Genomic DNA, 56060 nt, shown 5'->3' on the forward strand with positions numbered 1-56060 from the left:
CGATTCGGCCCGTTACAGCACCCTGCCGGATGCGATGCCGCTGGTCAGCCAGCATGTGCCGGAGATTCCCTACCTGGCGGTGGCGGTGCATTACGCGGGACTGCCGACGGCCGGGGCGCACGGCTGGGTGCGGGTGGAGGCGGAGTCCGGCACCTGGCCGGCGTCCGCCGTGACCCCGGGTGAGCGGCTGTACCGGAGAGTGGCGGTCGCCGGGTGGCATCACAGCGCCGTCCGGCTGGGTCAGGAGCTGGACGCGTGGGCACGGCGCACGCATGCCGACGCGGTCGTCGTCGCCGGGGACGCCTGGGCGGGCAACGTCCTGGTCCGGCGGCTGCCGCACGCCCTGCGTGACAAGGTCGTACGGGTCGGGGGCACGATCGCGACGGACAGCCGGCGGGCGCTGCTCGAACCGCAGCTCGGCAGCGTGTTCCGCGGCCGGATCGCCGCGCACGACAGGGACCTGGCCGACATCTTCATCGGCCGCCGGGCCCTCGGCGGGCCCGTGGCCGAGGGGCTGGCGGCCGTCGTCGCCGCCCTCCAGCGCGGCCAGGTCTCGGCGCTGCTGTTGAACGGTCCGCCCGCCCCCGCGCTGCGGCTGTGGACCGGCCCGCTGCCCACCCAGCTCGCCCTGACCGAGGAGGAGCTGGTCTCCTGCGGGGTGCGGGCGCCCCGCGAGGAAGCCGCCGACGAGGCCCTGTTGCGGGCTCTCGTCGGCACCGCCGCCGAGCTGGTCGTCGTACCGGAGGAGGAGCTGCGGCTGGGCGGGGGCATCGGGGCGCTGCTGCGGTACGCCGACGCCGGCACCTCGGTCTGACGGGCGTCCCACGCCTGACCGGAGCCCGCGTCACCGGTACGGGTCGAAGGGGATGCCGGCCGGCTTGGCCTCGGCCAGGTGCGACTGGAAGGCCCCGTCCTTCAGGCCGAAGTGCGCGCTGCCGAAGTCGGCCTGGCTGAGCTTGTCGCGCAGGGTCGGGGGGTAGCCCGACCAGCCGACGAGTGCCGGGAACTGCCAGGCCCGCCTGTGGTTCTCCGGGGGTTCGTCGTTGTTGTTCGCGGCGCGGAAGCAGTGCGTGCTGATGCCGTCCTTGTGGTAGACGATCTTGGGGTGGGTGCCGTTCCAGCGGATCTGGTCGCGGGTGTGGAGGTTGAAGTCGCCGTGGGCTGACGTCGCGACGTACTTGGCCTCGTTGTTCTGGATCCACACCACGACGTGTTCCCAGTCGTGGCGGTGGCCGCCGAGGCTGACGCCGGGGAGAGCCTGGTCCTTCTCGAAGTACAGCGCGTACATCACGGCGCACCATCCGTTGTTGCAGGTCGCCCGCGAGTATCCGTTGGTGTTGTCGAGGTCCGAGGCGTCCCGGCAGCTGCCGTTGAGGGCTCCGGTGGGGTTGAGGCCGCCGTTCAGGGAGCCGTTCGGGCCTATCGCGGGTGTCGGGTAGCAGCCGTCGGTGTCGTAGTCATAGGCGGGCTGGAAGTCCAGCTCCATCGGTTCGGCATGGGCGGGCAGTGCGGAGGGTGGCGCCGCGAACGCGGTCTGGGGGACGCCGACGAGCAGGGTGAGCGAGGCACCGACGACTACGAGCGATCTCCGGACGTGGCGGTTCATCCGCACAGCGGGCCTCCTGGCCAGGGGTGGGGGGCGGCATACGAGCCCGCCCACCACGGGGCGGCGCACGCCCGGAGCATCATTCGCGAACCTCGTCGGCGGGGCAAGGGTTCGGGACGGCAAATCTGTTGCCCATGCCGCGAGTTGAGGTCGGCGCGCCCATGCCATGGCGGATGTTTGTGACGTTTCGCCAGGGGTCGTCTGCGGCCACCCGGCCGTGCGCGCTTGCCGCGGGACGGGTGCGGGCTCGGCGGCCTTCCACCGCACCCGGCTTCGGGCGTCACGAGACAGCCCCATGCCCCACGTCCCACCCGCGGCCTCCACGCGTGCCGGCAAGGCGCGATGCGCACACGTCACACCTTGTTCGAGGTTCCGGACGACTCGGAGGTCGTCGCCCTCCCCTGCGCCCTCCACTGCGCCCTCGACTCCGGCTTCGTGTCGGAGACGGGCAGGGGGACATCGAGTGGCCTCCGGAGGCGGCGCAGGCCGCCCGGCCACGCGAGGTGGCGGGCGGCTTCGTGTCTGCGCCTGCGGTCTACGCCGGCGGGCGCTCGCCCCCGGTCGTGTCCGTAGCGCGCCCCGCCAACTTGGAGTGGCGGTAGGAGTAGCCGAAGTAGATGATCAGCCCGATGAGGAACCAGACCAGGAAGCGGAGCCACGTCTCCACGCGGAGGTAGGTGATGAGCCAGATCGAGGCGATGACGCCGACCGCGGGGGTGATGGGCATGAGCGGTGTGCGGAAGGAGCGGTGCAGGTCGGGGCGCCGGTAGTGGAGCACGATGACGGCGGTGCACACGACGGCGAAGGCGAGCAGGATCCCGATGTTGGTGAGTTCCGCTGCCTCGCCGATCGGCACGAAGCCCGCGATGACGGCGGACGCGACGCCGACGATCCAGGTGACGCGGGTCGGGACGTGCCGGGTCGGGTGGGTCTTGGCGAACCAGTGGGGCAGCAGTCCGTCACGGCTCATGGAGAACCACACGCGGGTCACGCCGAGCATGAACGTGAACATCACCGTGAGGATGCCGATGATCGCCCCGACCGCGATGACGTCGGCGACCACGGGCAGCCCGACCGCCTTGAAGGCGGTGGAGAAGCCGCTCTCCGGGTCGATCTCCGTGTAGCTCTGCATGCCGGTCAGGACCAGGCAGGCGAGCACGTACAGCACCATGGCGATGGCGAGGGAGTAGATGATCGCCCGGGGCATGTGCCGTTGCGCGTCCTTGGACTCCTCCGCCGCCGTGCTCATCGCGTCGTAGCCGAAGACCGCGAAGAAGACCGTGGCCGCGCCGGTGAAGGCACCGCCCACGCCGAACGGGAAGAAGGGCGTGTAGTTGTCGGTGTTGATGTGGAAGAAGCCGACGACGATGACCAGCAGTACGACCAGCACCTTGAGGGCGACGACGGCCGTCTCGAACCGGGCCGCGCTCTTCATGCCGAGGTTGAGCAGGTAGGCCGTGAACAGGCACAGCACGGCCGCGATGAGGTCGAAGCGGTGCCCTTCGCCGGTGCCCGGGGCCCCGAGCATCCAGGTGGGCAGAGCGGCGCCCGTCTCCTCCAGCAGGAAGTTGAAGTATCCGGAGATGCCGATGGCGACCACCGCGACGATGGCCGTGTACTCCAGCAGCAGGTCCCACCCGATGAACCAGCCGGCCAGCTCGCCCAGGACGGCGTACCCGTAGGTGTAGGCGGAGCCGGCCTTCGGGATCAGGCCGGCGAACTCCGCGTACGAGAACGCTGCCGCGGCGCTGGCCACACCGGCGATGAGGAAGGAGAGCAGCACTGCCGGTCCCGCCACGCTGTTGGCGACCGTCCCGGCGAGTGTGAAGATGCCGGCGCCGATGATGCCGCCGACACCGATGGCGGTGAGCTGCCACAGACCGAGGGTCCGGGTGAGCTGCTCACTGGCCGGGCCTTCGGGTTCTTCGATGTGCTCGATCGGCTTGCGACGGAGTACGCCCTGCCCTGACCACAGCGAAGGCATGTTCCGCTCCTTTCCGCCTGGGGTGACGGGCGCTCATCATCGCGGAAGGACCGCGGTGGCGGAATTAGGCGCTCCGGTTGCCTGCCCCCTGGGGGAGGTGTGTTTCAGGCCAGGTGGAACTCGTCGCGGTGCGCGGTCAGCCAGGTTCTGAAGTCCTGGAGGCCGGGGTGGAGTGCGCGGACGGCATCGAGGTCACGGGCGGCGGTGAAGGCGTGCTCGCAGTCCGCGTAGTACTGGAACATGTTGCCGGCCTCGTCCGCGCCGGGGAACCCGAGGGCACGGAAGGCGTCCGGTGTCAGGGGCCGGTAGCGCACCGGCTGTCCGAGTACGTCGGTCATGGCGGCGGCCATGTCGGCGACGGGCAGGTGCTCGCCGGCGATGCTGATCGTGGCGGCGATGAAGTCCGTGCCGCCCTTGAAGACGGCCAGGGCGGTCTTTCCGATGTCGTCGACGGCGATGCCGGAGAGCCTGCTGTCGCCCATGGGGTAGACGAGTTCGAAGGTGCCGTCCTCGGCCCGCTGCGGGCCGAACATCGACAGCAGGTTCTCCCAGTAGAACGTGGCCCGCAGGAAGGTGGTGGGAACGCCGGCGTCGGTGAAGAAGTGGTCGGCTTCCGCCTTGGCGTCGAAGTGCGGCACCTTGTACGAGCCCTGCAGCGTGGGCATCCGGTCGTCGTCGAGCGGAATGCACGCGCGGGTGTCCTCCAGCGTGGACCAGATCGCGTGCTGCACTCCGGCGTGTCCCGCCGCCCGGGCCAGGGCCTGCGCCTGCGCCTGCTCGTGGGCCGCGGACATGTCCTCCCAGAAATTGGTCACCAGGAAGGCGCCGTAGGCGCCTTCCAGGGCCGGGTGCAGGCTCGCCTCGTCGTCCATGTCGGCGCGGACGACCTCCGCGCCGCGCCGTTCCAGCTCTCTCGCCCGGTCCGAATCCGGCCTGCGGGTCACCGCCCGCACCGCGAAGCCGCTGTCCTCGTCCTCCAGGACGGCACGGGCCACGGCCCCGCCCTGATGGCCCGTCGCGCCGAACACGGTGATGATCTGCTTGCCGTCCATCGCCAGCACCTCTTCCCTGCCGCAGCCGCCACAGAACCTGCCAGTGAAACCTACGGTCGGGAAACGCCTCATCCGTGCCGCACACGCCGACGCGCCTGCGCATGACGCCCACTGCGCGGACCTCCGCCGCCCCCGCCGTCCCCGGTTCCCCGGTCGGGGACCGGAGGGGAGCCGTTGCCGGTCGGCCCGACCGAGGACTGCCGACACGAGGGCGCGCGCGTACGCGGTGTCGAGTCCGTGCGGGCGGAAGAGGGTGCGGTACATCAGGGGCGACGACGTGTTCGACGACCGCTGCGTCAGGGCGTCGCGGCCCACCCCGGCGCTGAGTTCGCGTACCGCGGCGTGGACATCCCGGGCACTCGCTTCGCGCCGCCCACCGCCGGCCGTGTCGTCTCCCACGAGGGCCCCACCGCTCTCCCCCGTCCCGGCCGGCGCGCGCTGAACCGGTCTTCGGGCCGGTCCCGCACCCGGACTCGGGGGTGTTTCAGGGATGCGTCAGGGCCTTCCCCGAGGATCCGGGCTGCCAGCACGAGCATGATCATGCCATGTCGACCACAGCCCGCCAGTGGAATTTCTTCACCATCGGTCCGCTCTGCATGACGGCCTACGGAATCATCCGCCTCACCGATCCCACACACGGCCCCGGCCTCGCCTGGAGCCTCGGCCATCTCGCGCTGCTGGCGGCCGTACTGGCCCTCGTGCCGGTGATCTGGCAGCTGCGGCGGTGGGCCGCGGCCGGGCGCGGGCCGGCGGCACGCCTGCTCGCCGGCGCCGCGACCACCGCGGGTCTGCTCGGCGCGGCAGCGGCGACGGCGCAGACCGTGATCGACCTGGTGGTCGGGTTCCTCTGCGCGGACCGGGAGGCCATGAACGTCATGTTCGACGGCGTCAGGAGCCACCCCGGGGTGACGGCCGCCGTCTACAGCGTCGGCCCGCTGCTCTTCTACGTGGGCCTGGTCCTGCTCACGGCCCAGCTGGCGGTCCTGCGGCGGATCTCTGCCTGGCGGCCGCTCGTGGTGGTCGCGGGCATTGCCGTCACGGCGATGAGCCTGGATCTCCTTCCCCTGGGCGGGCTGTTGCTGCTGCTGGCCCTCGCGCCGCTGGGCCGGCAGCGGCGCCTCGCGGCCGCCGGTGCGGCTCGGAGCCGACCTCACGGCTAGTACCGGCTGCAGATCGTGATCTTGCTGGTGGGGCCCGTATGCCCACTGTCCGCCGACATGCCGCCGGGCACCGGCAAGCGGTCCGGGCCTGCCCTCGGACCGGACCGCTCACCTCGTGCTGCTCCTCGCCGGGCCGCGTGGCCCGCCGGGTGGAAGTTGATGCGTCACGCGGGGAAGCCGGTAGCCGGCCTTGGCAAAGTTCACGGCCACGGGAGTTGGCCCGGTCCGTCGCTGCGCTGATGAACTCCGCGCCCTGCTCGTCGAGGAGGTGGGCGCACTCCGCGAAGAGGTCGTAGGCACAGCCGCGACCGCGCTGTTCCGGAATGACGCCGATGAAGCCTACGGTCGGGCCGGGAGGGTTGTGGGCCGGGATGTGAATGCCGGCCGGGTCGCCCTCCCCAGCCGCCGGGCAGGTCGATCTCGAGTTCGACCTGCCAGGGAGCGGAGCGCAGGAGTGCGGCCCCGGCGTCCTCGGAGGAGCTGCTCGGCAGTCTCCGCCGAGCAGCCGATCTTCGTCACACCGCTGATCGTCACCGGCGCGCCTGTTGCCGGGCCTTTCGCTCGCGGGTTGGCACAGTGGGGGCATGAGCGCGAAGAGCGGCGACATTCTGGCCCGAGGTCGTGTGGCGACCCGGCTGCCTGCCCAGGATCTGGACCGGGCCCGGCGTTTCTACGCCGAGCAGCTCGGGCTGGAACCCGTGGACGAACGGCCCGGCGGGCTGTTGTACCGGTGCGGTGGCACGGAGTTCGCCGTGTTCGCGTCGACGGGGGCCTCGCCCGGCACGTTCACCCAGATGGGGTGGGAGGTCGACGACCTGGAAGCGGTCGTGTCCGCGCTCAGGCAGCGCGGAGTGGCCTTCGAGGACGTCGATGTCCCCGGGTTCCGCACGAGGGACAAAATCGCCGAGATCGACGGGAACTACCCGAGCAAGGGCGCGCGGGGCGAACGCGCCGCCTGGTTCCGTGACAGCGAGGGCAACCTGTTGGGCATCGGCGAGCCCGTCGTGTGAGCCGGTCCCCCGCGAAGACGGCCGCGGGCAGGTCGGCGAAGGTCGGCGCAGATCCAGTGGAGGCTCGACGGCGCCCGTCCCGGGCCGGGCCGCCGCGATGAACCATGGCGCCCGTCCCGGGCCGGCCCGCCGCGATGAACCTGAAACCGCCCGCTGCCGGCATCCGACGGCATGCGCCACATCGGTCGGGCCCTGGCCGGGACGCCTGGATGCCGACGACGCCGGGATGCACGCCGCGGTGTCCTTCCTCACCGCCTTCCCGGACGGCATGGCGGCACGCATGACGACAAGGGGAGCGTGGCAGCCACTGCAGGCAGCGTACGCCGCCCCCGCTGCCGCAAATCGACCTGCTGCGGTTCGAATTGCCGCGTAGCGTGCACCGCTGTGGACAGGGAACGCAGCGCCCGGCAGCTTCGGCTGATCGGCGAGACGGTGGACATCACAAAGGCCCTCGGCGTGGAGGTATGGCTCCGTGGGGGTTGGGCCATGGACTTCTTCATCGGAGAGGTCACGCGTGACCACGAGGACATCGACTGGTTCGCCTGGGCGGAGGATGCCGCTGCTCTGACCGAAGCCCTGATGCGTTCCGGCTGGCAGCCGGTGCCCGGGCCGCCTTCCGGCCAGCAGGTCGATTTCGCCAAGGAGGGCGTGGAGAGCAGCTTCGCCCTCCTGGACAGGGACCGGTACGGGCGCGTTGTGGTCGCCGGCGGGCCCTGGGTCGGGGAGCTGTGGCCGGAGGGCATGCTCGCCGGCTCCGTCGGCGGGGTCGGGGCCGTGCGGTGCCGGATCATCAGTACCGGCGCCCAGATCGAGATCAAGCGCATGACGCCGGTCTGGGTTCCGGGCCGGCCGCGGCGGACCAAGGACGCCGAGGACATCGCCCGGCTGGAGGCGGCACTGCGGGCGTAGCACCGTACCCGGCCCGACGGCTTGTGCAGCGCCCGGCGGTTTCGGGGCGGTGGCGCGGCGCCGGGGCGCCCTGGGGTGCGCGCCCCGGCGCCCCTTCAGCCGGCGCTGATGGCTGCGACGTGGGCGGTGCCGTCGCGGGGGGCGGTGATGTGGACCTGGCCTGCGGAGAAGGCGTCGCGGCCGTTCGGGCCGGGGATCCGGGCGAAACCGGTCCAGGAGCCGTCCGGCCGCCTGGTGTCGTGCCAGGCCCTGCCGTCGCGGCCGACGGCGACGACCTGGGCCGAGCCGTCGGGCATGCCCGCGACGTCGACGGCCCTGGCCCCGAGGGCGGGAGTGTTCATGCCGCGCGGCGGCCGGAAGCCTGTCCACGTACCGTCGGGGCGGCGCACCCGGTGGTAGACCATGCCGTCGAGTCCGATGGCGGGCACCTGTGAGGACCCGTCCGGCAGCCCGGTGATCGCGAGGTCCGGGCCCGAGAAGGCCGGGGCTCCGTTGTAGCCGGCGAGCCGCTCACAGCCGGTCCAGGTTCCGTCTGCACGCCGGATGCAGTGGCACATTGCTCCGTCGGTGCCACGGGCGATGATCTGGGCGCAGCCGTCGGGCATGGCGGCGATCGCCGCCTTCGTCGCACCCCGGCGGCCAGCCGTCGAGCCGCCGGACACGACCCGGAAGCGGGTCGGGTGCCGCCGGCGCCGCACCGCTGGTGGTAGAGCGTGCCGTCCATGCCGACGGCCGCGATCTGGCCGGTGCCGTCGGCGTCCCGGCGCCCGAGCGGGGAGACGCTGCTGTCGTCGTGGCGTGCTGCGGGTCGCGCGGGCAAGCCGTCCATCGGTCGCCTTTCCGTTCTCGGGTCCGGGCGGGGGGATATGGGCGGGATGGGCGCGGTGCGGTGCGGTGCGGGCGCGTCAGCGGGTATCGCGCTGGGCGTTCACGATGGCCGCAATGGTGCGCTCGACGCCCATCCGGCCCTGCACCTTCTCCGCGAAGCCGGGGAACTGTCCGGCGATGGCGCTCAAGAGCTTCAACTCGGCGGGGGCCACGTTCACTTCGCACAGGTTGCGTTCGACGGCCCGGATGACGCCGGCGGACACCTGCGCCGGGGAGACCGTGCGCACGCCGGCCGGGGGCCTGGCTCCCGTCGCGGCGAACATGCCCGCCTCGCGCACGAATCCGGGCTGGACGAGGGACACGCCCACACCCGTGCCGTGCAGGTCCTGGCGGAAGGCGAGGGCGAAGCCGCGCAGGCCGAACTTCGTCGCGTTGTACAGCGAGGACGACCTGCTGGCCGCCTTGCCGGAGATGGATCCGACGAAGGCGATGTGACCCCGGCGGGCCTCCACCATCCGGGGGGCGAGCAGGCGCGCCAGCAGCACCGGTGCGTGCAGGTTCACGGCGAGGGCGCGTTCGATCTGGGCGGGTGTGTAGTCCAGTACGACCCCGCTCGACGGCAGCGCCGCGTTGGCGACGAGTACGTCGACATCGGCGCATTCCGATGCGAGGCGCTCAACGTCGGAGGGGTCCGCCAGGTCCGCGACGACGGCGCGGGCCCCGAACCGGTCGGCGACTGCCTTCAGCGCGTCCTCTCTGCGTCCGGTGAGGACGAGAGCCGCACCCTTCGCGGCCAGCGCCTGCGCGAGCGCCGTCCCGAGGCCCCCGGTGGCTCCGGTCAGCAGAACCGTCGATCCGTTGACACGCATCCGTACCGCCCTCTCATTCGTTCGTTCGAACGAACTGGACCCTAGAGGAGGAGCGTCCACGGTGTCCATGGCGCGACGGGCCGACATCCGTGCCCGGGAGCCCGGTCCGGCGCTCGGGCACCCGGTTCGTCAGGCGGTCTCCGCAGGGTGCGACCATTGCGGGCATGGAGAAGGCAGCCGACACCCGCCAGCGCATCATCGACGCCGTCCTTCGGATCATCGGCGACGAAGGCATCGCCGCGCTGAGCAACCGGCGGATCGCGAAGGAAGCTCAGGTGTCCTTGGGCTCCGTCACCTACCACTTCGCCACCCAGCACGAGCTGCTCCGCGAAAGCCTGCTCCACTTCGTGGCCCAGGAGACCCGGCACTTCACCGAACTGGCCGAGAACTGCGCCACCATCGCCTGCCTCGACGTCGAAGGGGCGGCCGAGCTGGTGGAAACGGTCGCGGGAGGCACCGCCTTCGACAGTCGGCACATCGCACCGTTCGAGCTGTACGTCCAGGCCGGGCGCGACGAGCGGCTCCGGGCCGCCGCGTCGGACTGCTTCGCCGCCTACGACAGGCTCGCCCACGGCATCCTGGAGCGCCTCGGCCTGCCGAACCCCCAGCGCCTCGCCGGCGCCGTGGTGGCGCTGGTCTTCGGGCAGCAGCTGAGGCGGCTGGCCACCGGTGCGCCGGCCGAGGAACTCGTGGACACCCTCCTGCTGCTGACCGGGAGCGCGGTCGGCACGGGCGGGGGCGCGGCGCAGGCCGACCGAGCGCACCGGGATCCTGCGACAGGCCGGCCCCTCGAAGGCCACCGCTGAACCAGCGGCCCAGCCTGTACGAGGGGCCGAGCACAAAGGCCGAAATCGGGCGTCCGCCTTCGGTTTCCCGCCGGTGCGCAGGAACGGGCGGCCCTTGCGCAGTCCCGCGATCCTCGTCGCCCGGACCGCGATCCGCCCGGTCCGGCGGGCTCGGGGTTCAGCCGAAGCAGACGGCCAGGGGACGTGTTCTGCTCCGTGAAGGGGCCTTCAGTTCGTGCATCGTCGCCCACGCGGCTGCAGCAGCCGTCCGGCGGGGCGAACAGCACCCGTTCCGGCCGGGGCCACCGCCGGTCCCGGACCCCGCGGGCAGCGATCCCGGCCGCACGTCGCGAAGCGCACCGGCGGCAGGCCGGCCTGTTCGGGCAGCACGGCGTGTGCCGCCGGAACTCCCCGCCTCCGGCGTGCCCTCAGGCACCGACGTGGTCGAGGACGGCCTCGGCGAGCTCCTGCGGTGTCAACTCGCCGTCCAGCAGGACGGTGTCCTGCGGCAGGGAATCCACGGCGGCCAGACAGGACGGGATCCTGGACTTGCACCAGGCGCGGACCCGTTCGTCCTTGTCCGGGTCGCCGGGAGTGAGACTGCGACTGTCGATGCGCTTGAGCAGGACCTCTTCCGGCACGTTCAGGAAGAAGTGGTGAACGTTGATTCCCGCCCCGTCCAAGGCATCGAATATCTCGCCGAGATAGGCCGGGTCGACCAATGTCATCGGCACGAGCAGCGGCCTCTGATACTCCTCGGCAAGCCCCGCAGCCATGTTCGCGACCTGGCGTCGCCACTGCCGCAGGTCCTGGAAGTCGCCCGTGGGGACCTCGACGATCTCCCGGAGCACGAAACCGATCATCTCCGGATCGAAGACCAACGCCTCCGGCCAGCGCGCACGCAGTTCCTCGACCAGCGTGCTCTTTCCGCTGCCGAAGGCACCGTTCACCCAGACGATCACAAGCGCTCCCCTCATGGCGTCACCGACGCGCGGCGTGACGAGCACCCCACGGGTGCACGTCAGTTCCCACGCGTCCCACCCGCTTGAGGTTCCCGGGGAGGCGGCCGGCCGGGGCCGGAGTCGGCTGTCACGGAGCTGCCGACCCGTTCGGTGTACTGCGCAGACCGGCGCAGGGAGCCGGTCTGCGCGGTCGCAGGACGCCGGGTGCCTGGCTCGGTGCGTGTTCGCCCCGCCGCAGGGGCCCGCACTCGAACGGGGTGTCGCGGCAATTCCCGCCGCGGCACCCCCGCACCCGTGTCAGGCGCCGCCCCGGGTCTCGGTCTGCGCCCACGCCAGATACGCCTCCGTGGCGCCGGTCGCCGGCAGGACGATCCACTGCGGCACCTCGTAGGGGTGCCGAGCGTGTGCCCACTCCCGCAGCTGCTCCACCCGGTCCTCTGTGGTCTTGAAGGAGATCCGGTACTCCCGCTCGTGCTGCACCGCGCCCTTCCACCAGTAGAAGGCGGTCATGCGCGCGTCCACGTGGGCCCCGGCGGACAGCCGGGCCTCCACCGCGCCCCGCGCCAGCTCGTACGCCTTCGACTCGTCGTCCACCGTGGTCTGTACGATCACGATCCGGTTCTCGCTGCCGGCCACTCTGCCTCCTCGGTCGGTGCCCAGGCTCTCACAGCCGACAACCGCCGCCGGGTGCCGCCGTCCGGGCCGGTCACCGGGCCGGTCACCGGGGCGTGGCCGCGAGGCCGCGCAGCAGGACGTCGAGCGTGAGGTCCGTCGCCTCGGACAGCGACGCGTCCTCCAGGAGGGAGGCGACCGCGAGCGTCGCCAGGCCGTGCAGCGCGGAGAAGGCGACCTGGGCCAGGCGTCCCGGGTCGTCCGCCCGGACGACGCCCTGCCGCTGCCCTTCGGCGATCAGCTCGCCGGCGATCTCCAGGCTGCGGCGCCCGAGTTCGCGCAGTTCCTCGCTGGGGTCGTCGGAGTGTTTGACGGTGAACATCAGCTCGAGCAGGGGCGCGTGCGCGACGGCGAAGTCCACGTACGCCCGCCCCAGGACTTCCAGTCGGGCCGGCACGGGGCCGGGGGCCGCGGCCGCGGCGCGCAGGCGTTCGTTCAGCCGCGTGAAGCCGTTGACGGCGAGGGCGTCGAGCAGGGCCCGGCGGTCGCGGAAGTGGCGGGCCGGCGCCGCATGGCTGACTCCGAGGTCGCGTGCGAGGGCCCGTAGGGACAATCCGTCGGCGCCCGAGGCCACGAGGACCTGCTCCGCCCGTTCCAGCAGCGCGGCCCTGAGGTTGCCGTGGTGGTAGGACCCGTCGGCCAAGACGACCCCCCTTCGAATGTTGTCATTGACTACAAAGCTGACTCTGTCTACATTCGATTATGGACCAGCCGCCCTGAGAGGGAGTAGTTCGCGATGCCCATGACGTACGAGAACACCGTGGCCCTCGTCACCGGGGCGAGCGCCGGCCTCGGCGTCGAGTTCGCCCGCCAGTGGGCCGAGCGCGGTGCCGACCTCATACTCACCGCCCGCCGTATCGACCGCCTGGAGACGCTCGCCGCCGACCTGGAGGGCCGGTACGGCGTGAAGGCCCACGTGATCGCCTCGGACCTGGCGCAACCGGGCGCCGCGACCGCTTTGCGCGACGAGATCGCGGGCCGCGGCCTGACGGTGCAGACACTGATCAACAATGCCGGCTTCGGCAGCCACGGCCCGGTCGCCGACCAGGATCCCGCGCAGATGGACGAGATGATCAGGCTGAACGTCCTGGCCGTCACGGAGCTCACCCGGGCGTTCCTGCCCGGACTGGTCGCCGACGGCCGCGGGGCTCTGGTCAACATCGCCAGTGTCGCCGCGTACCAGCCGACCCCGGCCATGGCCGTGTACGGCGCCACGAAGGCCTTCGTCCTGAACTTCACGGAGGCCGTGGCGTACGAGACGCGGGCCTCGTCTCTGCGTGTCCTGGCCGTCTCGCCGGGGCCCGTGAGCACCGAATTCTTCGATGTCGTCGGCAGCCGTGACGCGGCCGTGGGCCGGATGGCGACGCCCGCACAGGTCGTGACCGCCGCGCGGCGGGCGCTGGAGCGCCGCTCGGCCCCTCCCAGCGTGGTCGTCGGACTGGGCAACCGTCTCTCCGCGCTCGCCTCGGCGCTGGCGCCCCGGCGTGCGGTGCTGGCCGTGGCCGGGCGCGCTCTCAAGGCCTGATCCGGCCCCGCCCGCACGCTCGGGCTTCTACCGCACCGGTCGGCGGGGATGCCGTCCGGAGTCAGCCCACGACGGAGTCAGCCCGCGACCTGTGCGGAGGCAGTGGGGCCACCGTCCGGCCCCGCGTATCCGGTCATCCGCACCGGTTCCGTCCCGGCCGGGTTGTGGCGCGCCGCCCAGCTTTCGAGGGCTGCCCTGCAGGCGTGGTCCAGGTGCCGGACGTCCGTCAGGTCGAGCTCGATGGGCTGGTCCTTCGGGAGTGCCTCCAGGGACTGCAGGATGCGGGGCAGGCGGAGGAAGGTGGCGTTGCCGGAGAGGGTCACCACGATCCGTCCGCCGGTGAGTGCGCGCGTCTCGACATGGACGTGGGAGGTCTCCCACGCCGACTTGGCCACCGCCAGCACCAGCCCGAGCACCACCCCTTCGAACATGCTGGTCGTGAGGATGGCGACGGCCGTGATCGCGAGGATGGCCAACTCGCCGCGGTGCCCGCGCCACAGCGCGATGAGTTCCTTGACGGGGATCAGTTTGCAGCCCGCGTGGACCAGTACGCCTGCGAGGGCCGCGAGCGGGATGATCCCGATCGCGACCGGGAGCAGCGCGGTGAACATCAGCAGCCACAGTCCGTGGAGGATGCGGGAGGCCTTGGTCTTCGCGCCCGCCTGGACGTTGGCGGAGCTGCGGACGATGACCGCGGTCATCGGCAGGGCACCGAGTGCACCGCACACGGTGTTGCCGATGCCCTGGGCGACGAGTTCCTTGTCGTAGTGGGTGCGCGGGCCGTCGTGCATCCGGTCAACCGCCGCGGCGCTGAACAGCGATTCCGCCGACGCGATCAGGGCGAAGCCCAGGACGGTGCCGAGCACGGCGGTACTGCCCAGGGACGTGAGATCGCCCAGGGCGGGCGGCTGGATCGCCTCGACGAGTCCCTGCACCTGCACGCTGGCGACGTCCAGGCCGCCGATCGCCGTGGCGGCGGTGGCGAGGGCCACGGCGGCCAGCGGGGCGGGCACCAGCCGCACTCTGGCGGGCATCCGCTTCCACCCGACGAGGACGGCAATGGTGCCCAGGCCGACCGCGAAGGAGGTGAGCGCGTTTCCGCCGGCGGCGATGTCCCCCGCCAGACCCGCGGTGCCGAGGACCTTCTCCGGGCCCGAGCCCGGCTGTTTGACACCGGCCATCGTGTACAGCTGCCCGAAGACGAGCACGAGTCCGATGCCGGCCAGCATGCCCTGCACGACGGACACGGAGATCGCCCGGAACCAGCGGCCGAACCGCAGCAGACCGAGCCCGATCTGGAGCATTCCGCTGGCCAGGACGATGGCGCCGAGCATGCCGAGGCCGAATTCCCGTACCGCTTCGAAGACGAGCACGGTCAGGCCGGCCGCCGGGCCGCTGACCTGCAGGGCGCTCCCGGGCAGGAAGCCCACCACCAGTCCGCCGACGATGCCGGTGATCAGGCCGAGTTCGGCGGGCACGCCCGAGGCCACGGCCACCCCGACGCAGAGCGGCAGGGCCACGAGGAACACCACGAGTGAGGCGAGCACGTCCTGGCGTACGGCTGCAGGGTTCCCGAAAACGGCAAGCACGATTGACTGTCCTCCCGATTTCATGCCGCGCCGGTTCACAGGACACCGAACGCCGGAGTGCCGTCTTCGGCCCGGTGCACCCTCACGGAGCCGGTGTGCACCTCGTAGTACCAGGCGTGCAGTCCCAGCCGGCCCGCCTCGACGCCTTCCTTCACACAGGGGTAGCCCCGCAGCGTCTCCAGCTGTGCGAGGGCGTGGGCCTGCACGGCCTCCGCGACGTCGGACGAGTTCTCCGCCAGTGAGCGGACGGCCGCGTCGGGGGGTACGGCCTCGTCCAGCCAGTCGCGGACGGCCGGTACGGAGGAGAGGTCCTCACCGCGGACCACGGCCCCTATCGCGCCGCAGTGGGAGTGCCCGCAGACGATGACGTCGCGGACGCCGAGCACGCGGACGGCGTACTCGACGGTGGCCGCCTCACCGGTGGGGCGGCCGTCGTCGGGGTAGGCAGGGACGATGTTGCCGGCGGTGCGCAGCTCGAAGAGCTCGCCCGGGCGTGCGCCGGTGATCAGAGCGGGTACGACGCGCGAATCCGAACAGGTGATGAACAGTGCTTCCGGGGACTGCCCCGCCTCCAAGGTTTGGAAGTGTTCGGCGTGCCGGGGGTCGGCTACATGAGTGGCCGAAAAGGAACGCGCATTGTCGATCAGGGACTTCATGATGGCCTGCCTCCTGCGCCTGCGCGGCTTGGGGCCGGGGCGCGGTGTGGTCGGGTCGGGGTCGGTCAGGAGGTGTGGACGGGCGTGACCGGTTTACGTCGACGCCATGCCCTGGGGACATGCCCACACCCCACTGCGGCTCATTCTGGTTCGCAGCCGCAACTCACACTTTACTATCACATTGCCTTGTGGCGACAGCTTGTTTGTTGTCAGAAGCAGTACAAAAATGGGCACTTGGAGGGAGTCGACACTCCATTCGAACCGTCACCCGTTCCCCACGGACCAGCCGCTTCGCACCAGGGATCAGGACCGAGGTCCGCCGCCGACACCTCGGGTGCGGTCGGCGCACCGGCTGCGCGGGGGACTGAGCACCCGTCAGCAGGTCATTGGGGGCCGCACACTGTGTCCCAACTTCGTAACGAGACCGCTCCCCACGACCTGCCCCGTGGGCACCCGTACACTGCAACTCGCTTGCGTGACAGGCAATTTGACTGTTCATCATTTCCTGCCGGAAGGTGACGTTCAGGCATCCAGGGGTCCGTTCCCGTTTGTCCGGATTCGCTGGCGCGCCCGTCTGGCAGGCTTTCGGCACCCCACTCCTCCGAGCTTGGCCGTCAAGCCGAGTGAATAGCCCTGGGGGGCTTATGCGTAGATCCAGAGGGCTGACTGCCGCCCTCGTCCTGTCACTGGCCGGTGCCGGAACCGGGCTGGGCCTGGCGCTGATGCCGCAGGCGTCCGCCATCACCTCGCCGGTGGCGTTCACCGCCGACAACCTGCCCACCTGGCAGCCGAACGGCATCGTGTGGGCGATGGCCCAGGCGAACGGCACCGTCTTCGCGGGCGGCACCTTCTCGGCGGTCCGCCCGCCCGTCGGCACCGCCGGCGCCGAGCAGGAAGCGGTCAACTTCGTGGCACTCGACGCCGCGACGGGCAAGCCCGCCTCGTGCAAGCTCGCGTTCACCCTCCGCGAGGGGACCGCGACCGTCCGCACCCTCGTCGTCTCCAAGGACAAGAAGACCCTGTACGCAGGCGGCTACTTCGGCGCCGTGAACGGCACCCCGGTCGCCAACGTCGCCGCGATCGACATAGAGAGCTGCACGCCGAAGGCGGCCTTCCACCCGGGCTTCGCTGCGACCGTACGCGGACTCGCCGTCTCCGACGACACCCTGTACGCGGCCGGCGACTTCAACGCCGTCCAGGGCCAGGTCCGCCAGAAGTTCGCCGCGGTCGACGCCGGCACGGGTGCGGTGAAACCCTTCACGGCCAACGCCGACGAGTCGGGCCGCGCCATCGAGCTCACGCCGGACGGCAAGAACGTGCTGCTCGGCGGCGACTTCTTCACCGTCAACGGCGCCAACAGCCACGCCCTCGCCGTGGCGGACGCCACCTCCGGCGCCGTGAAGAAGACCTACGGGAGCGCATTCCACCCCCTCTCGGTGGTCATGGACATCGCCACCGACGCGAACGGCTTCTACACCGGAAACCAGGGCAACGGCGGCGGCGTCTTCGACGGCCGCGCCGCCTTCAACCTGACCGACCTCAACGAGAGGTGGCGCGACCGCTGCCTCGGCGCCACCCAGCAGGTCCTGCCGTACGACGGCGTCCTCTACAGCTCCTCCCACGCGCACAACTGCTCCACCGAGATGGAGTTCCCGGAGGAGGGGAAGCGCCGCTACCTGATGGCGCAGCCCACCCGGCACAAGGACGGTGCCGCCCCGGCGCCGGTGGACGGCTTCGTCCGAGGTCCGCGCAAGCTCGGCTGGTTCCCCGCCGTCAACGGCGGCATCGGCGAGGGCGTCGGCCCGCGCGTCATGGCCGTCGCGGAGAAGGGCGACACGAAGTACATGTGGGTCGGCGGTGAGTTCACCACCGTCAACGGCGCCGAGCAGCAGGCCCTGACCCGCTTCGCCTCCACCGGCGACCGCGGTGCCCCGACCACTCCGGTCGCCAGCGCCGACAGCGTCAAGCCGGGCGAGGCCCAGGTCCGCTGGCGCACCGGCTACGACGCGGACGACAGCAAGCTGACGTACCGCATCTACCGCAACGGCTCCAGCACCCCGGTCCACACCATGACCGCCGAGTCCCTGGAGTTCGAGCGGCCGCAGGCCTCCTGGACCGACACCACCGTCAAGGCCGGCCAGTCCTACACCTACCGGGTCACCGCCACCGACGCCGCCGGCAACACCAGCGCCCTGTCGGCCACCGCCTCCGTGACCGTCCCGACCACGCAGCAGGCCTACCCGGCCCAGGTCCGCGCCGACGGCGCCCAGCTGTACTGGCGCTACGACGACACCGTCAGCCCGTACGCGGCCGACTCCTCCGACGGCGGCAACACCAGCGGCGTCCAGGTGGGCGCCCCTGCCCTGCGGCAGACGCCCGGCGCGCTCAGCGGCACCGGCACGGCGATGGGCTTCAACGGCACCAGCCAGCAGGTGTACAGCGACCACCACCAGACCGTCCCGACCACGTACACCATCGAGACCTGGTTCAAGACGAACACCACGCGCGGCGGCAAGCTCGTCGGCTTCGGCAACAACACGAAGTACACCAGCGGCGCCTACGACAAGCACATCTACCTGACCGATGCCGGGCGTCTGGTGTTCGGCGTGTACAACGGCTCACCGCGGACGATCGCGACCGGTTCGTTCGACACCTACAACGACAACAAGTGGCACCACGTCGTCGCCACCCAGGGCCCGGCGGGCATGGCGCTGTACGTCGACGGCCGGAACAAGGGCACCCTGAACGTCACGGACTCCACCCCGTACACGGGCTACTGGCACGTCGGCGGCGACAACCTGTCCGGCTGGCCGAACCGCCCCACCAGCAACTTCTTCGCCGGCCAGATCGACGAGACGGCCGTCTACCCGAAGGTGCTCACCGCGGCCCAGGTCAAGAACCACTTCGACCTGGCGAAGGCCCCCTCCGACACGGTCTCCAAGGTCACCGCGACCGAGGACACCTACGTCAACCAGGGCGCCCCGAGCGCCGCCAACGGCGCCGCGACCTCCCTCGCCGTCCGCGGCAACCCGGGCTACGAGACCTACCTGCGCTTCAACGTGCCGGCCGCCCCGGCCGGACAGGTACTGAAGTCCGCCTCCCTCCAGGTCAAGACCTCCACCCAGAGCGGGGCCGGCACCGCCGACACCGTCTCCGTCGTCCCGGTCACCGGCACCTGGAGCGCCGACACCACCTCCTACAACACCAAGCCGGCCGTGGGCACCACCCCGCTGGGCAGCTTCGCCGCCATCCCGGACGGCTCGGCCCTGCACACCGCCCCGCTCGACACCGCCGCCGTCACCGCGGCGCTCGGCACCAGCTACGGCGTGGCGCTGGCCGGCCCCGGCACCGACGCCCTGTGGCTGTGGTCGAAGGAGTCGACCGCCGCGGACGCCGCTCCGCAGCTGATCCTCACCTTCGGCCCGAAGTAACCGCAGGAGAAGCTCAACCCCGTCGCCCGGCTTCGGCTTCGGCTTCGGCTTCGGCTTCGGCTTCGGCTTCGGCTTCGGCCAGGGAATCCCGTACGGTCCGCTCGCGCGGGTCCTGGAGCGAGGCGTAGAGCTCCAGGGCCCGCCGCAGTGCCCGACGGGCCTGCGGGGCACGGCCCCAGGCCCGGAGGCAGATGCCCAGCTGGTGCAGGGCGTGCGCGGTTCCGGCGCGCATGCCCGTGCGTTCGTGGAGGTCGATGGCCGTCCGGTAGCACACCTCGGCCCGGCCGTGGTCCCCCATGTCCCGGTGTGCGGTGGCGATCAGCGTCCAGGTCGAGGCCTGGAACCACAGCGAGCCGTGCGTACAATGGAGTTCCTCCGCCCGCTCCAACGGGGCTACGGCCTGTTCGGGCCGGCCGAGCGCGAGCAGTACCTCGCCGACGCCGCTGAGGGCCACGGCCGTTCCCCAGGTGTCGCCCGCGCCCGCGGAGAGCTCCACCGCGCGGGCGATACGGGCGTCGGCTTCCGCGTCACGCCCTTGCCGTACGCAGGACATCGCGTACGCGACCAGTGCCGTGATCTCCCCGACCGCGTCGTCTGCCGCCGCGAACCGCTCGACGGCTCGCCTGTAGTGCTCGTCGGCCCGCATGTGGTCCCGAAGCCCGGCCCGGGCGGCGGCGAGCACGCTTTCGGCGCAGGCCACCGCGCGCGGCCCGGCGCCTTCTGCGGCCTTCCGGGCCACGGTTCCGACGCTCAGCAGGTCGCCGTGGTGGTGGCGCAGGTACAAGAAGGGCCACAGGGCGTACGGCAACCGCCACGCCACCGGGCTCCCGGCCGTCAGGGCGGCCTCGACGCACGCCTTCAGGTTCGCCCTCTCGCCCTCACACCACTGCAGCGCCTCCGTCAGCGAGGCGAACCGCAGCGGCACGCACCGGGCGGGCGTGTCCGCGGTGTCCACGCGGTGGCGTGCCCGGCCCAGCAGCACGTCCGCCACCGCTTCGGCGGAGTGGGCGTACCAGGCGAGGACCCGGGCGGTGGCGGCCTCCGGCTCCTCCCGGGGTTCGTCGGCCCGGACGCATTCGCAGGCGTAGTCGCGTACCAGGTCGTGCATCCGGAAGCGGCCGGGCCGCACCTCCACCACCAGGTTCGCGGCCCGCAGCTCGCCGAGGAGCCGACCGGCCGCCGCGGCCGGCTCCCCCACGAGGGCGGCCGCGGCCTCCACCCCCATCTCGGCGCCCGGATGCAGGGCGAGCAGCCGGAACGCCCGCGCCTGGTCGGCCGGGAGCGCCCGGTAGGACCAGGCGAAGACCGATCGCACCGCGGTGCCGTTCTCTCCGGGCACCGTCAGGACGTCCAGCCGCGCACCTGCGGTGTCCGGTTGCCCGGTCAGTGCGGCGGTGAACGGGTCACCCCACTCGATGACGTGCTCGGCGGCGATCCGCATGGCGAGGGGCAGGCATCCGCAGTACCGCGCGACGGCCGACAGCGCGGCGTCCGTGTCGTCCGGGACGGCGGCGGTCGCCCCGGCCCGCGGTGCGGCCGCCGCCCGGGCCGAGGGCGTGGTCCGCCCGCCGAGTGCACTCCGCAGGAACCCCACGGCCTCGTCGAGGGGCAGCGGCTCCAGGCCCACCCGCAGGGCGCCGTGACGGACGCTCAGGGCGGTCAACCGCCGTCGGCTGGTGACGACGGCCAGGCTGCCGCCGACGGCCGGCAGCAACGGTGCCACCTGGGCGGCACCGGCGGCGTCGTCGAGCACCACGATCACCCGGCGCTGCGCGAGCATGCTGCGGACCAGGGCCATCCGCTCGGCGGGCTCCACCGGAACGGTCTGCGGCGGTCGCCCCAGGGCGTGGAGCAGGCCTGATGCCACCTCCTGCGGGGCCGCCCGGTTCCCGGACGGACCGTGTGCGCCCAGATCGGCGAAGAGCGTCCCGTCCGGCCACGACGGGGCCAGGCCTCCGGCGAGCGCGACGGCGAACGTCGTCTTGCCGACACCGCCCATCCCGTCGACCGCTATCACGGCGGGCCCGCAGTGCCCGTGGAGGAAGTCCCGGGCCCGGCCGACCTCCGCCTCCCGGCCCCACATCCGACCCACGGCGGGCAACTGGGCAGGGACCGGGTTCCCGGTAAGGGGCTCGTCCGGTACGGGTGGGGCTGCCGCGTCGTCGGAGTGCTCGGACAGGAGCCGGTCGTGTACGAGCCGGGCCAGTTCGTCGCCCGAGCCCATGGCCCGGTCGCAGCGCTCGGCGAGTTCGAGGGTGAGGGGGCGCAGGCCGTTCTCGACTCGGCTCAGATAGCTCTTGCTGTAGTGGACCTGCCCGGACAGCCGGGCCAGCGACCAGCCGCGCCGGCCGCGCAGCGCACGGAGGTGCTCGCCGGTCAACGCCTCGCGGCTCCTGTGCGTTGCGGCCTTCGGCTCAGACGCGCCATTCGCTTTCCTTCCGAACCGCTGCCGGTCGTTGCCAAGGACGGTTGGCAACGACCGGCAACGCTCCACGAGGTCTCCCGGTGCGTCAACGGCCTTACGGTCGTTGTGTGCCGGATCAGGACACGGGGGCCTGTCCGGCACACCCCCCTTGCCACTCTTCGAAACGGCCACATCCAGTCTCAGGAGCGATCATGACGTTAGCCATCCTCCGCCGCCCGGCGCTCGCCGCCACCGCCCTCGCGCTGGCCGGTGCCGCACTGACCAGCGGTACGGCCAGCGCCGCCCCGGCGCCGACCGCCTCGGGCTACTGCCACGTGTCGGGGCTCGGCGGCGACTACATCTGCGAGTACGGGGAGTCCTGGCAGACCTACCCCAACGGGCAGCGGCAGGTGTTCATCGTCGGCACCGACTTCGCGGTCTGGACCCGCTACAGCCACGCCGACGGCAACTGGAGCGGCTGGCAGTCGATGGGCGGCAGGGCCGCCAGCGGGGTGCGGGTCGAGGGGAACAACACCTGGAACCCGACCATCTCCCACGTCGGCACGGACGGCGACCGCTGGTACCGCCACCGCCTGATCAGCGGCTCCTGGACCAACTGGCAGAAGTGAGCGCGGCAGGCCCCGCGCGGCGGCCCCTGCGGCAGCGTCCGTGGGGGCCGCCCCCGTGTGCGGTGCCCGTCGTCCCGGCTCCCCGCCCCGGTGTCCCGGCGTGCACGGCGTGCGTGTGTATCCGGCCGGGCGCGGTGCAGCAACAATGACCGAAGATCATCTGCGCGGCCCGGCAGCCCGCAGCCGACTCCCTCACCGGCCCCCGGGGCCCTGCTCGGGATCCCGGCGTCGCAGCCGCCCTCGGCCCCGATCGCCGGTGACCGACGCCTTGATCGAAAACCCCTGGCCCGGCGGCCGGAAAGAGCGGAGACTCCCAGCCATGACTGACATGGCGTCGTTCCGGGAGGCGGTCACCGCGTGGGCGGCCGGTGGCGGCAGCGACCGGGCGCGCGAACTGGCCGCGCGGCTGGGCGTCCGGACGGTCGTCCTGCTCGAAGGGCTGAGTGACGTCGCAGCGGTGAGCGCGCTGGAGGCGCGCCGCGGACGGGACCTTGCGGCCGAGGGAGTATGCGTCCTGTCGATGGGCGGTGCGATGAACGCGGGGCGGTTCGCCGGGCTCCTCGGACCGGCCGGATTGGGCCTGCGGCTCACCGGACTGTGCGACGAGCGGGAGCGCGGCTACTACGCCCGCGGCTGGGAGCGTGCCGGTGCGGCACCGGAGGGGTTCTTCGTCTGCGCGGCGGATCTGGAGGACGAGCTCATCCGCGCACTGGGCGTGACACGGGTGGAGGAGCTGATCCGGGCAGAGGGGGATCTGCGCGCCCTGCAGACCTTCCGGCGCCAGCCGGCCCAGCAGGGCCGCGCCCCGGAGCAGCAGTTGCGGCGCTTCCTCGGCACCAAGAAGGGGCGCAAGATCAGCTATGGGCGCGTTCTCGTCGGGGCGCTCCCCCGCGATCGCGTGCCCGCCCCGCTCGACGGCCTGTTCGCCGTCCTCTGACCTGCGCGCGGGTTTGCCATCCCCCGGGCTGTCCGGGCCGGACGGGTGACGTTCGGTCCCGGTTGGCCGAGCCGGGTCGGCCCGGGGGTCGCGCGGCGGGGTGGGTCGGAGACGCTGGTGGGACCGCCCGCGGCTCGCCGGGGTCGCCGTCGCCAGGAGTGTGAGTCATGCGCCGTTCCGTTCCCGTCGTGCTTGCCGCCGCCGCCCTGACCGGGTGGGCCGCCGCCCCCGCCGCCGCGTCGGACCCGACGCCGATCACCTCGCCGTACGTCCAGGCAGCGGCGGAGGTCACCGCCGGGGGCGTGCTGAAGCGGGCGAAGAACGTCGCCTGGGTGCGCCGGGTCAACACAGGCCGGTACTGCGTCCACATCGACGACCAGGTGAACCTCGCGTTCAGCGTGGTGCAGGTCGAACTGCCCAACTCCAACCGGCGCAGCTTCAGCACCACCCCCAACCCCGTCTGCGGCACGAACGCCGTCACGGTCTACGCGTACGACCTCAACGGCAGCTACGTCGACAACGCCTTCACGGTCGCCGTGCTGTAGCCGCGGGCCAGTTGTCCGCGCCGGTGTCCGGGGACCTCAGGCGCGAAGATGCCCGTGTCTCAGCCGGCCGCCCCTTCGCCGGACCGGCTGACGAGCATCATGGGCAGGGCCTCGCGCAGACGGTCGAGCAGGACCCGGGCCGCGGGGCTCGCGGGGCCGCTCGCCCGGCAGGCCAGTGCGATACGTGCGCGGATGCCGGGACGGACGATGGTCAGCACCCGCAGCCGTCCGTCGCAGGCTGAGCCGTTCTCACCTGCCGGCAGCACCGCCACGCCCAGGCCCCGGGCGGCGAGCTGCGTGAGGACCTGGGGTGCTGCGGCCTCGAAGGTGACGCGGGGGCGGAATCCGGCCTGTGAGCAGGCGCGTTCGAGTGCGGCGCGCACTCCGGTGCCGCGCGGCAGGCAGATCAGCGCGCGGTCGCGGAGCTCGGCCAGCGAGACGGTCGTACGATCGCCGACCCCGGCCAGGAGCGGGTCTCCGGGCGCGGCGACGACGGCCAGCGGGGCATCGATGACGGTCTGGAGGGACAGGCCGGGCGGGGGCACCTCATCGGTCGGCCCGAGGAGGGCGATGTCGAGCTCACCGGCCAGGAGGGCTGACTGCATCCGCTCCGAGGTGTCCTCGGTGAGCGCGATCTCCAGGGCGGGGTAGGTGTCGCAGAAGTCCGCGAGGAACGAGGCGATGTCGAACGCGTGGCCGGTGGCTCCGGATACGAGCCCGAGCGAGACCCGGCCGCGCAGGAGGCCCGTGAACGCGTCGGCCGTCTGCTGCACCGCATCCGCCGCGGCCAGCGCGGCCCGGGCGTACGGCAGGACCGCCCGGCCCGTCTCGGTCAGCGTCACCGACCGGTGGGAGCGGTCGAGCAACGGCTGTCCCAACTCCCTTTCCAGCTGGCGTATCTGGGCGCTCAAGCCGGGCTGGGCCAGGTGCAGGCGGGCGGCCGCGCGGGTGAAACCGCCTTCTTCGACGACGGTGACGAAGTAGCGCAGCTGACGGAGTTCCATAACCGTTGATGCTAGAGGGCAGCACAACCATCTATTGGACGTATGGATCAGCCGCCCGCACGCTGGATCACATGGAGAACGCGACGCGAAGCAGGGACGAGCAGGCAAACGGTGTCGTGGCGGGCCTCAGGTCCGCCATCGCGGCGGAACGCCGGGAGCTGGCCGAGCTGTTCGACGGTCTGCGGGCCGATCAGTGGGACGCGCCCAGCCTGTGCGACGGGTGGCGGGTGCGTGAGGTCGTCGCCCACATGTCGATGGGCTTCCGGCTCTCCCTGCCGGCGACCCTGGGTGAGCTCGTCAAGGCCCGCGGGAATCTGCACCGCATGACCGACCGCGTCGCCCGCCGGGACGCCGCCGCGCATTCCGCCGGTGAGCTCAGCGCCTTCCTGCGGGACAACGCCCACCATCCGTGGACACCGCCGGTCGGGGGGCTCGTGTCCGCCCTCGGCCACGACGTGGTGCACGGCCTGGACGCGACGGTCGCGCTCAGGCTCCGCCGACGCGTCCCCGAGGACAGGCTGCGCATCCTCCTCGACGACATCAAGCCCCGCGGCCTGAAGTTCTTCGGCGTCGTCCTGGACGGGGTGCGGCTGTGCGCCGAGGACACGGACTGGTCCTACGGGACCGGTGCTCCCGTGTACGGAACCGCACAGGACCTCCTGCTGCTGGCCTTCGGCCGCAGGCTTCCCCACGGCCGCCTGCACGGCGAACCCGCCGACCGGTTCACCGCCCGGTGACCGCCGTGCGGCCCCGGCTGCTCCAGGCGCTGTCAGTCTTCTCCACCGGCCTGCTGGCCGGTGCGTTCGGCTACGGCGCAGCCAACCTCGTCCCGACGTTCAACACCGTGCCCATCGAGATGAGACTCGACTTCCACACCGCCCTGATGACGATGAACGGCATCACCGTGCAGGGCGCGATGGCGGTCTCGGCCCTCGGCTCCTTCGCCCTGGCCGTTGCCGAGCGCGGCCGGGCGCGCGTCCTCGCCGGGGCGGCGGGACTCCTGGTGGTCTCTTCCTTCCTGATCACCCGGTTCGGGAACGTCCCCATCAACGGCCGCATCAAGCAGTGGGCCGCCACCGTGCCGCCGGCCGGGCACGAGGAAGTCCTCCGCCGCTGGGAACTGTTCAACAACGCCCGCACCCTGACCGCCGCGGTCGCCTTCGGGCTGCTCGTCCTCCTCGCCCTCCGGCCGCACCGCAGGCCCGCGGTGGCGTCGGCGCCGCAGCAGGCGGGGCGGGAGAGCCTCCCGCCCCGAGGTCTGCCGCTTCCGGACTCGGGGGCCGATCACCGAGGAGGAGACGGCGGCCGGCGGGACTCCGAGGGGTTCGGCATCGAGGACGAGTGGCGTGCGGTCACCCCGCTCCCTTGACCGCCGTGCGAGCGGTGGGCGTCCGCGCGGTGTCGGCTGCGTCGTGCGGCCCGCCGGCTTCGTGGGGCGGTGCGGCGGCCTCCATGAGGTCGTACATCCGGTCCAGGAGCCTTCCGAAGTCACGCCACGGTGTTTCCCCGTCCTTGCCCGTACGGCTGCTTCTCGGCAGGGCCGCCATGGTCCACCTCCGGATCCGAGGCGGTGGCGCCGCCCTGACCGGCGTACGCCCCGCACTGTGGACGAGTCGTCTTCCCCGGTGGGCGGATTTTCATGCGGCTGGTGACCCCCTCGTAGGGTGACGGGTTCGGAGGGTGACGGGTCAGAGGTCGCACACGGGCCGGGTGGAGAAGTCCTCGTACAGGCCTTCGCCGTCCGGGCCGTGAACGAACTCGGCGTGGAAGGGGTTGCGGTTGGCGGTGGCCAGGGGCAGCCATCCCAGCAGGGGGCCGTAGCCACCGCAGGCCGACTCGCCGCCGTCACCGCCATGTACCGCGGTGGGGTCGTTCGTGAGCTCCGTGCGGTACGTGTCGTAGGCGATGTGCAGGCCAAGCGCGTTCGGCTGGTGCTGCGGACCGGTCCGGTCCTCGTAGGGGATCCGGTCGAGGGGGCAGTCGTCGCCCCACCGGAACAGGGTGTCCGCCCCGGCTCCGCAGGCGTGCTCCCATTCGTCGGGGCTCGGCATGCGCAGGCCGCGGGCGGCGAGCAGATCCGGCATGTCGGCGGGAGGCTCGGTGAGGTCCTCGTCCTCCACCGCCATGAGCACCGTTCGGAGGGCCACGCGTCGGCGCCGGCTGAGCAGCTGTGCCAGGTGCGCCTTCAGGTCCGGGCCGCACCCGAATCCCTCCTCCAGGCTCTCCCGGTAGTCGGCGTTCTGCTCGGGCGTCGGCTGCCAGGCATCGAGGTCGAACCCGAGGGTGACCGTGCCGCCCGGCACGAGAGCGAACTCCTGACCGCTCCGCTCGATCCGGGCGCGGTGCATCCGGGCGCCCAGGTGCTCGACGGCATCGACGGCGATCAGGCGGCCTCCCGCCGAATCGGCCGCCTGCCGGGCGACTCGGCGAGCGGTGTGAAAGTCGAAGGATCGCCACTGGTCAAAGGTCAAGTCGGCTGTGGACATGCGGCGCAGTCTTGCACGCCGGACTGACAGGGCCCGGCCCGCCGTCACGGGTTGCCGGTCGGTGTGCGTCGGCGGCCCAGGAGTTCGGCTAGGCCCTGGCGGGTGGCGGCGATCAGGACGCGGTCCTGTGCGGTCAGGGCGCGGCCCGGATCCACGTCCCAGACGAGGCCCCCGGCGGCGTCGCCCTCGCGGCGCGCGCCCGACAGGTGCGGGCGGCGTTCCGTGCGGGCCCCGGCGTGCAGCGCGATGACGCGCCAGGCGCCCGGGCGGAAGGATTCCGTGACCGTGCGCCCCTCCAGCTCCGGCAGTCCTGCCACCTCGACGGCAGCGATCAGCAGGACACACCGTTCCACGGGGATGGCGCCGAGGATCTGCCGTCCCATCATCGCGCCGGCGAAGGCGGGGCCGGCGAGGTGGGTGACGCTGCGGCTGCGGGTGAGCGCCGCCGGATGCGCCGTGCTCAGGGTGCGGTCGACGGCCTCGGCGAAGTCGTCGTCGTCCAGGCGCAGTACGACGCGCAGGTCCCCCTTGACCGTGCGGGCGTGCAGGACCGCCTCCAGGTTGGTGGTGTCCGAGCTGGTCAGCGCGATCAGGGCGCGCGCCCGGTGGACGCGGGCCGCCTCCAGCACGCCCTCCTCGGTGACGTCCCCCATCACCACCGGCACGTGCAGGCGGCGGGCGAGCGCCAGCCCGCGGGCCAGGGAATCCGCCTCCAGGCACACCACCGGGATGCCGAGCTCCCGGAGGCGGGCGAGCACGCGCGTGCCGATCTTCCCCAGTCCCACGAGGACCACGTGCCCCGAGAGGTTTCCCGGCGGCCGCCTGAGCCCCGCGGCCGTCCGGAACGCACCCAGGGCCTCCAGTGCTGCGGCCACGAGGACGGGCAGCAGGAGCATGCCCACGAACCCGCCGAGCACCTGGAGCAGCTGCCGTACGGGTGGTTCCCGTACGGCCGGGTCGTTGAAGGCGAAGATGTCGAGGAGCGTCACGTACGCGGCGTGGAACGGGGTGTCGCCCGTGGTCAGCCACGAGGCCAGGCCGAGTGCCGCCACGGCGGCCGCGACCCCGGCGAGCGACCAGTTCAGGCGCGGGGGGAACAGGGATGCCAGGGAACCCAGTTGGGCCGCCGCGCCCGGGATGCGGGAGGCGATGCGCCGGCGCCCCGGGGGCGGGACGACTTCGAGGGCGACGAGGGTGAGGGTTCCGGCGCGTGCGGTCTCGCGGTCGTCGGGCAGCAGCCACGGCCCGCGGTCACGGCCCCGGTCGCAGTCGCGGTCCCACCTCCGTACGGGGCCTCGGTGGTCCTCGGGGCCGTCGGGGTCCGTCGGGAGCAGCGCCAGGGTGCAGAGCGTGCGGGCGGGCGGGGTGCCGCGCCGCCGGGGAGGGCGTTCCACGGCTCTGAGCAGGAGTCCGTCCGCCTGGACGACTTTGCTGGTGCCTGCGACCGCGGTGGCCGCGAAGGCGGGTGCCGCCGTGTCCGCGTCCGACAGGACGGTGGTGGAGGCGTCCTGATCGGGCCGGCCCGTCGCCGGGGCCGCGACGGCCGCCGCCTGGTCGAGCAGTTCGGCCAGGTGCAGCCCGAGCTTGCGGTTGTACAGGCGGATGACGAGGCGGAGGCGGGGGTTGAGGCGTCGGGCCACGAGGGCGGCCTGCACGTTGCGGTCGTCGTCCTCGTAGAGGAGGGAGAGCGCCGGCGCGCCGCCCACTCCTGCGGCGGCCAGGACCGCTTCGTCGGGCTCCGCGGCCTCCACGATCCGCAGTTCGCGCACCGCGGGCCGCTCCGCTGCCGGGACCGCGTCCCACGGCCTGGCCGGCGGTACGCGGGCGAACAGCCCGATGCCCGCCCCCGGGCCCTGGCCATGGCCGTACCCGTGGGTGTGCCCCAGGACCCGCTCGGCTTCGCGGGCGGCGGGCACGACCAGGGTGACGGGTTCGCCGTACACGTCGAGGAGTTCCGCGGCGACCCGGTGGGCGAGACCGTCGTCGCCGCAGACGAGCATTCGTCCGCCGGGCTCCGTGAAGAGGGGGATCCGGGAGTAACGCGAGGGCCGCACGTCGGAATGATGCCTCGTCGGGCGGGCGGGCAAGCGTGGGAGAGGGCAGGCGGGAGAGGCCCGAGGGGCAAAGGAGCGGTGGGGAGGTGCTCTCCCGCGGTCCGTGCGCGCCGTCACCGGCACCGGCGCACGACGACACCGCGGACCCGCCCGGATCCGGGGGCTTCCCGCCGCGGGCGGAGTCCCGGCGGCCCCGGCGGCCCCGCCCTAGCGGACCCGGAAGTTGGCCATCATGCCCATGGCCGAGTGGTCCAGCAGGTGGCAGTGGTAGACGTACGTGCCCCGGTGGCTGTTGAAGGTGGCGTGCAGTTTCACCGTCTCGCCGGGGAACAGCTGGACCGTGTCCTTCAGGCCCGCCTCGGCGGGGGCGGCCGGGAGGCCGTTGCGCTCCAGCACGCGGAACTGGACCAGGTGCATGTGGAAGTTGTGCGGGATCCGCTGGTTGGCGTTGGTCACCGTCCATGTCTCGGAGGTTCCGAAGGTGACCGTCTGGTCGATCCGGTCCGGGTCCCACTGCAGTCCGTCCATGAAGCCGCGCGCGTCGGTGCGGCCGTCCTCGTCCATGCTGAGGACGATCTTCCGCTCGACCGCGGGCCTGGGCAGGGCGTCCACCGTCGGCAGGGTGCGCAGCACGTCCGGGATCCGGCTCGGGTCGGGGGCGGTGCGGACCACGTCGAAGCGGAGCACGTTGCCGGGTTCGGTGGTGCCCGGGCCCGGCATGTTCTGCAGGACGATCTTCGTGCCGACCGGGTAGCGGGAGAAGTCGATGACCACGTCGGCGCGTTCCGCCGGGGACAGCGGGATGGTGTCGGTCGTGAACGGGCGCTCCAGCAGGCCGCCGTCGGAGCCGATCTGCACCATCTGCCCGCCGTCGGCGAGGCGCAGCTTGAGGAAGCGGAGGTTGGAGGTGTTGAGCAGGCGGAAGCGGTACTTGCGGGCGGCGACCTCCACGTACGGGCTCGGGCGGCCGTTGGCGAGCAGCGTGGTGCGGCCCCGGAAGTCGTCCATCCGGTAGACCAGCTGCCCGTTCTCGTCGAAGCGGGCGTCGCGCAGCGCGATGGGCATCTCGTACTGTCCGGAGGGCAGCGGCAGGGCGCGCTCGGTGTCGTCCGTCAGGACGTACGTCCCCGACAGGCCCCGGTAGACGTGCTCGGCCTCCATGTGGTGGGCGTGGTCGTGGAACCACAGGGTGGCGTTCGGCTGCTGGTTCGGGTAGGTGTACGTGCGCGTCGTGCCCGGGGCGACGGTGTCCATCGGGCTGCCGTCGTTCTCCGGGGAGACTTCCGCGCCGTGCAGGTGCACGGCGATCGGCATGTGCAGGGTGTTGCGGTGCCGCACGGTCACCTGCCGGCCGCTGCGGGCCCGCAGCACCGGACCCGGGAAGTGGCCGTCGTAGGTGAGCACCTTGGTCCGGACGCCGGGCAGGATCTCCCGGGACACCTCCTTGACCGTGACGCGGTACGCGTCCACCCCGCCGTGCGTGGAGTACGGCGTGAGGACGGGGAGCTGCGGCATTCTCACCGTGAACGGCGGCGGGACGGCCACCGGGCCCGTCTCGTCGGCTGCCCGGGCCGTACCGGACTGCAGCACGGGCAGCAGTCCGGCGCCGGTGATCAGGCCCGCCCCCGTCGTGGACAGGGCGCCGACGAGCAGGCGTCTTCTGGTGACCATGGGTGCCCTCCTGGGAAGAACGAGGAAGCGTCGCATCGGCGTTCACATGCCGAACGCTGGGCCTCATGATCCGGAGATCGACCCGGGCAACTCCCCCCTGATGTCAGAGAATGTCAGGTATCGCCCCGCCTGTTGATCGGCCCGATGCCTCCGCTTCCGCCGGAGTGGAACGGGTGTCCCCCGGTGGTCCGCCGGGTGCTGCGCCTTCGGTGCGCGTGGCCGATTCCTCACGGCCCTGAGGTCCCGCTCCCCCGCGTACGGATCCCGCTGCACCCACGCCTCCGGCCCGGCCCGGCCGCCCGCCGGGAGGCGAGGCGCAGCAGCGCCACCGGAATGCGCACCGGCGGCTCCCCTTCTGCCCGGGAGCGCCCGGGGGGCCGTTCGAGTGGCACGGCCGTGCACTCCGGGCCAGGGTGGGGGCACGGCCCCGTGTCGTACGGGCCCGGGCTCCACGCGGAGGGAGACGGCACGTGCGTTCGGCGAAGCTCGGCATGGCCGCAGGCCTGCTGGCGGCTGCCACGCTGGGGCCGACGGCCCCGGTGGCGGCCCCGCCCCCGGCCCCGGCTCCGGCGTCGGCTTCCGCGGGGAAGACCGCCACCGCGGCGCCCCTCGTGTTCTGCGGAACCGCCGCGGCCTTCGGGCTCGGGGTGTCGGCCGACCGGGCCTCGTCGTGTGCCGTCGCGCTGCGGGTCGCAGCCGCCTACACCGGGATTCTGCCCCACACGCGGGGCGCGCCCGTCGAAGTCCGCGCGGGGGGAACCACGTGGCTGTGCCGGGAGCGGCAGGGCAACCCCGATCCGTACCAGGAGTGCCTCGACACGGGCGACAGCGGCCGGAGGGTCACGCTGACCTCCTGACCTCCTGACCTTCTCCGTCTCGCGGGTCAGCGGCGCGGCGGGAGCCGGTGCAGGGTGACGTCGTGGAGCGCCCCGTCGGAGACGGTGAGGGTCATGAAGGTGCAGAACGGCTGCCGTCTGCGGTCGGTGGGCGAGCCGGGGTTGAGCAGGCGCAGTCCGCCGGGGGCTGTGGAGTTCCAGGGGATGTGGCTGTGCCCGAACACGAGGACGTCCAGGTCGGGGAAGCGCTCTGCGCAGCGGCGTTCCCGCCCGGCGGCCGCGCCGGTCTCGTGCACCACGCCGAACCGCAGCCCCGCCAGGCGGGCGCGGGCGACCTCGGGCAGGCGCCGGCGCAGCGGTGGGCCGTCGTTGTTGCCGTACACGGCGATGAGCCGGCGGGCCCGGGATTCCAGGAGGTCGAGGGTGGCCTCGTCGGTCCAGTCTCCGGCGTGGACGACGGCGTCCGCCTCGTCGACGGCGGCCAGGAGCGCCTGCGGGAGGCTCTTGGCGCGGGCGGGGACGTGCGTGTCCGAGGTCAGCAGCAGCCGCATGCCCCCACGGTAGACGGGGCCGGACGGACTCCGGGCCACACGCCGGTCAGGACGTGGGGCGCCGGCCGGGGACGCCGGGCGCCGGTCGGCTCACGGGGCCGGGGAACGGCAGCCGGCTCAGGCGGGGGCGCAGCGGTCGGTGGCGTCGTAGTGGGCGAGGGCCAGGGCTCCGGGGTGCAGTGCGCGTTCCAGGGCCTGGGCGAGGTCGTTCTCCAGGCCGCCCAGGGCTTCGGCCAGTTCCTCCACCGCGTCGCGGGCGGTTTCGGCCGCGATCGACTCGGGCGGTGTGCGCGGGCCCAGTTTGCTGACGGCGGCCGCCGCGCGGGCCGGGGTGAGCAGCGCGGTGGCCCGGCCGAGGAGCCAGCCGGGCACACCGGCGGCGCCTTCGGCCGGTGCCAGGTAGGGGCGGGAGCCGTCGAAGCGGTCGTCCTCGGCGAAGGAGGGCTGTTTGACCTTGGCGATCGGGCGTGGCGGGGTCGCGGTTCCGTCCGTGGCCCGCCATTCGCCCGCGGGCTTGAGTACGAGCCCCTCCGCCAGGTTGCCGGGCAGTTCGGGCAGTCCCAGCAGTGCCGGTACCCGGGTCGGGAACACCGGCCCGTGTTCGCGGACCCGGTGGAGGGTGCCGTGCGCGAGGAGCGGCGCGCAGTGCAGGCCCGCGGCGTCCGCGGCACGGCGCAGGGCCCGGTCGGCGACCCAGCGGACACCGTCGCCGGTGCGGATCGTGGCGTCGAAGGGCAGCCAGAGGAGGTGCGGGGCGTACCAGATGCCGGTCTGGACCGGATCGGTGTCCGGGGTGGCGGGCACATCCGGGTGCGGGTAGCGGCCGCCCGCCAGTTCACCGTAGACCGTGACCGGCGCCGAGGCGTCCGCGCCGTGGTCGCGGCGCAGGGCGGCGGCGCAGCGGTCCGCGGCGACGGCCAGGGCCGGCCAGATCCGTCCCACTCCGAAGAAGTCGTCCAGGCCGCTCTCGCCGAGCAGTTCGCGGCGCTTGGCCGGGCGCACTCCGGCGTCGTCGCACACGACGGCGAAGTTCGCCCCGTGGACCTTCTCCAGCGCGACCCAGCGCCGGGCCGCCTGTGCCTCGCCGAGCCGGGCCCGGGAGGGGATCTTGGGGTACGGGGACCAGCGGGCCTCAGCCATCCGAGCCGCCGTGCTGGTGCTGTTCGGGCAGCCGGCTGTCCGGGTGCGCCCACAGCAGGACGTTGGCGGGCGGCTGCTCGTCGCGGAAAAAGGCGAGGACGTCCCGGTCCGAGTGGCGCAGGCTGAAGTGGGTGAGGACGAAGAGGGTGTCCGGATGGGCCTCGACGACGGGTCTGAGCCGGCTCCAGACGGTGTGTCCGACCCGGTCGGCCCGCTCCAGTTCGGCGTCGTCGAGGTAGGTGCACTCGGTGATGACGACCGGGTACGCGAAGAGCCAGGGGTTGTCCTCGAAGACGGTGACGTGGGTGTCGCCGAGGAACGCGAACAGGGGCCTGAGCACCTCCCGTTCGACCTCGGAACCTTCCGCACGGCGCTGCGCCAGCATGCGGCCGAACTCCGCGCCCCGGCCCTGTTCGGCGAGGGAGCGGCGCAGTTCCTCGTACTCGGGCAGCAGTGTCTTGCGGCGTTCGGAGAACGCGTAGCCCACGCACGGCACCTTGTGCACGCATTCCACCACCCGTACGTGGTGGCCGCGGCGGCCGAACGTGAACTCGTCGCCGCCGCGGACCCCGTGCAGCCGGCAGTTCGCGGCGAGGGCCGGGTCGTAGGCGGCGCCGTGGTTCAGTTCGGCGGAGGCCCGCAGGAAGGACTCCACGTACGGCAGTGCCGCGGCGGGCAGGTGGATGTCCACGCCGGCGGGCCTGGCGGCGAGGTGGTCCAGGTCCTTCGAGTGGTCGTGGTGGGTGTGGGTGAGGAAGACGGTTTCCGGCTGTCGGCCTTCCGCGAGCCCTGCGTCGAGTGCGCAGCGCAGCTCCGGGATGTGGAAGAACGTTTTGTCGTTGGCGCGCGAGTATCCGGTGAGGGTGAAGTCGGTGCCGGGTATGCGCCAGGTCTTCCACTGGCGGAACGGGTGCCCCTGCTCCAGCCGATCCGGGTGGGCGGGGGTCCGCGCGGGGGCCTCGGTCATCGGTGCCTCCGTCGCGCCGCCGTGATCAGGTGAGAACCCGATCGTAACGGGCGGTGACCCCCGGCAGCCCGTGGTTTTCCCTGCGTACTCCGGCGCGGCGCCGCGGGCCCGGACGGGCACGGCGCCGGGCCGGGATCGGCGGGTCAGCGCCAGCTCGGCGGCACGTTGTCGAACCGCACCGAGGTGATCGCGTTCGCGGTGTCGCCGCCGAAGGCGGTGACGGCACCGGCGGGGTACCGGGTCGGCCGGTTGAAGGAGGCTGCCGGCAGCGTGCCGATCCCGGTATCGGCGACCGTGATCGCCCGACCGTGTCGGGGTGCCGAACGAGCGGCTCTGCCGTGGGAAGGCTGCGGGCGTGGCGGCCGGCTGCCGCGGAAGGCCGGCCCTCCGCGCGGGGAACGGCGATGTGCGCGCTACCGGTAGAAGGTGCGGCCGCCGGCTCCCGAGGACACCGAGACGTCGATGCCGAACTGCCGCGGGTCGTCCGTGTTCATCAGCTGCCCTCGTTCCGTTGTGGAGGTGGATCGCACCAGGAGGGAGAGGGTAACGCGACGCTCTGGCAACGCTGTTGGGCCCGTACACGCAGAAGCGGGTTCCCGGCTGCCTCGTCGGCAGCCGGGAACCCGCTCGGTCCGCGGGGACATCGGGACGGTCTTCCCCGCGGAGGCCGTCACGCCGCGGCCGCACCGTCCGGCCGAGGGGCCGGAAGGGGCGCCGCGGCCCCGCTTCAGCGGGTGGCGAGCAGCGTGAGGGTGTCGATCACGCGGTTCGAGAAGCCCCACTCGTTGTCGTACCAGGCGACCACCTTGACGTGGCGGCCGTCGACGCGGGTGAGGGCCGAGTCGAAGATCGACGAGGCGGGGTTGCCCACGATGTCGGACGACACCAGCGCGTCGTCCGAGTACTCGAGGACGCCGGCCAGCGGACCCTCCGCCGCGGCCTTGTACGCCGCCAGGACGTCCTCCAGCGTCACGTCGCGCGACACGGTCGTGTTGAGCTCGACGATCGAGCCGACCGGGACCGGTACGCGGATCGAGTCGCCGTTCAGCTTGCCGTCGAGCTGCGGCAGCACCAGGCCGATCGCCTTGGCGGCGCCCGTCGTGGTCGGCACGATGTTGACGGCGGCGGCGCGGGCGCGGCGGGGGTCGCGGTGCGGACCGTCCTGCAGGGCCTGCTCCTGCGTGTAGGCGTGGACCGTCGTCATGAAGCCGTGCTCGATGCCGGCGACCTCGTCGAGGACGGCGGCCAGCGGCGCGAGCGCGTTGGTCGTGCACGAGGCGTTCGAGACGATCGTGTGCTCGGCCGGGTCGTAGGCGTCGGTGTTCACACCGTACGCGAGGGTCACGTCCGCGCCGTCCGACGGGGCGGAGACGAGCACCTTCTTCGCGCCCGCCTTGATGTGGGCGCGGGCGGCCTCGGCGGAGGTGAAGCGGCCGGTCGACTCGAGGACGATCTCCACGCCCAGCTCGGCCCAGGGGAGCTGCTCCGGCTCGCGCTCGGCGAGGACCGTGATGCGGCGGCCGTCGACGACGAGGGTGTTCCCGTCGACGGTCACCGGGCGGCCCAGGCGGCCGGACGTCGAGTCGAACGCGAGCAGGCGCGCGAGCGTGGTGGGCTCGGAGAGGTCGTTGATGGCGACGACCTCGAGGTCGCTGTCGCGTTCGAGCAGCGCGCGCAGCACGTTGCGTCCGATGCGGCCGAATCCGTTGATGGCGATGCGAGTCATGAGCGGTGTCCCTTCTGTTCGCCAACAGACTCGCGTCCTTGATCCGCCCGCGACAGTGGCGCGATCGCCATGGTTCAAAAGGATCTCGCCACGCCCTCGGGGGTGGGCTACTCGCCCTTGGTGAAGGTGCGCCGGTACTCGGTGGGGGTGGTGCCGAGGATGCGCTGGAAGTGCAGCCGCAGGTTCGCGCCCGTGCCGAGGCCGACGTCAGCGGCTATCTGCTCCACGCTCCGCTCCGAGCGTTCGAGCAGTTCACGGGCCCTGTCGACCCGGGCGCGCATGATCCACTGCATCGGCGTGTAGCCCGTGTCGTCGGCGAAGCGCCGCGAGAACGTACGGGACGACACCGCCGCGTGCTCGGCGAGCGCCTCGAGCGTCAGGGGCTCGGCGAGCCGGCGCAGCGCCCACTCACGGGTGGCGGCGAACCGTTCGCCGAGGGGCTCGGGCACGCTGCGGGGAAGGTACTGCGCCTGGCCGCCGCTGCGGTAGGGGGCCGCGACCAGGCGGCGGGCGGCGTGGTTCGACGCGCCCACGCCGACGTCGGCGCGCAGGATGTGCAGGCACAGGTCGATGCCCGAGGCGGCTCCGGCCGAGGTCAGAACGCTGCCCTCGTCGACGAACAGGACGTTCTCGTCGAGGCGGACGAGCGGATGTTTGGCCGCGAGCGCGCGCGTGTAGTGCCAGTGGGTCGTGGCGCGCTTGCCGTCGAGGAGGCCGGTGGCGGCGAGTGCGAACGCGCCCGTCGAGATGGCGGCGAGCCGTGCGCCCCGGTCGTGGGCGGCGATCAGCGCGTCGATGACGTCCTGCGGAGGGTCCTCCCGGTCCGGGAACCGGTAGCCGGGCACGAAGACGATGTCGGCCCAGGCGAGCGCGTCGAGCCCGTGGTTCACGTGGTACGAGAGGCCGTCGCCGCCGGCGACGAGGCCCGGGGCGGCGCCGCAGACCCGTACCTCGTACGGCATGCTCGCACGGGTGGTGAAGACCTGGGCCGGGATGCCGACGTCCAGGGGCTTGGCCCCCTCCAGCACGAGGACGGCGACGCGGTGCAGGCGGGGGGCTGACATGCATAGAGGGTAAGCGGCGGTACGCCATTCGGGCACATTTGCGACACGGCCGTGGTTGTAGGGCATGGCCGGCCGATGGCGGAACGCGACGGTCCCCGTTCGGGGATCACCGGTTGAGCAGCCAGATCGACCAGTTCAGCGCGGATGCGTAGGCGACCCACAGCAGGTAGGGGAGGAGTAGCCAGGCAGCGGGCCGGTACACGCGGGCGAAGACGGCGGCGGTGAGTGCGATCGAGACGAGCAGCAGGCAGATGTCGACGAGCGCCGGACCGTACTGCCCGGCCGCGAAGAACAGCGGTGTCCACGCCAGGTTGAGCAGCAGTTGCACCGCCCACAGCGCGAGGGCGAGGCGGCGGCCTTCCGGCCTGCCGCGCCGGACGACGAGCCAGGCCGCGACGGCGATCGACGCGTAGAGCACGGTCCACACGGGTCCGAAGAGCCACGCCGGCGGCGCCCAGGCGGGGCGTTCCAACGTGAGGTAGACGTCCTCGGCTTCGGCGGCCGCCAGACCTCCGACGACGGCGACGCCGTACGTGAGCGCGAGGAAGACGAGCAGCAGGGGCACCGGCCGGGCGAGCTGCGCACGCAGCGCCGCACCGTTCACGGCGGGCTGCCCGTGTCGATCGTGGAGGGGTCGCCCCATGGAGGTCACCGCCTTTCGGCCGGGGGGCGAGGACCGTCCCGGCGCCCCAGCCAGTACTTCACTCCCCGGCGTGGGGACGGATGCACCTTTTGGATGCGCGCCTCACTGACTGCTGCGGATCTCGTCCAGCTTTTCCGCCAGGGCCTTCGTCTCCGCGATCAGCCGGGCGCGTGCCTGTTCACGGCTGCTGTCGCCCTGCGCCCTGAACGCCCCGCGGAAGTGCGGCTTGAGCTGGGTCCACCAGCCGTGGTCCAGCATCGCCCATGCCTGCGGGCAGAGCGCGGCGCGGGATTTCGGCAGGTAGCCGGCTCCGACCAGTGGTCCGTCGAACTTCTTCGGGTCACTGCCGTGGAGGTAGCAGAGGAAGTTGAAGACCCGCTGCTGGGTGACGGGGTGATCGCTGGAGAGCCCTTCGAGGGTGAGCTTGCCCTCCTTGCGGGCGAGCGCGTCGAAGATCATCGCGCTCGCCAGCGAGGGTCCGGGGCCGGCCTCGTTGACGGTGTGGAACGACGCGAACCCGTCGGCGGCGTCCTCCTCCAGACCGAGGTTCGGCAGCTGGAGCTGGCGCTGCAGGGCATGGCCCAGCTCGTGGCCGAAGATGAACCGGGTCGAGAGCGCGGTCAGGCCGTCGGCGTTGAACTTCTCCGCGGGGAACAGGGCGGGCCGCTTCACGGTCTCGGCCACTTCTCCGGCGACCCCGTGCACCCGGGTCAGGAACGCGGGCGGCACGTAGATCGTTCTGCCGTCGGGCTGGGTGACCGCGTCCGTCACCCCCGGCGGAACCTTGTCGGTGACCTTCACGACCAGGTCGTGCGGGAGGGCGACCGATGCGTTGATCCAGTCGGCCGTCTGCTCGAGCACGCGGGACGTGCGGATCACGTCCACGATCCGCCGGTCCTGCGGCTTGATCGCATCGTCCTCGTAGACGATCGTGACCTTGCCCTCGCCCTGGCCGTGGCCTTCGTCCTTGCTGTCGCTGCCGGTCCACGAAACGACGGCGAGACCGACGGCGAGCAGCGCCCCGGCCGCAGTGGCCCGCGCCACGGTCGAACGCCCACGACTGCTCGGCACCCTGGCCGGCCCCTTCCCTCGGTCGAGGGTGCGCACGCACAGGGCTCGCACCCGACACGCGGATTATGGCCGACCGGCCATACGCCCGCAATGACCGTCTTGTGGCGTTTTGCCGCAGGGGTGGGAGGTGCGTGGCCGGGACGGCCGATCAGGAGCAGTCGAAACGGTGCTCGTACGGGCGGCCCGGGCAGGTACGGCATTCAAAGAGGTAGACGCCGCCCGGGTCACCCAGCTCCAGCCCGGCGTCGTCACAGGCGAGGCACTGGTCCTCGACGGGGGCCAGGTAAGCCGGACGAGGCGTCCGCCTCGCTGCTCTCCGCGGCCAGCAGGTGATCCATCCGCTGTCCGCATCCGGAGCAGTCCGGCCAGTCCGGGGCCTGGCACCAGCCCGGGTACCCCCGGCTTGGTGCCGGGAGCGGTGGACAACCGGTGGTGGTGGAGCCACCCGGGGGACCACCCGTCGGCCGTCGTGCTCCCGCGGGCACCAGAGCACCTGCAGCAGGTCGCGTTCCGGCGGGAACGACGAGGCCCAGGGCATCGACGGCGTGGAGCTGGACCACCGGGACCATCGGCGAGCGGTGGTGCTCGGGGCACAGCGGCCGCGGCTGGTGTTCGGGCCACAGGAGCGGACCGCCCACCGAGCTCGGGGGTGACGATCACGTACGAGTGGCGGGGCGCCGTCGACAACGCCGTCCTCGACGCCCTGCACGCCGAAGGCTTCGACCACCCGGCCGCCGGACCGACTGGCGGGCGGCGGCCCGGCTGCCGGCCCTGCGCTGCCCGGCCCCCCACGTCCCGTTCTACCCTGCCGGCATGGGTTTGGGGATCGAAGTACTGATCGTGGACTGGGAACGGGTGGAGGCGGCGGCGCCCGAGGCGCGGCACGACCTGCTGATCGACGCCGCGTTCGGAGAGGCATACAGCGACGACCTCTTCGAGCACGGCTGGTCGTGGTCCACGCAGCCGGGTGAGGACTGGTACCGGCGGTACGCGCTGCGGAACACGTACGGCTCGTACAAGCCGCACTTCCATGCCGGTCACCTCTGGGACCACATGCGCGACTCCGTCACGCCGGAGCTGCGCGACGTACTGGACCGGTTCAACGACGTGCTGTTCTGGCACGGTCTGGAGGACACCACCGGCGTCGGCTCGGGACTTCCGGAGCTACCGTGCCCCTGGAAGGCGGACCTGCTGCTGTGGCTACCGCCCGGCCAGATGCCGGTGATCGCCGGATGGTGGCGGGAGGCCGCTCCCCAACTGGACGTCCTGCGCGTGCCGTTCGACCGGATCGACACCGATCCCGACGGGTGGGTCGGCACCTTCGGGGCCTTCACGGACCTGCTCACCGACTGGGGAGAGGTGGTGACGGAGGCGGAACGCCGCGGCTGGGGCATCGTCGGCCTGCGCTGCTGACGTGCACCGCCCGGCTCCCCGGACCGGCGCCCGCTCACAGCGCCCCGCTCCCCCGAACGGGGGGCGGTCCGCGTGTCCCCGCGCGTCGCGCGGCCGGGCGGCGGCGGGAAGGCGGCAGGGTCGGGGCATGGTGCGGAAGCGTGTGATCGTGTCAGGGCGGGTCCAGGGGGTGTTCTTCCGCGACAGCTGCCGGAGCGCCGCCCTGGAGCAAGGGGTGTCCGGGTGGGTGCGCAATCTGCCCGGCGGTGATGTCGAGGCGGTGTTCGAGGGCGACGAGGAGGCCGTCGCCCGGATGGTCCGCTGGGCGCGCACGGGGCCGCCGGCGGCCTCGGTCCTGGACGTCGAGGTGCACGAGGAGCCTGCGGCCGGCTCGGGGGCGTTCGAGGGGTTCGAGGTGCGTCCCACACCGTACGGCGGCGGCTGACGCGCCTGCCGGACGGCCGGATGCCGGTGCGGCTCCGGAGGAGTCAGCGCTTGAGGTAGGCCAGGACCGCCAGGACGCGGCGGTTGTCGTCCGCCGACGCGCCGATGTCCAGCTTGGCGAAGATGCTCGCGGTGTGCTTGGCGACGGCGCTCTCGCTGATGTGCAGGCCGCCCGCTATCGCGGCGTTCGACCTGCCCTCCGCCATCAGTTCGAGGACGTCGCGCTCACGCGGCGTCAGGCTGCCGATCGTTCCGCGGGCGTCGCCGCGCGACAGCAGGCGGGAAATGACCTGCGGGTCCATCACCGTGCCGCCGGCGGCGACGCGGCGGACGGCGTCGACGAACTGCTCGGTGTGGGTCACCCGGTCCTTGAGCAGGTACCCGACGGCGCCCTCTCCCCCGGCCAGCAGCTCGTTGGCGTACAGCTGCTCCACGTACTGGGAGAGGACGAGGACGGGCAGGCCGGGCTTGCGGCGGCGGGCGTCCAGGGCGGCCTGGAGGCCCTCGTCGGTGAGGGTCGGCGGCAGCCGCACGTCGACCACCGCGACATCGGGTGCCTCGTCCCCGTCGGCGAGCAGCGCGCGGCGCAGGGACGGGCCGTTGTCCACTGCCACGACCTCGCAGCCGTGTTCCTGCAGGGTGCGGGTCAGCCCGTCCCTCAGGAGGAAGAGGTCTTCGGCGAGGACAACGCGCACGGTATCTCCATGGTCACGGTGGTCGGTCCGCCCTGCGGGCTGTGCAGGGCGAGGGTCCCGTCGAAGGTATCCAACCGCTGCCGTACGCCGGCCAGTCCGGTGCCGCGGGACGGGTCGGCGCCGCCCTGTCCGTCGTCGGTGACGGTGATGCGCAGCAGGCCGTCGTCGTACGTCAGGGCCATGTGGACCTCGCGGGCTCCGGAGTGCTTGGCCGCGTTCGCCAGCGCCTCGCTGACGGCGAAGTAGGCCGCGGATTCGACCGGGGCCTGGAGCCGGCCCGGCAGCCGGGCCTCGACGTGGACGTCGAGGAAGCTGTCGAGCGCGAGGGAGCGGACGGCGTCGCCGAGTCCGCGGTCGGCGAGGACGGGCGGGTGGATGCCGTGGACCAGGTCGCGCAGGTCCTGCAGGGCCCGCTCCGAGGTGCTGCGGGCGTCGAGGAGGAGCTCGCGTGCGGCCGCCGGGTCGGTCTCCAGGAGGCGGCCGGCCCGGTCCAGGGTCATGCCCATGGCGACCAGCCGGGCCTGTGCGCCGTCGTGCAGGTCCCTTTCGATGCGCTGCAGTTCGGCTGCCAGGGTGTCGAGGGCGCGGCTCCGGGTGTCGGTGAGCCGCTCGATCCGCCGGGTCAGCCGGGTGGTGCGGGGTGCGGAGAGGAGCCGTCGGCCGATGCGGGCGTGGAGCCGGAGCACCGCGGGAGCCGTGTACAGGGCGGCGGCGATGAGGGCGAGCCCCAGTGCCAGCGCGGCGAGCATCGTGGCGGTGGTGCGGACGGGGACGAACGCGTACCAGTTGCCGTCGTCGATGCTCCGCCAGATGAACGGCTGCACCAGCGCGCCGAAGGCCCCGTACCAGGCCAGGGAGAGGGGTACGGCGACCAGGAGGCCTCCCGTCACCGGCTCCAGCCATGCCCAGGCCAGGTCGCGCCAGAAGCCGTCGTCGGCCAGGATGCGGCGCGACCGCCCGCGGGCGGTCTCGTCACGGCCGGCGGCGGGCAGCGGCTCGGGCGGGCTGATCGGGATGCCCGTCCATGCCGCGGCCCTGGAGCGGGAGCGGTCGGACAGCGTGCGCAGGGCGCGTGCGGCGGGCGGGAGCAGGCGGAAGCCGGCGCCCACCGGCAGCAGGAGTACGGCGAGCACCACCAGCGAGCCGGCCGCCGACACGGCGAGCGCGTGCAGGCTCGCCAGCTGGCAGCGGCCGAGGGCGAGGCAGGGGCGGGCCAGGGTACGGGCCGGGGTGCGGGCGAGAGCGCCGCGCGGCTTATCGAGCATCTTCCATGATCGCGGTGAGCCTATCCGGTGCCGGAGCCGACTCTGCAGTCCGGCCCCGGCGGGCGCTCGCCCATGTCCACAGGGCTGCTGCCGTCAGGCAGGAAAGGCCGAACAGCACCATGGGGGTCACGGCGCCGGACTCCTCGTCCATGAAGAGCAGCATGCCGATGTTGATCAGGGCGTGGAATCCCCCCGCCGGCAGCAGCCGGGATGTCCCCGTCCCGTCGAGCGCCCAGCCCATGACGACCGACAGGGATACCGCCATGGTCAGGAACGCCGCGGCGTAGAGCGGGTGTTGCGCGAAGATCTGGACGTGCCAGACGCCCCAGACCGCGCCGACCGCCAGCGAGGCTCCCAGTGGGCCGAAGCGGGGGCGCAGCAGCGGCTGCAGGAGGCAGCGCCAGCCGATCTCCTCGGCGCAGGCGCCGAGGAGCTGCGCCGCGGCGATCAGCGCGAACGGGGCGTCCGGGGGTGTCGGCCGCCCGTCCCCGCCGAGTGCCGCGTACGTGGCGGCGCTGACGGCGATGACCGGCGGTGCGGTCAGGATCAGGACGGCACCGCGGCCGCCGCTGCGGGCCGGGCCGCCGGCCAGGAGCACCCGTACGCGGCGCGGCCACAGCAGTGCGGCGACGCCCACCCCCAGGGCGGGTCCGAACTGCGTCAGCTGGATGACCTCGGCGGGTATCCGTGTTGCGGGCTGGAGCGCGCCCAGCAGGCCGGCCGCGAGGAAGGCGACCGCCAGGAAGGAGGCCGTCACCCTGAGGTCCACAGGTGTCATTCGCATGACACCGACGATGCCGCCGCGCAGGGCTGCGGCCCCTGCGCCTGGCTGCCGAGTCGGGGTGTACCCAGGTACACCCCCCTCGGCCTGCTCCGGCCGCGCGGAGCCGGTCGGTCCGCTCGCCGGGCCTGTCGCTCACGAGGGCGGGCGGTGAAGGGCCGCGGGCAGTTCGAACCAGGTGGTCTTGCCCGTGGCCGTGCGGTGGCTGCCCCAGGCCTCGCTCAGCAGGTCGAGGAGTTCCGGCCTCGCTCCCGCTCTGTCTGGAGATCATGTCCGCGAGCCTGATGCACCCGGAGCGGTACGGGCCCGTGATGCGCGAGCTGATCACCGACTGGACCGAGCCGGCCGCCGGCCTCTTCGCCGGGCTGGGCATGCCCGCGGCGCGGGCCCGCAGCGAGGCCGCCCTCCTCGTCGACGCAGGCTTCGGCCTGCTGTTCGCCCCGCTGGCGGACAGCGACCGGGACCGGGCCGACGCGGCCTTCCGCCTCCTCCTCGACCGGCTGGAGCCCGGCTGGCGGCAGACCGCGCAGGGATGACACGGCCCGCCGGGATGCACGGGCCACGGCGGCGCCGGACAGTGGAGGCGGGGCCTTCGGCAGATGCAGGGCGACGGACGCACGGCAGGAGGACCGGCGTGACGGATGACAGGAGCCGGACTTCCGAGCAGCCTGCGGCCGCCCCGGACCGGCCCATGGCGGAGGAGGCCTTCCGATCGCTCTACGTGCACCTGCGCCACGACGCGCGGACCGGCGAGGAGCGCCGGCGCGGGGCCCTCGCCCACCTGACCCCCGAGCGGGTGGCGGCCGCCGCGGCCGGGGTCCGCCACGGGCGGACGGTGTCGCTGGCCGCGACCGTCGAGACGCGGCCCGGCCCGGATGATCCGCAGCCCGCCGCCTACGTCCTGACGGCGCCGTCCGAACAGGAGACCGGGGCCCCCGGACTGCACTTCGCCCTGGACCGCTTCGCCATGAACGTGCACGGGGACGCCCACACCCATCTCGACGCGCTGTGCCACGTCGTCTTCGACGGCGAGCTCTACGGCGGCATCCCGGAGACCGCGCTGCGGGCGGGCGGTGCCCGCGGGATCACGCTCGACCTGGTCCGGGGCGGGATCGTCGGCCGCGGCGTGCTCCTGGACGTCCCCCGGCTGCGCGGGCTGCCCTGGCTCGAACCCGGCGACTGCGTGAGCGCCGACGACCTCACCGCCGCCGAGGAGGCCCAGGGCGTGCGCACCGGGCCGGGCGATCTGCTGTTCGTACGCGTCGGGCACCGGCGCCGGCGCCGGGAGACCGGCCCGTGGGACGTGGCGCACGCCAGGGCGGGCCTGCATCCGGAGGCGGTGCGGTTCCTGGCCGAGCGGCACGTCGCCGTCCTGGGCTCGGACGGCAACAACGACACCGCCCCGAGCCCGGTGGCCGGCGTCGCCTTCCCCGTGCACGTCCTGGCGATGCACGCCCTGGGCGTGCACCTGCTGGACTACCTGGACCTGGAGGAGCTGGCGCACCTGTGCGCGGAGCTCGGGCGCTGGCAGTTCCTGTGCACGGTGGCGCCGCTGCGGCTGGTGGCGGCCACCGGCTCCCCCGTGAATCCGATCGCCGTCCTGTGACCGTACGAGCGCCCGGCCCCTCCTCCGGGTGCTGTGGCGGCGGGCGGCGTATACGTTCGTAGAGGGATCCCGCTGTGACGGACAGGCCCGGTGCGGGCGCGACACCACAGACCGAGGACGGACGGTGGTCGCCGTGAGCGACGCCCCCCACTACGACGCCATCATCATCGGAACCGGCGCGGGCGGCGGCACGCTCGCCCACCGGCTCGCCCCCTCCGGCAAACGGGTGCTCATCCTGGAGCGCGGCGACTACCTCCCGCGCGAACGCGACAACTGGGACTCCACGGCCGTCTTCGTCAAGGGGAAGTACCGCGCGCCGGAGTTCTGGCTCGACAAGCACGGCCGCGAGTTCCCGCCCGAGGTCAACTACTACGTGGGCGGCAACACCAAGTTCTACGGCGCGGCGCTGTTCCGGCTGCGCCCGCAGGACTTCGGCGAGCTGCGCCACCACGACGGTGTCTCGCCCGCGTGGCCGATCCGCTACGAGGACCTGGAGCCGTACTACACCCAGGCCGAGCACCTGTACCTCGTACACGGGCGGCACGGCGAGGACCCGTGGGAGGGGCCGGCCGGCGAGCAGTACGCCTGTCCGCCGGTGGAACACGAGCCGCGGATCCAGCAGTTGAGCGACGACCTGGAGAAGCAGGGCCTGCACCCCTTCCACCTGCCCATCGGAGTCGATCTCACCCAGGACGGCCGGGGGCGGGCGACCCATTCCAGCGTCTGCATCCGCTGCAACCGGGTGGACGGGTTCCCCTGCCTGGTCCGCGCCAAGTCCGACGCCCAGGTGATCTGCGTGGAGCCGGCCCTGGAGCACCCGAACGTGGAGCTGGTCACGAACGCCCACGTGGTCCGGCTCGAAACCGATCCGACGGGGCGGAGCGTGAGCACGGTCGTCGCCCGGCTCGACGGGGGCGAGGAGGCCCGGTACGCGGCGGACATCGTGGTCGTCTCCTGCGGGGCGGTCAACTCGGCGGTGCTGCTGCTCGCCTCCGCCGACGACCACCATCCGCGGGGTCTGGCCAACAGCTCGGACGTGGTCGGCCGGTTCTACATGCGCCACAACAACATGGCCCTGATGGCGGTGTCGAAGGAGCCGAACGACACGCAGTTCCAGAAGACCCTCGCCCTGCACGACTGGTACCTCGGCGCGGACGACTGGGACTACCCGCTCGGCGGGATCCAGATGCTCGGCAAGTCGGACGCCGAGCAGATCCACGGCGAGGCCCCGCGCTGGGCCGGGGCGGTGACCCCGAACATGCCGTTCGAGGTCATGGCCCGCCACGCCGTCGACTTCTGGCTGTGCGGGGAGGACCTACCGCTGCCCGACAGCCGCGTCACCCTGGACGGCGACGGCCGCATCCACCTCGCGCTCGACGAGACCAACAACACGGCCGGGCTGAAGCGGCTGCGGCACAAGCTGCAGCACATGCTCGGGCACCTGGGCATGCACGAGCACCACCTGCTGGACCACAGCCTCTACCTGCACAAGGGCATGCCGATCGGGGCCACGGCCCACCAGGCCGGGACCGTCCGCTTCGGCACCGACCCGGCCTCCTCGGCCCTGGACGTCAACTGCAAGGCCCACGACCTGGACAACCTGTACGTGGTCGACACGAGTTTCTTCCCGAGCATCGGCGCGGTCAACCCGTCCCTGACGGCCATCGCGAACGCCCTGCGGGTGGGCGACCACCTCCTGGAGCGGATGCGCTGATCCGCGGCACGGCACCGCCGACCGGGCGAAGAACCCCGGCCGGCGGTGCGACACGCGTCGCCGCGCGTCGCCGCGCCCCGGCCGCGGTGGTTGTGTGGCGCCGGAGCCCGATCGGGTTTCCGCGCCCGAACCGGGGGCCGCGCCGTGGAGGAGGCAGTCTGTCGTGAGTTCCACCGAGGACGCATCCCAGGGGGCGGTTCCCGCGCACCTGCTCCGGGGCCAGAAGGCGCTGGTGACCGGCGCCAACTCGGGGATCGGCAAGGCCACGGCCCTCGGCCTGGGCCGGGCCGGGGCCGACGTGGTCGTGAACTACGTGGCCGGCCGCGAGGAGGCCGAGAAGGTCGTCGAGGAGATCGCCTCGTTCGGGGTGCGCGCGGCGGCGTACGAGGCGGACGTGTCCGACGAGGGCCAGGTCGTCGCCATGACGAACCGCATGGTCGAGGAGTTCGGGACGATCGACATCCTCGTCGCGAACGCCGGACTCCAGCGGGACTCCGCCTTCCCCGAGATGACCCTCGCCCAGTGGCAGAAGGTCATCGACGTCAACCTGACCGGGCAGTTCCTGTGCGCCCGGGAGGCGACGAAGGAGTTCCTGCGGCGCGGGGTCGTCCCGGAGGTCTCACGCTCCGCCGGCAAGATCATCTGCATGAGCTCGGTGCACCAGCTCATCCCCTGGGCCGGGCACGTCAACTACGCCTCCTCCAAGGGCGGCGTGCAGATGATGATGGAGACCCTGGCGCAGGAGCTCGCCCCGAAGAAGATCCGCGTGAACGCGATCGCCCCCGGCGCCATCCGGACGCCCATCAACCGCTCCGCCTGGGACACCCCCCAGGCCGAGAAGGACCTGCTGACGCTGATCCCGTACGGGCGCGTCGGCGACCCGGAGGACATCGCGAACGCGGCCGTCGGCCTCGCCTCCGACCTCATGGACTACGTCGTGGGAGCCACCCTGTACGTCGACGGGGGGATGACCCTCTTCCCGGGCTTCGCCACCGGCGGCTGACCCGCCCGCCCCGGCCCCGGGAGGCTCTCCCATGCACACCACGGTCCAGCTGCTGGCGGAAGCACCGCCCCAGATGCTGCCGGCCAGATCCCTGATGGCCTTCACCCTCGCCTCGCACATCATCCTGGTGCCCCTGGGCGTGGCGCTGCCGCTCATCACCCTGATCATGCACGGCTACGGGCTGCGACGCGGCGATGCGACCGCCCTGCTGCTGGCGCGGCGCTGGTCGGCCGTGATGGCGGTGCAGTTCGCGATCGGCGTCGTCACCGGTACCGTCCTGTCCTTCGAGTTCGGGCTGCTGTGGCCGGGGCTGATGGGCCGGTGGGGCGACGTCTTCGGGCTCGGATTCGGCGTCGAGGCCTGGGCCTTCTTCCTGGAGGCCGTCCTCATCGCCGTCTACCTGTACGGCTGGCGCCGGCTGCCCGCCCGTACGCACTTCCTGCTCGGGCTGCCGCTGCCGGCCGCCGCCCTGCTCGGCGCGTTCGGCATCCTGGCGGCCAACTCCTGGATGAACACCCCGCGGGGCTTCACCCTGGACTCCGAGGGCAATCCCGTCGACGTGGACGTCCGCAAGGCGATCTTCACGCCGATGTTCGGTCCGGAGTACTGGCACTTCGTCGTGGCGATGCTGGTCACCGCCGGATACGTCGTCGCCGGTGTCTACGCCGTGGGCTGGCTGCGCGGGCGGCGCGACCGCTACCACCGCCTCGGCTTCACCGTTCCGTTCACGGTCGCGGCCGTCTTCACCCCGGTCCAGTTCATGCTGGGCGACGCCATCGCCCGTGCCGTGTTCCGCAAGCAGCCGGTGAAGTTCGCCGCGATGGAGATCGTCTGGAACACCGACACCCACGTGCCGGAATACCTCTTCGGCCGACTCCACCCCGACGGGAGCATCTCCGGCGGCATCAAGATCCCGCAGCTCGACTCGGTCCTCGCCGGCTTCAGGCCTGACACCAAGGTGTCGGGCCTGACATCGGTACCGGCCGACCAGCGGCCGAACGCCACTCAGGCCACCATCACCCACTTCGCCTTCGACACCATGGTGGGCATCGGCACCGTGCTCCTGCTGCTCGCCCTCTGGTACGGCATCGTCTGGTGGCGCCGGCGCCGGCTGCCCGCCTCTGCGTGGTTCTACCGCAGCGCCGCATGCGCCGGAGCAGGCAGCGTCATCGCGGTCGAATGCGGATGGATCACCACCGAGGTGGGCCGGCAGCCGTGGATCGTCTACCAGAACATGAAGGTCGCCGACGCGGTGACCGCGACCCGTTCCGGCGCCTTGTGGACCATGTTCGCGCTGGTGGTCGTGGTGTACGTGTTCATCTTCGGCTCCTTCCTGGTCGTCCTCCTGAGAATGCGCACCCGATGGCGGCTGGACGACGAGCGGCGCGGTGAGGAAGGAACGATGGAGACGCCGGAGACGGACACCCCCTACGGCCCCCGCTCGGCGGTCGCGGCCGGCGGCACCCCTACGCCCCGCCGCGGCGACGGCGACGGCAGCGGCAACGGCAACGGCAGCCCGGGAGCGACCGGGGAAGGCAGCCGGTGACCGCCGGTGTGCTGGCGGCCGTCCTGCTGCTCGCGGTCGCCGCGGACGCCTGCGCCGGCGGTACGGACTACGGCGCGGGCTTCTGGGACCTCACCGCGGGCGGGGCGGAGCGCGGCAAGCGCCCCCGATGGCTGATCGACCACGCCATGGCGCCCGTGTGGGAGGTCAACAACGTCTGGCTCATCTTCGTCCTCGTCATCATGTGGACCGGGTTCCCCGTGTTCTTCCAAACGGTGTTCCTCGCGATGTGGCTGCCGCTCGCGCTCGCGGCCGTCGGCATCGTGCTGCGCGGCGCCGGCTTCGCCCTGCGCAAGCCCACCCGCAGGCTCGCCGGACGGCGCGTCTACGGGGCCGTGTTCGCCATCTCCTCGCTGCTCACGCCGTTCTTCCTGGGGGCCGCCGCCGGCGGGATCGCCTCCGGCCGGGTGGCGCCGGGCACCGAGCCGTCGGCGCACGCCTGGTCCAACCCCACCTCCGTGTTCTTCGGCATCCTCGCGGTCGTCGCCACGGCACTGCTGGGAGCCGTGTTCCTCGCCGCGGACGCGGTGCGCTTCGCATCCCCGGACCTGCACGCCTATTTCCGGTGGCGGGCCGTCGCCGCGCTCGCCGCCCTGGCCGTGCTGGCAGTGGTCACCCTGTTCGTCACGCACGGCGACGCCCCGCACGTCTGGCGCGGCCTCACCCACGGCGCCGGGCTGTTCTTCGTGATCGTGGCGGGGGTGGCGACGCTGGTGACCGCCTGGCTGCTGCTGCGCACCTCCGGCGCGTGGTCGCGGGTGTCGGCCGTGGGCATCGTCGCCTCGGCGATCCTTGCCTGGGGCATGGCGCAGCGCCCGTACCTGATCCCGCGCTCGCTCACGGTGGCCGAGGCGGCGGGGGCACCCGCCACCCTGCACTGGCTTCTCGTCGTGACCCTCGTGTCCGTCGTGCTGGTCTTCCCCGCGGTGGTGCTGCTGTACCGGCTCGACACACGCGGCACGCTGGAGCCCCTCACCGATGCCGACCTGCGGCGGGGCAGCGGCCCGGAGGACCGGGGCTGAGCCGCCGGAGCCCGGGCCGGCTGATCCGCCGGAGCCCCGGCCGTGTCCACGCAGGAGGGACGGAAGTGCCGTGAGCGAACAGCAGGTCCTGCTCGGCACCGCCCTGACCGTCGTGCTGGCCGTGGGTTCCCAGATCCTGGCGAGCCGGCTGCACGTCCCCTCGCTGATCGTGCTGCTGCCGGTCGGTTTCACCGCCGGGGCGCTGACCGACGTCGTCCATCCCGACCGGCTGGCGCCCGACTTCACGCCGCTGGTGTCCCTGGCCGTCGCCGTCATCCTGTACGACGCCGGACTGGGCCTGCACCTGCACCAGTTGGAGGGCGAGCCGCGGGGGGTGGTGACCCGGCTGATCGTGCCGGGGGTCCTGATCACCTGGGCGGCCTGCCTGGGGCTGGCCGCGGCCCTGTTCGACGTACCGCTCACGGTGGCGGTGATGATCGGCGTGATCCTCGTCGTGTCCGGGCCGACCGTCGTCGGCCCGCTGCTCGACCACGTCCGGCCGACCGACCGGGTGCGGCAGATCCTGGTCTGGGAGGGTTCCCTGATCGACCCGATCGGCGGCATCCTCGGGGCCGTCGCCTTCCACGTCATCGTCCGCACCCAGGCCGGCCAGGGCTTCCGGTTCGGCATGTTCTTCGGGAGCCTGGCCGTCGGACTGGCGGGCGGCGCGATCGGGGTCGGACTGCTGTGGCTGGCCCTGCAGTGGCTGCGGCTCGGCGGGACGCTGGGGACGCTCGCCCAGCTGGCGGCGGTCGTCGCGGTGTCTGCGGGCTGCGACATGCTCCTCGACGACACCGGGCTCATCGCCGCCATCGTGATGGGCATGGCGGCCGCGAACCTGCCCGGATTCGACATGCCGGCCCGTCACCCCTTCTTCGAGACCGTCGTCCAGCTGGTCATCGGCCTGCTGTTCATCTCCATCTCCTCCACGGTCGCGCCGAAGGCCGTGGCACCGGTGCTCCTGCCCTCGCTGCTCCTCGTCGCCGGGCTCGTCCTCGTGGTGCGACCGTTGGTGGCGTTCCTGGCGACGGCCCGCACGCACCTCGGTTTCGGGGAGCGGGCGTTCATCGGCTGGATGGCGCCCCGCGGCATCGTCGCCGCCTCCACCGCCGCCACCTTCTCAGCCACCCTCGTCGACGACGGGCTGTCGGGCGCGGACGAGATCCTGCCGATCACCTTCCTGGTGATCGTCGGGACCGTCCTGGTCTACGCCCTCACGGCCCGGCCCGTGGCCGCCAGGCTGGGCGTCGTCCGGTCGGCGCGGACCCGGCCCCTGCTGGTCGGCGGGGCGCCCTGGGTGGTCGACCTGGCGCTGGCGCTGCGCACGGCCGGCCTGGACGTACTGATGTGGGCCGGGCTCGCCGAGGAGCGGCGCCGCATCGGGCAGGCGGGCATCGAGCTGGCCCCGGGCGAGCTCCTGGCCGCGGCCACCGACCCGCGGGCGCGCCTGGAGGGGGTCACGGCGGTTCTCCTGTGCACGGATGACGACGACTTCAACGCCCTCGCCTCGGTCGTCGTCCAGGACAGCGTCGAGGGGCCGGTCTACCGGGTCGGCCCGCCGCACGACAGCGGGGCGGTGGTGGCCCCGTACACGGGTGGCACCGTCCTCTTCGGCCCGGCCATGGTCCGGAACGTGCTCGCGGAGCACCACGCGCGGGGGGCGCGCTTCCTGGTGCGGCCCGCCTCCGAGCCCCGTCCGGCCGGGTGCGAGACGCTGTTCAGGGTCCGGCGGAACGGGCTGCTGGAGCCGGTCACCGAGGCCGGCGGCGCCGAGCCGGCGGAAGGCGACACGCTCGTGCTCCTCGGCCCGCCGCCGGCCGGGGCGGCGGGCGCCATCGGAGGCGGCGGGCGCCGCTGACCATCCCTGTCACGAAGCCCGGTTCAGGGTCGCGTCGAGGGTGATCGCCGCGTCGATGAGGGCGAGGTGGGTGAAAGCCTGCGGGAAGTTGCCCAGTTGGCGACCGGTGAGGTCGATCTCCTCCGAGTACAGGCCGAGGTGGTTGGCGTACCCCAGCATCTTCTCCAGCACGAGCCGGGCCTGGTCGACCCGCCCGGCGCGCGCGAGGGCGTCGACGTACATGAAGGTGCACAGCGAGAAGGTGCCCTCGGATCCGCGCAGTCCGTCGGGCGACGCCTCGGGGTTGTACCGGTACACCAGGCTGTCGGTGACCAGCTCGTTCTCGACCGCGTCCAGCGTGGAGGACCACATCGGGTCCTGCGGGGTGATGAAGCCGACCGTCGGCATGCGCAGCAGCGACGAGTCGAGGACGTCGCTGCCGTAGTGCTGGACGAACGCCCCGCGCGCCTCGTTCCAGCCGCGCGCCATGACCTGCTCGTAGATCGCGTCCCGCGTGCCGGTCCAGCGCTGCGCCGCGGACGGGCGGCCGGTGTCCTGCGCGAGCCGCAGCGCGCGGTCGAACGCCACCCAGGACATCACCCGGCCGTACGTGAAGTCCTGGCGGCCGCCGCGGGTCTCCCACAGGCCCTCTCCCGCCTGGTCCCAGTGGTCGGCCAGCCAGTCCAGGGCCTGGAGCAGCCCGGTCCACCCCCGGTACCCGAGGTGGATGCCGTGGCCGTGCGCGAAGTAGATGCTGTCCATCGCCTCGCCGTAGATGTCCATCTGGATCTGGGTGGCGGCGCCGTTCCCGATGCGTACGGGGGCGGACCGCTCGTAGCCCTCCCAGTGCTCCAGGCTCTCCTCCTTCAGGTCGGAGGAGCCGTCGACCGCGTACATGATGTTCAGCGGACCGGAGTCCCCTTCGCCGCCGGCCCGTTCCTTGATGCGGTCGTCGAGCCATCCGATGAACGCCTTGGCCTCTTCCGTGAACCCCATGCCGAGCAGGGCGTACACGGAGAAGGAGGCGTCACGGATCCACGTGAACCGGTAGTCCCAGTTGCGCTCGCCGCCCAGCTGCTCGGGCAGTCCGGCGGTGGGAGCGGCGACGACGGCGCCGGTGGGGGCGTACGTCATGAGCTTCAGGGTCACGGCGGACCGCTCGACGGCCTCCCGCCAGCGGCCCGTGTAGCGGGACTTGGCCAGCCAGGACCGCCAGTGGCGGATGGTGCCGTGGAAGAGCTGCTCGTACTCGGCGAGGCCGATCTGCCGGGGCGGCCCGTCGGCGGCGGACTCCAGAACCAGTCCGCGCTGCTGGCCCGCCTCCAGGCTCAGCGTGAGGTGCAGGTCCTGGTCGCCGGTGAGGGAGTGCGCCAGCCGCTCGTCGTCCGGCTCGCGGACCGTGTGCACGGTCAGGGCCATGCCGTCCGAGGCGAACACGGCTCCGCTCTCCGTGACGTGCAGCTCGTGCGGTTTGCGCCCGTAGTCGAAGCGCGGCGCGATGTCGAGCTCGAAGGTCATGCTGCCGCGTACGCAGCGGACCATGCGGACCAGGCGGTGGCGGTCCGTTGCCGTGGTACCGGTCAGCGGCATGAAGTCGACCACCTCGCCGGCGCCGGCCTCCGTCATGAACCGGGTCACCAGGACCGCGGTGTCGGGAAGGTACAACTGCTTGGTCGCGTACGTCCCGTGGGCCGGCCGGACCGTGCAGTGCCCGCCCTTGTTCCTGTCCAGGAGGGCTCCGAAGACGCTGGGCGAGTCGAAGCGCGGACAGCAGAACCAGTCGACCGATCCGTCGGATGTCACCAGGGCCGCGGTCTGCAGGTCGCCTATCAGCCCGTGGTTCTCGATCAGCGGGTACTCGTCCATCGGGGCGTCCCTTCCGGCCTGCGCCGTCACCCGGATCAGCTCCCCCGTCCAGCCTAAGCCGGGGCCGCGGCCCCGGCCCGCCGGGGCGCCCGGGGCCGGGCCCTCCCGGTCCTTGCCGCTTCGCGCCTGCCGCGCCCCTCCCCCTGCCCTGCGCGCCGACGGCTGGGAACCGAGCATGACGAGGGTGCCCGGTGCGGCGCGCGGCGGTCCTCCCATCGGGCTGCGTGCGCGGGCGGTTCCGGCCGAAGGCACGCGTCCCGCTTGCGACCTGCAACTGCCCCTCACCGAGCCGGAGCAGGGGAACGCCGTCCACGGACTGCTGCGCTGGACCTCGTGGCAGGTCACCGAGTCGGACGGGCGCCGGGCCGTGCTCCGGACCGCGCTCTGGCCGCAGCCGGGCTGACCGTTCCCTCTCCGGGTCCGCGCGGAGTGCGCCCCGGGCGACGCAGGCCCGGAGGTGGCCGTGGCCGCGTGGAACCGGGCGAGGGCGTGGCCCCGTACGGCATCGGCCGGCACCCGTACCTGTCGGTCGGCACGGCGGCGGTGGCGACCCGGCCCCGGACGTCTCAGCGCCGCGGTGCGGGGACGGCGCGCAGGAGTGCGTGGACGACGGCGTCGATGCCGTCCTGGGCGGGTTCGTCGGCGGCGTGGGTGAGCAGGCGGGCCAGGGCGCGCAGGAGCGGCGGCGAGGCCATGACGCGCGGGTGGAGCAGCGGCCGGTAGCCGTAGCGGGTGAGGACGAGGTCGCCGGCGAGGGTGCCCAGCCGGTAGTAGCGGCCCCAGCGGCGGCGGATCTCCGCCGGGTACTGGTGCAGCGCGTGCTCGCGTCGCGCCCCGGTCGGTCGGGCCAGTGCCAGGGCGATGGTTTCCGCGGCCGCTTCGCCCGCCTCCAGTGCCTGGGCGATGCCCTCGCCGCTCCAGGGGCTGACCATTCCGGCGCTGTCGCCGACCAGCAGCAGGCCCCGCCGGTACTGGGGGCGCCGGTTCAGGCCCATCGGCAGGGGTGCGCTGCGCAGCGGCGAGTCGGCGCTCTCCTCGTGCACGCCCCAGTGTGCGGGCAGGCGCGGCAGCCAGTGCTCCAGGGCCGCCCTCAGGTCCACGGGCCGGCGGCCGCGGCGCGGCAGGGCGCCGAGGCCGATGTTGATGCGGCCGTCGCCGAGCGGGAACACCCAGCCGTATCCGGGCAGGTCCAGTCCGGTGCCCGGGCAGCGCAGGTCGGCCCACAGCTCCAGGTACGGGTCGTGGGTGCGGGCCTCGCTGCGGTAGTAGCGGCGGGCGGCCCTCGCCACGGGCAGGGCGGTGTCCCGCTCCAGTCCCAGGGCCAGCGCGGTGCGCGCGGAGGCGCCGTCGGCCGCGACGACGAGCGGTGCCCGGTACCGCACGGGTTCCCTGCCCGGGCCGCGCGAGGCGGACACGCCCGTGATGTTTCCCGCCCGGTCGCACAGCGGGGCCGTCACCTTCACCTGCGTGCGCAGCCGGGCTCCGGCGGCACGGGCGTGGGCGGCGAGCAGCTCGTCGAAGTCGTAGCGGCTGCGGGTGAGCCCGAAGTCAGGGTGGCTGCCCAGCCGCGGCCAGTCCAGCTCCGCCTCTCGGCCCTCGCACACCCAGCGCATCCCCTTGTTGCGCATCCAGCCCGGTGCGTTGACGTCGATGCCCATCCGCACCAACTGGCGTACGCCGCGCGGGGTCAGTCCGTCGCCGCACACCTTCTCGCGGGGGAAGCCGCTCTTCTCCAGCAGCAGGACGTCCACGCCCGCGCGTGCCAGGTGCGCCGCGGCGGCGGAGCCGGCGGGTCCTGCGCCGACGACGATGACCTGTGCTTCTTCGTCACCGGCCGGGTCCGGTCGCGGGGAGGTGCCGTCGGGGGTGGGTTCGCCGCTTGCGTCGTCGCGTTCGCTGGTCACCGCACCACTATGCCGGTCCGGACCCGGCGATCCCGTCCGGCACGGCCGAAGAGGTCGGCGGCGGGCGGCCGGGGCCGGGCGGCGGGCGGTCGGCTGCTGCGGTCCTGCGCGGGGGCGACGCCAACGGCCGTAAACAATCGCACGGTTGTGCCCAAAATGTGACTGTCTGCGGCCGGGCCGGGTCGGATAGCAATGGGGCGG

General features: G+C 72.6%; 49 protein-coding genes and 4 pseudogenes. 24 read left to right on the forward strand and 29 right to left on the reverse strand.

Annotated elements, in window-relative coordinates; genetic code table 11:
- Window positions 1-814: pseudogene (locus HYE82_RS02240) on the forward strand (hypothetical protein); the annotation flags it as partial.
- A 30-nt stretch (window positions 815-844) separates the two neighbouring features.
- On the opposite strand, the gene HYE82_RS02245 reads toward HYE82_RS02240, so the two are convergent.
- The 3 genes from HYE82_RS02245 to HYE82_RS02255 all read right to left on the reverse strand — a co-directional run bounded on the left by HYE82_RS02245 (window position 845) and on the right by HYE82_RS02255 (window position 4642).
- The gene (locus HYE82_RS02245) at window positions 845-1606 is read right to left on the reverse strand and encodes an NPP1 family protein (protein ID WP_179172226.1); all 762 of its coding nucleotides are present in this window, start codon (window positions 1604-1606) and stop codon (window positions 845-847) included.
- A gap of 535 nt (window positions 1607-2141) precedes the next feature.
- Window positions 2142-3590: an amino acid permease gene (locus tag HYE82_RS02250; RefSeq protein WP_179172181.1), complete on the reverse strand. Its 1449-nt coding sequence runs from the start codon at window positions 3588-3590 to the stop codon at window positions 2142-2144.
- Between the two features lie 104 nt (window positions 3591-3694).
- Window positions 3695-4642, reverse strand: a complete 948-nt coding sequence (locus tag HYE82_RS02255; protein ID WP_179172182.1) for an NmrA/HSCARG family protein — start codon at window positions 4640-4642, stop codon at window positions 3695-3697.
- Between the two features lie 545 nt (window positions 4643-5187).
- Here HYE82_RS02255 and HYE82_RS02260 point away from each other — a divergent pair.
- Complete coding sequence (locus HYE82_RS02260) at window positions 5188-5802, forward strand: hypothetical protein (protein ID WP_179172183.1); 615 nt, start codon at window positions 5188-5190, stop codon at window positions 5800-5802.
- A gap of 146 nt (window positions 5803-5948) precedes the next feature.
- Here HYE82_RS02260 and HYE82_RS37565 read toward each other — a convergent pair.
- Window positions 5949-6199, reverse strand: a pseudogene (locus HYE82_RS37565) (GNAT family N-acetyltransferase); the annotation flags it as partial.
- 187 nt (window positions 6200-6386) lie between these two features.
- Here HYE82_RS37565 and HYE82_RS02265 point away from each other — a divergent pair.
- Together HYE82_RS02265 and HYE82_RS02270 are read left to right on the forward strand one after the other, a co-directional pair.
- Window positions 6387-6812 (forward strand): VOC family protein, encoded by a 426-nt coding sequence (locus tag HYE82_RS02265; RefSeq protein ID WP_179172184.1) that lies wholly within the window; start codon window positions 6387-6389, stop codon window positions 6810-6812.
- Between the two features lie 384 nt (window positions 6813-7196).
- Entirely contained in the window at window positions 7197-7721 is a 525-nt protein-coding gene (locus HYE82_RS02270; protein WP_309144168.1) for a nucleotidyltransferase domain-containing protein, read from the forward strand.
- 95 nt (window positions 7722-7816) lie between these two features.
- On the opposite strand, the gene HYE82_RS02275 is transcribed toward HYE82_RS02270, so the two are convergent.
- Together HYE82_RS02275 and HYE82_RS02280 are read right to left on the reverse strand one after the other, a co-directional pair.
- A complete protein-coding gene (locus HYE82_RS02275) occupies window positions 7817-8383 on the reverse strand; it encodes a hypothetical protein (RefSeq protein WP_218782172.1) in 567 nt (188 codons plus the stop codon).
- Between the two features lie 243 nt (window positions 8384-8626).
- Window positions 8627-9418: an SDR family oxidoreductase gene (locus HYE82_RS02280; protein ID WP_179172187.1), complete on the reverse strand. Its 792-nt coding sequence runs from the start codon at window positions 9416-9418 to the stop codon at window positions 8627-8629.
- Window positions 9419-9582: 164 nt separating this feature from the next.
- On the opposite strand from HYE82_RS02280, the gene HYE82_RS02285 reads away from it, so the two are divergent.
- The gene (locus tag HYE82_RS02285; protein ID WP_179172188.1) at window positions 9583-10224 is read left to right on the forward strand and encodes a TetR/AcrR family transcriptional regulator; all 642 of its coding nucleotides are present in this window, start codon (window positions 9583-9585) and stop codon (window positions 10222-10224) included.
- 407 nt (window positions 10225-10631) lie between these two features.
- On the opposite strand, the gene HYE82_RS02290 is transcribed toward HYE82_RS02285, so the two are convergent.
- The 3 genes from HYE82_RS02290 to HYE82_RS02300 all read right to left on the reverse strand — a co-directional run bounded on the left by HYE82_RS02290 (window position 10632) and on the right by HYE82_RS02300 (window position 12480).
- Window positions 10632-11165, reverse strand: a complete 534-nt coding sequence (locus HYE82_RS02290) for an AAA family ATPase (RefSeq protein ID WP_179172189.1) — start codon at window positions 11163-11165, stop codon at window positions 10632-10634.
- Between the two features lie 297 nt (window positions 11166-11462).
- On the reverse strand, window positions 11463-11801 hold the full coding sequence (gene cutA / locus HYE82_RS02295) for a divalent-cation tolerance protein CutA (protein WP_309144169.1): 339 nt from the start codon (window positions 11799-11801) through the stop codon (window positions 11463-11465).
- A gap of 82 nt (window positions 11802-11883) precedes the next feature.
- The gene (locus HYE82_RS02300) at window positions 11884-12480 is read right to left on the reverse strand and encodes a TetR/AcrR family transcriptional regulator (RefSeq protein WP_179172190.1); all 597 of its coding nucleotides are present in this window, start codon (window positions 12478-12480) and stop codon (window positions 11884-11886) included.
- Between the two features lie 93 nt (window positions 12481-12573).
- Between HYE82_RS02300 and HYE82_RS02305 the strand changes: the two genes are divergently transcribed.
- Window positions 12574-13362, forward strand: coding sequence for an SDR family oxidoreductase (locus tag HYE82_RS02305; protein WP_179172191.1), 789 nt, complete (start codon window positions 12574-12576; stop codon window positions 13360-13362).
- Between the two features lie 77 nt (window positions 13363-13439).
- Here HYE82_RS02305 and HYE82_RS02310 read toward each other — a convergent pair whose 3' ends face one another.
- Together HYE82_RS02310 and HYE82_RS02315 are read right to left on the reverse strand one after the other, a co-directional pair.
- Window positions 13440-14951, reverse strand: a complete 1512-nt coding sequence (locus tag HYE82_RS02310; protein WP_309144170.1) for a SulP family inorganic anion transporter — start codon at window positions 14949-14951, stop codon at window positions 13440-13442.
- Window positions 14952-14986: 35 nt separating this feature from the next.
- A complete protein-coding gene (locus HYE82_RS02315; RefSeq protein WP_179172193.1) occupies window positions 14987-15607 on the reverse strand; it encodes a carbonic anhydrase in 621 nt (206 codons plus the stop codon).
- 644 nt (window positions 15608-16251) lie between these two features.
- Between HYE82_RS02315 and HYE82_RS02320 the strand changes: the two genes are divergently transcribed.
- The gene (locus tag HYE82_RS02320; protein ID WP_179172194.1) at window positions 16252-19038 is read left to right on the forward strand and encodes a LamG-like jellyroll fold domain-containing protein; all 2787 of its coding nucleotides are present in this window, start codon (window positions 16252-16254) and stop codon (window positions 19036-19038) included.
- 13 nt (window positions 19039-19051) lie between these two features.
- On the opposite strand, the gene HYE82_RS02325 is transcribed toward HYE82_RS02320, so the two are convergent.
- Window positions 19052-21418 carry a tetratricopeptide repeat protein gene (locus HYE82_RS02325; RefSeq protein WP_179172195.1) on the reverse strand — a complete coding sequence of 789 codons (2367 nt, stop codon included), beginning with the start codon at window positions 21416-21418 and terminating at the stop codon, window positions 19052-19054.
- 236 nt (window positions 21419-21654) lie between these two features.
- On the opposite strand from HYE82_RS02325, the gene HYE82_RS02330 reads away from it, so the two are divergent.
- The 3 genes from HYE82_RS02330 (at window position 21655) to HYE82_RS02340 (ending at window position 23553) form a co-directional block, all read left to right on the forward strand.
- Complete coding sequence (locus HYE82_RS02330) at window positions 21655-22071, forward strand: hypothetical protein (protein ID WP_179172196.1); 417 nt, start codon at window positions 21655-21657, stop codon at window positions 22069-22071.
- Window positions 22072-22390: 319 nt separating this feature from the next.
- Window positions 22391-23008 (forward strand): TOPRIM nucleotidyl transferase/hydrolase domain-containing protein, encoded by a 618-nt coding sequence (locus tag HYE82_RS02335; RefSeq protein WP_179172197.1) that lies wholly within the window; start codon window positions 22391-22393, stop codon window positions 23006-23008.
- 167 nt (window positions 23009-23175) lie between these two features.
- Window positions 23176-23553: a hypothetical protein gene (locus HYE82_RS02340; RefSeq protein WP_179172198.1), complete on the forward strand. Its 378-nt coding sequence runs from the start codon at window positions 23176-23178 to the stop codon at window positions 23551-23553.
- A 59-nt stretch (window positions 23554-23612) separates the two neighbouring features.
- On the opposite strand, the gene HYE82_RS02345 is transcribed toward HYE82_RS02340, so the two are convergent.
- A complete protein-coding gene (locus HYE82_RS02345; RefSeq protein WP_179172199.1) occupies window positions 23613-24557 on the reverse strand; it encodes a LysR family transcriptional regulator in 945 nt (314 codons plus the stop codon).
- A 71-nt stretch (window positions 24558-24628) separates the two neighbouring features.
- On the opposite strand from HYE82_RS02345, the gene HYE82_RS02350 reads away from it, so the two are divergent.
- Window positions 24629-25294 (forward strand): maleylpyruvate isomerase family mycothiol-dependent enzyme, encoded by a 666-nt coding sequence (locus HYE82_RS02350; protein WP_179172200.1) that lies wholly within the window; start codon window positions 24629-24631, stop codon window positions 25292-25294.
- Window positions 25291-25926, forward strand: coding sequence for a DUF1772 domain-containing protein (locus tag HYE82_RS02355; protein WP_309144171.1), 636 nt, complete (start codon window positions 25291-25293; stop codon window positions 25924-25926). The genes HYE82_RS02350 and HYE82_RS02355 overlap by 4 nt, the downstream gene beginning before the upstream one ends.
- A 319-nt stretch (window positions 25927-26245) precedes the next feature.
- On the opposite strand, the gene HYE82_RS02360 is transcribed toward HYE82_RS02355, so the two are convergent.
- From HYE82_RS02360 to HYE82_RS02370, 3 genes are all read right to left on the reverse strand, one after another.
- Entirely contained in the window at window positions 26246-27043 is a 798-nt protein-coding gene (locus HYE82_RS02360) for a hypothetical protein (protein WP_179172201.1), read from the reverse strand.
- Window positions 27044-27087: 44 nt separating this feature from the next.
- Window positions 27088-29043 carry a TrkA family potassium uptake protein gene (locus HYE82_RS02365; protein ID WP_179172229.1) on the reverse strand — a complete coding sequence of 652 codons (1956 nt, stop codon included), beginning with the start codon at window positions 29041-29043 and terminating at the stop codon, window positions 27088-27090.
- Between the two features lie 261 nt (window positions 29044-29304).
- Window positions 29305-30768: a multicopper oxidase family protein gene (locus tag HYE82_RS02370; protein ID WP_179172202.1), complete on the reverse strand. Its 1464-nt coding sequence runs from the start codon at window positions 30766-30768 to the stop codon at window positions 29305-29307.
- Between the two features lie 470 nt (window positions 30769-31238).
- On the opposite strand from HYE82_RS02370, the gene HYE82_RS02375 reads away from it, so the two are divergent.
- Window positions 31239-31625: a hypothetical protein gene (locus HYE82_RS02375; protein ID WP_309144172.1), complete on the forward strand. Its 387-nt coding sequence runs from the start codon at window positions 31239-31241 to the stop codon at window positions 31623-31625.
- 26 nt (window positions 31626-31651) lie between these two features.
- Here the strand turns inward: HYE82_RS02375 and HYE82_RS02380 are convergent, their stop codons facing one another.
- The 7 genes from HYE82_RS02380 to HYE82_RS02410 form a co-directional block, all read right to left on the reverse strand.
- Window positions 31652-32155 (reverse strand): metallophosphoesterase, encoded by a 504-nt coding sequence (locus tag HYE82_RS02380; RefSeq protein ID WP_179172203.1) that lies wholly within the window; start codon window positions 32153-32155, stop codon window positions 31652-31654.
- 117 nt (window positions 32156-32272) lie between these two features.
- On the reverse strand, window positions 32273-33295 hold the full coding sequence (locus HYE82_RS02385) for an RNA ligase family protein (protein WP_179172204.1): 1023 nt from the start codon (window positions 33293-33295) through the stop codon (window positions 32273-32275).
- Window positions 33288-34262 carry an MBL fold metallo-hydrolase gene (locus HYE82_RS02390; protein WP_179172205.1) on the reverse strand — a complete coding sequence of 325 codons (975 nt, stop codon included), beginning with the start codon at window positions 34260-34262 and terminating at the stop codon, window positions 33288-33290. The genes HYE82_RS02385 and HYE82_RS02390 overlap by 8 nt, the downstream gene beginning before the upstream one ends.
- A 727-nt stretch (window positions 34263-34989) precedes the next feature.
- On the reverse strand, window positions 34990-35988 hold the full coding sequence (gene gap, locus HYE82_RS02395) for a type I glyceraldehyde-3-phosphate dehydrogenase (RefSeq protein WP_179172206.1): 999 nt from the start codon (window positions 35986-35988) through the stop codon (window positions 34990-34992).
- A 107-nt stretch (window positions 35989-36095) separates the two neighbouring features.
- Entirely contained in the window at window positions 36096-37052 is a 957-nt protein-coding gene (locus HYE82_RS02400; protein ID WP_179172207.1) for a GlxA family transcriptional regulator, read from the reverse strand.
- 106 nt (window positions 37053-37158) lie between these two features.
- A complete protein-coding gene (locus tag HYE82_RS02405; protein ID WP_179172208.1) occupies window positions 37159-37695 on the reverse strand; it encodes a TspO/MBR family protein in 537 nt (178 codons plus the stop codon).
- A gap of 102 nt (window positions 37696-37797) precedes the next feature.
- Window positions 37798-38766: a DUF4344 domain-containing metallopeptidase gene (locus tag HYE82_RS02410; RefSeq protein WP_309144173.1), complete on the reverse strand. Its 969-nt coding sequence runs from the start codon at window positions 38764-38766 to the stop codon at window positions 37798-37800.
- Window positions 38767-39415: 649 nt separating this feature from the next.
- Between HYE82_RS02410 and HYE82_RS37570 the strand changes: the two are divergent.
- The 3 genes and pseudogenes from HYE82_RS37570 to HYE82_RS02420 all read left to right on the forward strand — a co-directional run.
- Window positions 39416-39502, forward strand: a pseudogene (locus HYE82_RS37570) (GNAT family N-acetyltransferase); the annotation flags it as partial.
- Between the two features lie 77 nt (window positions 39503-39579).
- A complete protein-coding gene (locus tag HYE82_RS02415; RefSeq protein ID WP_179172209.1) occupies window positions 39580-40179 on the forward strand; it encodes a hypothetical protein in 600 nt (199 codons plus the stop codon).
- Window positions 40180-40306: 127 nt separating this feature from the next.
- On the forward strand, window positions 40307-40603 hold the full coding sequence (locus HYE82_RS02420) for an acylphosphatase (RefSeq protein WP_179172210.1): 297 nt from the start codon (window positions 40307-40309) through the stop codon (window positions 40601-40603).
- A 43-nt stretch (window positions 40604-40646) separates the two neighbouring features.
- Here the strand turns inward: HYE82_RS02420 and HYE82_RS02425 are convergent, their stop codons facing one another.
- From HYE82_RS02425 to HYE82_RS39445, 4 genes and pseudogenes are all read right to left on the reverse strand, one after another.
- The gene (locus HYE82_RS02425; RefSeq protein ID WP_179172211.1) at window positions 40647-41297 is read right to left on the reverse strand and encodes a response regulator transcription factor; all 651 of its coding nucleotides are present in this window, start codon (window positions 41295-41297) and stop codon (window positions 40647-40649) included.
- Window positions 41261-42562: a sensor histidine kinase gene (locus HYE82_RS02430; protein ID WP_179172212.1), complete on the reverse strand. Its 1302-nt coding sequence runs from the start codon at window positions 42560-42562 to the stop codon at window positions 41261-41263. Before HYE82_RS02430 ends, HYE82_RS02425 begins: the two co-directional genes overlap by 37 nt.
- Window positions 42552-43346: a CPBP family intramembrane glutamic endopeptidase gene (locus HYE82_RS02435; protein ID WP_256986856.1), complete on the reverse strand. Its 795-nt coding sequence runs from the start codon at window positions 43344-43346 to the stop codon at window positions 42552-42554. Before HYE82_RS02435 ends, HYE82_RS02430 begins: the two co-directional genes overlap by 11 nt.
- Window positions 43347-43478: 132 nt before the next feature.
- Window positions 43479-43583, reverse strand: a pseudogene (locus HYE82_RS39445) (ATP-binding protein); the annotation flags it as partial.
- 29 nt (window positions 43584-43612) lie between these two features.
- Here HYE82_RS39445 and HYE82_RS02440 point away from each other — a divergent pair.
- From HYE82_RS02440 to HYE82_RS02470, 7 genes are all read left to right on the forward strand, one after another.
- Entirely contained in the window at window positions 43613-43879 is a 267-nt protein-coding gene (locus HYE82_RS02440; protein ID WP_179172213.1) for a hypothetical protein, read from the forward strand.
- Window positions 43880-44034: 155 nt separating this feature from the next.
- Window positions 44035-44949, forward strand: coding sequence for a cyclase family protein (locus tag HYE82_RS02445; protein WP_179172233.1), 915 nt, complete (start codon window positions 44035-44037; stop codon window positions 44947-44949).
- 133 nt (window positions 44950-45082) lie between these two features.
- Window positions 45083-46663: a GMC oxidoreductase gene (locus tag HYE82_RS02450; protein WP_179172214.1), complete on the forward strand. Its 1581-nt coding sequence runs from the start codon at window positions 45083-45085 to the stop codon at window positions 46661-46663.
- 163 nt (window positions 46664-46826) lie between these two features.
- Complete coding sequence (locus HYE82_RS02455; RefSeq protein WP_309144174.1) at window positions 46827-47666, forward strand: SDR family oxidoreductase; 840 nt, start codon at window positions 46827-46829, stop codon at window positions 47664-47666.
- Window positions 47667-47697: 31 nt separating this feature from the next.
- Window positions 47698-49212, forward strand: coding sequence for a cytochrome ubiquinol oxidase subunit I (locus tag HYE82_RS02460; RefSeq protein WP_179172215.1), 1515 nt, complete (start codon window positions 47698-47700; stop codon window positions 49210-49212).
- The gene (locus HYE82_RS02465; RefSeq protein ID WP_179172216.1) at window positions 49209-50252 is read left to right on the forward strand and encodes a cytochrome d ubiquinol oxidase subunit II; all 1044 of its coding nucleotides are present in this window, start codon (window positions 49209-49211) and stop codon (window positions 50250-50252) included. The genes HYE82_RS02460 and HYE82_RS02465 overlap by 4 nt, the downstream gene beginning before the upstream one ends.
- A 70-nt stretch (window positions 50253-50322) precedes the next feature.
- Window positions 50323-52110: a cation:proton antiporter gene (locus tag HYE82_RS02470; protein ID WP_309144175.1), complete on the forward strand. Its 1788-nt coding sequence runs from the start codon at window positions 50323-50325 to the stop codon at window positions 52108-52110.
- A 9-nt stretch (window positions 52111-52119) separates the two neighbouring features.
- On the opposite strand, the gene HYE82_RS02475 is transcribed toward HYE82_RS02470, so the two are convergent.
- A complete protein-coding gene (locus HYE82_RS02475) occupies window positions 52120-53955 on the reverse strand; it encodes a glycoside hydrolase family 15 protein (protein ID WP_179172218.1) in 1836 nt (611 codons plus the stop codon).
- A gap of 175 nt (window positions 53956-54130) precedes the next feature.
- Here HYE82_RS02475 and HYE82_RS02480 point away from each other — a divergent pair, with 175 nt between their 5' ends.
- Window positions 54131-54358 (forward strand): hypothetical protein, encoded by a 228-nt coding sequence (locus HYE82_RS02480; RefSeq protein WP_179172219.1) that lies wholly within the window; start codon window positions 54131-54133, stop codon window positions 54356-54358.
- Window positions 54359-54521: 163 nt separating this feature from the next.
- Here HYE82_RS02480 and HYE82_RS02485 read toward each other — a convergent pair whose 3' ends face one another.
- Complete coding sequence (locus HYE82_RS02485) at window positions 54522-55766, reverse strand: geranylgeranyl reductase family protein (protein ID WP_309144177.1); 1245 nt, start codon at window positions 55764-55766, stop codon at window positions 54522-54524.
- Between the last annotated feature and the right edge of the window lie 294 nt (window positions 55767-56060).

The organism is Streptomyces sp. BR123 (assembly GCF_013401435.1).
Lineage (GTDB): Bacteria > Actinomycetota > Actinomycetes > Streptomycetales > Streptomycetaceae > Streptomyces.

Excerpts from the sequence above, each read along its gene's own strand:
- HYE82_RS02335 (WP_179172197.1), top strand. The coding sequence starts at position 22,391 with ATGACTGACATGGCGTCGTTCCGGGAGGCGGTCACCGCGTGGGCGGCC.
- HYE82_RS02380 (WP_179172203.1), bottom strand. The coding sequence starts at position 32,155 with ATGCGGCTGCTGCTGACCTCGGACACGCACGTCCCCGCCCGCGCCAAG.
- HYE82_RS02420 (WP_179172210.1), top strand. The coding sequence starts at position 40,307 with ATGGTGCGGAAGCGTGTGATCGTGTCAGGGCGGGTCCAGGGGGTGTTC.
- HYE82_RS02315 (WP_179172193.1), bottom strand. The coding sequence starts at position 15,607 with ATGAAGTCCCTGATCGACAATGCGCGTTCCTTTTCGGCCACTCATGTA.
- HYE82_RS02350 (WP_179172200.1), top strand. The coding sequence starts at position 24,629 with ATGGAGAACGCGACGCGAAGCAGGGACGAGCAGGCAAACGGTGTCGTG.
- HYE82_RS02245 (WP_179172226.1), bottom strand. The coding sequence starts at position 1,606 with ATGAACCGCCACGTCCGGAGATCGCTCGTAGTCGTCGGTGCCTCGCTC.
- HYE82_RS02250 (WP_179172181.1), bottom strand. The coding sequence starts at position 3,590 with ATGCCTTCGCTGTGGTCAGGGCAGGGCGTACTCCGTCGCAAGCCGATC.
- HYE82_RS02445 (WP_179172233.1), top strand. The coding sequence starts at position 44,035 with ATGGCGGAGGAGGCCTTCCGATCGCTCTACGTGCACCTGCGCCACGAC.
- HYE82_RS02365 (WP_179172229.1), bottom strand. The coding sequence starts at position 29,043 with ATGCTCGTCTGCGGCGACGACGGTCTCGCCCACCGGGTCGCCGCGGAA.
- HYE82_RS02360 (WP_179172201.1), bottom strand. The coding sequence starts at position 27,043 with ATGTCCACAGCCGACTTGACCTTTGACCAGTGGCGATCCTTCGACTTT.
- HYE82_RS02265 (WP_179172184.1), top strand. The coding sequence starts at position 6,387 with ATGAGCGCGAAGAGCGGCGACATTCTGGCCCGAGGTCGTGTGGCGACC.
- HYE82_RS02435 (WP_256986856.1), bottom strand. The coding sequence starts at position 43,346 with ATGCGAATGACACCTGTGGACCTCAGGGTGACGGCCTCCTTCCTGGCG.
- HYE82_RS02260 (WP_179172183.1), top strand. The coding sequence starts at position 5,188 with ATGTCGACCACAGCCCGCCAGTGGAATTTCTTCACCATCGGTCCGCTC.
- HYE82_RS02430 (WP_179172212.1), bottom strand. The coding sequence starts at position 42,562 with ATGCTCGATAAGCCGCGCGGCGCTCTCGCCCGCACCCCGGCCCGTACC.
- HYE82_RS02255 (WP_179172182.1), bottom strand. The coding sequence starts at position 4,642 with ATGGACGGCAAGCAGATCATCACCGTGTTCGGCGCGACGGGCCATCAG.
- HYE82_RS02345 (WP_179172199.1), bottom strand. The coding sequence starts at position 24,557 with ATGGAACTCCGTCAGCTGCGCTACTTCGTCACCGTCGTCGAAGAAGGC.
- HYE82_RS02460 (WP_179172215.1), top strand. The coding sequence starts at position 47,698 with ATGCACACCACGGTCCAGCTGCTGGCGGAAGCACCGCCCCAGATGCTG.
- HYE82_RS02370 (WP_179172202.1), bottom strand. The coding sequence starts at position 30,768 with ATGGTCACCAGAAGACGCCTGCTCGTCGGCGCCCTGTCCACGACGGGG.
- gap (WP_179172206.1), bottom strand. The coding sequence starts at position 35,988 with ATGACTCGCATCGCCATCAACGGATTCGGCCGCATCGGACGCAACGTG.
- HYE82_RS02390 (WP_179172205.1), bottom strand. The coding sequence starts at position 34,262 with ATGACCGAGGCCCCCGCGCGGACCCCCGCCCACCCGGATCGGCTGGAG.
- HYE82_RS02305 (WP_179172191.1), top strand. The coding sequence starts at position 12,574 with ATGCCCATGACGTACGAGAACACCGTGGCCCTCGTCACCGGGGCGAGC.
- HYE82_RS02405 (WP_179172208.1), bottom strand. The coding sequence starts at position 37,695 with ATGGGGCGACCCCTCCACGATCGACACGGGCAGCCCGCCGTGAACGGT.
- HYE82_RS02280 (WP_179172187.1), bottom strand. The coding sequence starts at position 9,418 with ATGCGTGTCAACGGATCGACGGTTCTGCTGACCGGAGCCACCGGGGGC.
- HYE82_RS02330 (WP_179172196.1), top strand. The coding sequence starts at position 21,655 with ATGACGTTAGCCATCCTCCGCCGCCCGGCGCTCGCCGCCACCGCCCTC.
- HYE82_RS02400 (WP_179172207.1), bottom strand. The coding sequence starts at position 37,052 with ATGTCAGCCCCCCGCCTGCACCGCGTCGCCGTCCTCGTGCTGGAGGGG.
- HYE82_RS02475 (WP_179172218.1), bottom strand. The coding sequence starts at position 53,955 with ATGGACGAGTACCCGCTGATCGAGAACCACGGGCTGATAGGCGACCTG.
- HYE82_RS02415 (WP_179172209.1), top strand. The coding sequence starts at position 39,580 with ATGGGTTTGGGGATCGAAGTACTGATCGTGGACTGGGAACGGGTGGAG.
- HYE82_RS02440 (WP_179172213.1), top strand. The coding sequence starts at position 43,613 with ATGTCCGCGAGCCTGATGCACCCGGAGCGGTACGGGCCCGTGATGCGC.
- HYE82_RS02320 (WP_179172194.1), top strand. The coding sequence starts at position 16,252 with ATGCGTAGATCCAGAGGGCTGACTGCCGCCCTCGTCCTGTCACTGGCC.
- HYE82_RS02480 (WP_179172219.1), top strand. The coding sequence starts at position 54,131 with ATGACGAGGGTGCCCGGTGCGGCGCGCGGCGGTCCTCCCATCGGGCTG.
- HYE82_RS02385 (WP_179172204.1), bottom strand. The coding sequence starts at position 33,295 with ATGGCTGAGGCCCGCTGGTCCCCGTACCCCAAGATCCCCTCCCGGGCC.
- HYE82_RS02285 (WP_179172188.1), top strand. The coding sequence starts at position 9,583 with ATGGAGAAGGCAGCCGACACCCGCCAGCGCATCATCGACGCCGTCCTT.
- HYE82_RS02340 (WP_179172198.1), top strand. The coding sequence starts at position 23,176 with ATGCGCCGTTCCGTTCCCGTCGTGCTTGCCGCCGCCGCCCTGACCGGG.